The organism is Pseudomonas sp. P7548 (assembly GCF_013386585.1).
GTDB lineage: Bacteria > Pseudomonadota > Gammaproteobacteria > Pseudomonadales > Pseudomonadaceae > Aquipseudomonas.
This window is the reverse complement of sequence record NZ_JACARO010000092.1, coordinates 1-41,133: the sequence shown is the minus strand read 5'-3', so window position 1 is coordinate 41,133 and position 41,133 is coordinate 1. Positions and strand designations below refer to the sequence as shown.

Here is a 41,133-nt window from a genome sequence, read left to right as displayed (position 1 = left end):
ATCGTCGGCACGCCGGCTCCTACAGGTCGAGCGCGGGCCTTGTAGGAGCCGGCTTGCCGGCGATGCGCGAAGCGCAGGTGTTTATTTTTTGAGGTCTTCAGCACCCTGTAATGGCTCATCCCCCAACAGCAAGTCCTTGTCGTGGCTGACCTGCTCTTCTTCAAACATGCGCCAAGTGCGGTCGCCCTCGACGCCCAGCAGTTCCACGAAGCGGCGGCCTTCGACCTTGTCGGTGACCTGGCCGATGTAGCGGCCGTGTTCGGTGTCGCTGCGGGCCAGGTTGATCTTGCGGTCCTTCTCCGGTTGGGTCGGGGAGATCAGGTTGAGTTCCAAGGTAGCCGGGTTGCTGTTGCCGGTCAGGTGCACGTCGACTTCACCGGTCAGTTCATCCAGGTGCACCTTGGCGCGCAGTTGCAGGGTCTGGGCCAGCAGTTCGCGGTCCAGGGAGCGGTTGATGCCTTTGCCGGCCTCGTAGTAGTTGTCGTTGACCAGGTTGTCCGGGTTGTTCACCGCAATGGTCACCATGGACAGGGTCAAGGTCACCGAGCAGGCCAGGATCCCGATGATGATCCAGGGCCAGAGGTGCTTGTACCAGGGGCTAGCGGCAGTTGCTACGGACATTGTTCTGCTCTCTAGTAAGTCAACGAACTTGGGGGCCGATGAATCGGCTCTTGGCTTCAATATGGACGCTGGCGTCATCGGCGTCGGTGAGGATGAACTTGACCTCGTTGGTGCTCGACGGCAATTGCTCCGGCGCACTCGACAGCTCCACCGGCATGCTGACGATATCGCCGGCCGCCACCTTGATTTCACGACGGCCTTGCAGTTTGAGGTCGGGCAGGCCCGTGGCGTCGAGCACGTAGGTGTGGTCGCGTTGGTCCTTGTTCATGATCTTCAGGCTGTAGACGTTCTCGATGCGGCCTTCGGCGTTTTCGCGGTACAGCACGCGGTCCTTGCTCACGTCGAAGCCCACCAGCGAGCGCATGAAAAACGCCGCCACCAACAGGCTGATCATCGCCAGCAACACCAGGGCGTAACCGATCAGGCGCGGGCGCAGCTTGTGGGTTTTCTGCCCCGACAGGTTGTGCTCGGTGGTGTAGCTGATCAGGCCGCGCGGGTATTCCATTTTGTCCATGATGTTGTCGCAGGCGTCGATGCAGGCAGCGCAGCCGATGCACTCGATTTGCAGGCCGTCGCGGATGTCGATACCGGTGGGGCAGACCTGCACGCACATAGTGCAGTCGATGCAATCCCCCAGGCCTTGGGCCTTGTAGTCCACGCCTTTTTTGCGCGGGCCACGCAGCTCGCCACGGCGTGGGTCGTAGGAGACGATCAGGGTGTCCTTGTCGAACATCACGCTCTGGAAACGCGCATACGGGCACATGTAGATGCACACCTGTTCGCGCAGCCAGCCGGCATTGCCGTAGGTGGCGAGGGTGAAGAAACCGACCCAGAAATACGACCAGCCATCGGCCTGGCCGGTGAAGAAGTCGAACACCAATTCGCGGATCGGCGAGAAGTAGCCGACGAAGGTCATGCCGGTGACAAAACCGATCAACAACCACAGGGTGTGCTTGCTGAACTTGCGCAGGAATTTATTGGCGCCCATGGGGGCTTTGTCGAGTTTGATGCGTTGATTGCGGTCGCCTTCGGTGACCTTTTCGCACCACATGAAAATCCAGGTCCACACGCTTTGCGGGCAGGTATAGCCGCACCACACGCGCCCTGCGTACACGGTGATAAAGAACAGGCCGAAGGCGGCAACGATCAGAATGCCCGAGAGCAGGATGAAGTCCTGGGGCCAGAAAGTAGCGCCAAAAATGAAGAATTTACGCTCCGGCAGGTTCCACCAAACGGCCTGGTGGCCACCCCAGTTCAGCCACACCGTGCCGAAGTAGAGGAGGAACAACACGGCGCCGCCGAGCATGCGCAGGTTGCGGAACAGGCCGGTGAAGGCACGGGTGTAGATTTTCTCGCGCGAGGCGTAGAGGTCGACGGTCTTGGCAGGGGGGGTAACGTCATGTACCGGTATCTGGTCTCTCATCATTGCATCCCACGGCGGTGGAGATTTGCCTCGGCCAGTACGTGCCGGCCGGGGTCAAATTAGGGGTGTTGCAGTGCCTCGATAATACGCCCTTAAATGTATCAAATGGGCGCGACCTTTGGTCGCATTGGGTGTTGGTGAATGATGGTGTACGTGATCTGGGTCAATTGACAGGTGGGAGGAGAGCACTGTTTGGCGAGAGGCGCACAGGAGAATAGGTGGTTTGCTTTTTCGTAGGGCAGATCTAACTGTCCTGTAAGTTTAGTGTTCTATTGCCGAGGCCTGGTGTACGCGGTTTTTGAGTTAAATGATATTTCTCTTTGTTAACTTGATAGGGTTGTTTTGAACTGGAAATATTTCGTTCCGTTTTAACGGGGTTTCAATGAACGTCAATGGAACTCGGTGGGGCTATTTGCAACATATCAGTTGCCATTCCAATTAAGGTGGTAACTGTTTTGAGGTGTCGCAATGAATGTAAATAATGGTTTGATTTTCCCACATTTTGGACGCTCTGGATTTCCTGATTTACTACCGCCAGATCAGGATTTCAAGGTGGTTCACACTCAATACTCCGCTTGGAGTGACTTGCGGATGTCCAAGCAACTGGCGAACGATTTCAAGGTGTTTGAAGATCCGAAAACCCCGGGCTTTGTTACGCTGAACCATCTGGAAAAAATGGTCAAAGATCACAACATTCCGAAAGAATCCAGGGATTTTGCGAAGGAGTTGATGGGGCGTGAAACGCTGTTGGATCAGCTTGATAGTGACAGTCAGAAGTGGTTGGACGGTAAAATTAGTGAGCAAAGCATCCAGGACTCTATAGCCGCTCAAACTCAAGCCCGGCAGGATAAAGAAGCGCCGGCACCGCGTCCACGTTCTCCCTACGACGGCACAGATTTTTTGCCGGCATTCTGAAATAACGTGCTGTTGTAGAAGCTCCTATGAGGCTTCTCCGCCAATGAATATGGCGACTTTGGAGCGACATCGCGACTCAAGACAGAGCAACGTTGCTTCTGAAACCCAACAAGCCCTGTAAGGTGTCACCCTTTAGGGCTTGTTGTTTTTCGGGGGCTATTCCTTAGTTGTTGGGTCACTGTGGGACAAGCTGTAGACATACGCCGCCAGCAAGTGCACCTTGTCATTGCCCTGCAATTGCTCCTGCGCCGGCATCTGGCCCTGGCGGCCATAACGGATGGTCTGCTGCAGTTGGGCGAAGCTGGAACCGTAGATGAATGCACCCGGGTGGGTCAGGTCAGGCGCGCCCATGGCGGGGGTGCCTTTGCCTTGCGGGCCGTGGCAGGCCACGCAGTTGGCGGCGAAGAGTTTCTCGCCGTTGGCTACGTCTGCCTTGGCGCCTTCAGGCAACTTGCGGCCATCGAGGTTGGTCACCACGAACGCGGCGACATCACTGACGCCTTGTTCCTTGAGGATATCCAGCCAGGCCGGCATCACCGCATGGCGGCCCTTCATGATGGTTTCCTTGATGGTGGCCGGCTCCCCACCCCAGCGCCAGTCGGCGTCAGTCAGGTTGGGAAAGCCATAGGCCCCCTTGGCGTCGGAACCGTGGCACACCGAGCAGTTGGAGGCGAACAAACGGCCGCCCATCTTCAAGGCTTGTGGGTCCTTGGCAACGTCTTCGATTGGCATCGCAGCGAACTTGGCGAAGATCGGGCCGAACTTGGCGTCCGACTTGGCCATTTCCTTTTCCCATTCGTGCACGCCGGTCCAGCCGGTCTGGCCGTTGGCAAACGGGGTTTGCTTGTCGTTGTCGAGGTAGTTGTAGCCCGGCAACAGGCCTTTCCAGTTGCCCAGGCCCGGGTACAACGCCAGGTAGCCGAGGGCAAAGACGATGGTGGCGACAAACAGCATGAACCACCACTTGGGCAGCGGGTTGTCGTATTCCTCGATGCCATCGAACGAGTGGCCGACGGTTTCGTCCGTTTGTTCGGCGCGCTGCCCCCGACGGGTCGACAGCAGCAGCCAGGTCAGGGCGAAAATGGTACCCAGACTGAGGACTGTGACGTACAGACTCCAGAACGTAGTCATTCTTTGTTACTCCTAGAAGCTTGCTCGACGTGCTTGATGGCTTCGGGATCGTCCGCAAAGGGCAGCAAGGTCGCGTCTTCAAACTCCGACTTGCGCTTGGGGCTGAACACCCACAACGCCAGGCCGATAAAGGCCACCATCACCACAACGGTGCCCAGGCCACGAATCATCCCGATATCCATGAAGATCACCGTTTGCTTTTGATGATGGTGCCCAGGCCTTGCAGGTAGGCCACCAGTGCGTCCATTTCGGTCTTGCCCTTCACGGCGGCGGCTGCACCGGCGATGTCTTCATCGGTGTAGGGCACGCCCAGGGTGCGCAAGACTTCAAGTTTCTTCGCGGTGTCCTTGCCGTCGAGCTTGTTTTCCACGAGGAACGGGTAGGCCGGCATTTTCGACTCAGGTACCACGTTGCGCGGGTTGTACAAGTGCGCACGCTGCCAGTCATCGGAGTAGCGTCCGCCGACACGGGCCAGGTCCGGGCCGGTACGTTTGGAGCCCCACAGGAACGGGTGGTCCCACACGCTTTCACCGGCGACCGAGTAGTGGCCGTAGCGTTCGGTTTCGGCGCGGAACGGACGGATCATCTGTGAGTGGCAACCCACGCAGCCGTTGGCGATGTAGACGTCACGGCCCTCAACCTCAAGGGCGGTACGCGGCTTCATGCCTTCGACCGGCTTGTTGGTCACGTCCTGGAAAAACAGCGGAACGATCTGGGTCAGGCCGCCGATGCTCACGGCGATGACCATGAAGAAGGCCAGCAGGCCGATATTCTTCTCGACTACTTCATGCTTCATCAGTGAGCTCCCACTACGGCGATCTTGGCGGCGGCTTCGGCTTCTACCGGGTCGGCGGCACGCACGGTGCGCCAGACGTTGTAGGCCATCAGGAACATGCCGGAGGCAAAGAATGCACCGCCCAGGGCGCGCACGATGTAACCCGGATGGCTGGCTTGCAGCGCTTCGACGAAGGAGTAGGTGAGGGTGCCGTCATCGTTGATCGCACGCCACATCAGGCCTTGGGTGATGCCGTTGACCCACATCGAGGCGATGTAGAGCACGGTGCCGATGGTGGCCAGCCAGAAGTGCGCGTTGATCAAGCCGACGCTGTGCATCTGTGGGCGACCGAACAGTTTGGGGATCATGTGGTACAGCGCGCCGATGGAGATCATCGCGACCCAACCGAGGGCGCCGGCGTGTACGTGGCCGATGGTCCAGTCGGTGTAGTGGGACAGCGAGTTGACGGTCTTGATCGCCATCATCGGCCCTTCGAAGGTCGACATGCCGTAGAACGCCAGGGACACCACGAGGAAGCGCAGGATCGGGTCGGTGCGCAACTTATGCCAGGCGCCCGACAGAGTCATCATGCCGTTGATCATGCCGCCCCAACTCGGGGCCAGCAGGATGATCGACATCGCCATGCCCAGGGACTGCGCCCAGTCCGGCAGCGCGGTGTAGTGCAAGTGGTGCGGGCCGGCCCAGATGTACAGGGTGATCAGCGCCCAGAAGTGCACGATGGACAGGCGATAGGAGTAGATAGGACGCTCGGCCTGCTTGGGCACGAAGTAGTACATCATCCCCAGGAAGCCGGTGGTGAGGAAGAACCCCACCGCGTTGTGGCCGTACCACCACTGGATCATCGCATCCGTCGCCCCGGCGTAGGCCGAGTAGGATTTGAACAGGCTGACCGGCAGCGAGGCGTGGTTGACGATGTGCAGCATCGCCGTGACCAGGATGAAGGCCCCGTAGAACCAGTTGCCGACGTAGATGTGCTTGGTCTTGCGCTTGACGATGGTGCCGAAGAACACCACGGCGTAGGTCACCCACACGATGGCGAGCAAAATGGCGATGGGCCATTCCAGCTCGGCGTATTCCTTGGTGGTGGTGTAGCCCAGCGGCAGGGTGACTACCGCGCCGACGATGACCGCTTGCCAGCCCCAGAAGGTGAAGGCGGCGAGGCCGTCGGAGATCAGTCGCGTCTGGCAGGTTCGCTGCACGACATAGTAGGAGGTGGCAAACAATGCACATCCACCGAAGGCGAAAATCACCAGGTTGGTGTGCAGCGGGCGCAGGCGGCCGAAGGTCGTCCATGGCAAACCGAAATTCAATTCCGGCCAAACCAGTTGCGAGGCGATGAACACCCCGAGCCCCATGCCAAGGATCCCCCAGACCACCGTCATGATGGCGAACTGGCGGACTACCTTATAGTTATAAGCAGTCGGACTGATTGCTGTGCTCATTCTAAGGTTCCACGGTTTAGGTTTTTTTATAGGTAAAATCGGCCGCAAGTATGTAGAAAGCGAGGGGCCTTTGCAACGCAATGGCTGACCTGTATCAATGCGTTCCACGCCAGATTCTGCGCCCTTTCCATGTTTTACGTAGGGACAAAATCCGAAATCGAAAGCTGATCGAGTGGACAGGAATTTTTTCGGGGCGCAACGGCAGTCGTCGCGTACACCAGAACCGGCCCGCTGTGCAGGGAAGCGTAGACCCGAATGGCAGGAGGGGAAAGTTGTGCATTGGAGGGGATGTGACAAAAGGTCGCGAAGTGTCGGTGGGTGAAAGGGCGATTATTCGTCCCAGGGGGTGATCACCGTCACGCCGCTGGATTTGAAGTCACTGACATTGCGTGTGATCACGGTCAGTCCGTGTACCAGTGCGGACCTGCTGGCAGGGCTAGCAAGACAGCGCCCAAAAAGCGTTGGCGAACACCAGACCAGATCTATTTATGCGTGAAAACTCTTCATGGATTGGAACCGTCTAGGTCTTTTTCCCACATAGGAGAAGCAAATAGGCAGTAGGACTTCCAGTTAAGGAGAATTTGATGAGTGTCAACGCAACGTCCAACAACGTTATGCACGCCATGCAGCCGGCGTCGCAACGTTCGGCAAGAACGGACACCGACAAGCCGTTCGCGCGAATGAGTGAGGCGGAATTAGCCAAGCATCTCTACGCTAATTTCGACAGGTTTACTGACCCTGATCAGCCAGGTGTTGTCACGCGTCAATCCCTTGAGCGCATCGCGTATAGCTCCACGCAGTCTGGTGTCAGCACCGAAGACTCGCAGTTTGCACGTGCGCTGCTGGAAAGCCATGGCCTCATGGGCAAGCTCGACAGCTATGGCAAGTTCAGGCACGACGGGAAAATTGAACGGGAAAGTGTCCTTAACGTTGCCTCCCCTGAGCACCAGCGGTTCAGTAACATGAACGATAAGGACATGGCGGCCTACTTGATCGCTCATTTCGATACGTTCAAGGAGCGCCCGGACACGTTTAACGCGTCCGGGTCAGATCTGGGGGTGACTATTTGGTCACTTGAAGATGTAGCCCGTTCGCAGGCGTCGTCTCCTGAGGCGAAGATGTTTGCGCGTGAGTTGCTGGATCGCCCCGAACTGATGAATCGGCTGGGATTGAAGGATCGGGGCAGCCGAGTGACCCAGCAATCTCTCGTGATCTCTCAGTCCATTGGCCCGTAAGTGCAAGAAGCAATGCTTGCCGGTGTGATTGAAGCCACTGCGTCCTGATAAAAAAGCCCCGCTAGTATGCACCGTGCGGGGCTTTATGGTGGGCGAGGGCTGGTTACTCCTGCGTCTTCGGGTCCCCATGGGACAGGCTGTAAACATAAGCCGCCAACAAGTGCACTTTGTCATTGCCCTGCAGCGCTTCCTGCGCCGGCATCTGGCCTTGGCGGCCGTGGCGGATGGTCTGCTGCAACTGCGCCAGGCTGGTGCCGTAGATATAGCCGGCCGGCTTGGTCAGGTCCGGGGCGCCCATGGCTTCCATGCCATGGCCTTCCGGCCCGTGGCACGCCACACACGTGGTGTTGAATGCGGTTTTACCCGCGCCCAGATCGGCCGAGTTGTCGGCCGGCAGCGGCAGCTTGGCCAGGTCGTGGCGCACATAGGCGGCGACGTTCTTCACACCCTCGTCGCCAAGCATGTCACCCCAGGCCGGCATCGCCGCGTGGCGGCCGTTCAGGATGGTGGCCTTGATCGCCTCGGCCGAACCGCCCCAGCGCCAGATGTCGTCCGCCAGGTTGGGGAAGCCAAACGCGCCCTTGGCATCCGAGCCGTGGCACACCGCGCAGTTGGAGGCGAACAGGCGACCGCCCATCTTCAGCGCTTGCGGGTCCTTGGCCACTTCTTCCACGGGCATGGCCGAGAATTTGGCGAAGATCGGCCCGAACTTGGCGTCGGCCTTGGCCATTTCCTTGTCCCATTCCTTTGTCTGCGTCCAGCCGTCTTCATAGCCCGGCAGCACGCCTTTCCAGTTGCCCAGGCCCGGGTAGAGGATCAGGTAGCCGACTGCAAACACCAGGGTGCCGGCGAACAGCATGAACCACCACTGGGGCAGCGGGTTGTCGTATTCCTCGATACCGTCGAAGGCGTGGCCCATGGTCTGGTCCACGCTGCCCTTGGTCTCGCCCTTGCGGGTGCCCACCAACAGCCAGGTCAGGCCGATCAGGCTGCCGAGGGTCAGTACGCAGATCCATGTACTCCAGAATAGGGTCATGGCCGATTGCTCCTTGTTGCAGGCTCTTCTTGAGCGTCGGATGGGGACGGTTCATCGGCGAACGGCAGCAGGCGTGCCTGCTCGAATTCCGCATTGCGCCGGTTGTTGAACACCCACAGCGACAGGCCGATAAAGGCGATGGCGACCACCAGCGTGCCGAGGCCGCGGATGGTGCCTGCATCGAATTCAAATCCCATGGCTCACCTCTTGCTCTTGATGGCAGTGCCGAGCACTTGCAGGTAAGAAACCAGTGCGTCCATCTCGGTCTTGCCCTTGAGGCTGGCCACGGCGCCACTGATATCGTCGTCGGTGTACGGCACGCCGAGGGTGCGCATCACGTTCAACTTGGTCTCGGTGTGGCTGCTGTCGACTGGGGCGGTCACCAGCCACGGGTAGGCCGGCATCTTCGACTCGGGCACCACGTTGCGCGGGTTGTACAAGTGGGCGCGGTGCCAGTCGTCCGAGTAGCGTGCGCCGACGCGGGCCAGGTCCGGGCCGGTGCGCTTGGAGCCCCACAGGAACGGGTGGTCCCACACGCTTTCGCCCGCCACCGAGTAGTGGCCGTAGCGCTCGGTCTCGGCGCGGAACGGGCGGATCATCTGCGAGTGGCACTGCACGCAACCTTCGCGGATGTAGATGTCGCGGCCTTCCAGTTGCAGCGCGGTGTAAGGCTTCATGCCCTCTACCGGCTTATTGGTCACGTCCTGGAAGAACAGCGGGACGATCTGGGTCAGGCCGCCGATGCTCACGGCGAGCACCATCAACAGCATGAGCAGGCCGACGTTCTTTTCAATCGTTTCGTGTTTCATCACAGACTCCTCAGGCCAGCTGCGCTGCAGTGGTGACTTCGGCCGGTTGCGCCGAACGCACGGTGCGCCACGTGTTGTAAGCCATCAGGAACATGCCGCTGAGGAAGATGGCACCGCCCACCAGCCGCACGATGAAGCCTGGGTGGCTGGCCACCAGGGTTTCGACGAAGGAGTAGGTCAAGGTGCCGTCTTCGTTGACCGCACGCCACATCAGGCCCTGGGCGATGCCGTTGACCCACATCGAGGCGATGTAGAGCACGGTGCCGATGGTGGCCAGCCAGAAGTGCGCGTTGATCAGGCCGAGGCTGTACATCTGCTCGCGCCCGAAGACTTTGGGGATCATGTGGTACAACGCGCCGATGGAGATCATTGCTACCCACCCGAGGGCGCCGGCGTGTACGTGGCCAATGGTCCAGTCGGTGTAGTGGGAGAGGGCGTTGACGGTCTTGATCGCCATCATCGGGCCTTCGAAGGTCGACATGCCGTAGAAGGCCAGGGACACCACGAGGAAGCGCAGGATCGGGTCGCTGCGCAACTTATGCCAGGCGCCCGACAGGGTCATCATGCCGTTGATCATGCCGCCCCAGCTCGGTGCCAGCAGCACCAGCGACATCACCATGCCCAGGGACTGCGCCCAGTCCGGCAGCGCGGTGTAGTGCAGGTGGTGTGGGCCGGCCCAGATGTACAGGGTGATCAGCGCCCAGAAGTGCACGATGGACAAGCGATAGGAATACACCGGGCGTTCGGCCTGTTTCGGCACAAAGTAGTACATCATCCCCAGGAAGCCGGCGGTGAGGAAAAAGCCTACCGCGTTGTGCCCGTACCACCACTGCACCATGGCATCCGTCGCACCGCCGTAGAGGGAGTAGGACTTGGTCAGGCTGACCGGGATTTCCAGGTTGTTGACGATATGCAGGATGGCCACGGTGATGATGAACGCACCGAAGAACCAGTTGCCGACGTAGATGTGCTTGGTGGTGCGCTTCATCACCGTGCCGAAGAACACAATGGCGTAGGCCACCCAGACGATGGTGATCAGGATGTCGATCGGCCATTCCAGCTCGGCGTATTCCTTGGAGCTGGTGTAGCCCAGTGGCAAGGTGATTGCGGCCAAGAGAATGACAAGTTGCCAGCCCCAGAAGCAGAACGCGGCGATTTTCGGCGCGAACAGCTGCGTCTGGCAGGTGCGTTGCACCGAGTAGAAGGAGCTGGCGAACAGCGCGCAGCCGCCGAAGGCGAAGATCACCGCGTTGGTGTGCAGCGGGCGCAGGCGGCCGAAGCTGGTCCACGGCAAATCGAAGTTGAGTGCAGGCCAGACCAATTGGGCGGCGAGAAAAACCCCGAGCCCCATGCCGACGATGCCCCACACCACCGTCATAATGGCGAATTGGCGGACCACCTTGTAGTTATAGGCGGTACTTAAAGTAGTGTTCATGGTTCCCCATCCACGGTTCAACCCAAGCAGATGCGGCACTTGGGCTGGAGTTATAGGCAGACTAAAAAGCGAGGCAAGCATGGGAGAAGAGCACAAGGCCAGTATTGACGGGGATCAATGGGCGCAGTGTGTGCGGGAACACGGGTGGTTGTGGGATGTCGCCTCGCCCGCTGCGCGACGCGAGCCTGTGACGCTGATCCTGGCCCACGGCGCCGGCGCGCCGATGGACTCAGCTTTCATGAACGACATGGCTGCACGCCTTGTCGGGCATGGCGTCAACGTGGTGCGCTTCGAGTTTCCGTACATGGCCCAGCGCCGTGTGGATGGCGGCAAGCGCCCGCCGAATCCGGCGCCGAAACTGCTGGAAGCCTGGCGCGAGGTGTATGCGCAGGTGCGACGTCATGTCGCTGGGAAACTGGCGATTGGCGGCAAGTCCATGGGCGGGCGCATGGCCAGTTTGTTGGCGGATGAGCTGGGTGCCGATGGGCTGGTGTGCCTGGGGTATCCGTTCTATGCGGTGGGCAAGCCGGAAAAACCACGGGTCGAGCATCTGACGGGTTTGAAGACGCCGACCTTGATTGTGCAGGGCGAGCGGGATGCCCTGGGCAATCGGGCGGCGGTGGAAGGGTATGCGCTGTCGCCGAGTATCGAAGTGATGTGGCTGGTGGCGGGGGATCATGACTTGAAGCCGTTGAAGGCGTCGGGGTTCAGTCATGAGCAGCATCTGGAGGCTGCGGCGGTGAAAGTGGCTGGGTTTCTTATGAGCACTGCGTAAAACCTGTGGCGAGGGAGCTTGCTCCCGCTGGAGTGCGAAGCGCTCCCAAGATTTTGGGGCCGCTGCGCAGCCCAGCGGGAGCAAGCTCCCTCGCCACAGTGGTTTACCGGTTGAAGCGCTCTACCAGCGAATACTGGGTATTGGCGGTATGGGTCAGCTCTTCACTCAACTGCGCCGAGTTCAGCGCCTGCTCCGACGTCTGATCCGCCAGCAACGCAATGGTGCTGATGTTGCGGCTGATCTCTTCGGCCACCGAGCTTTGCTCTTCGGTCGCTGCTGCGATCTGGGTGGTCATGTCGGTGATATGCGCTACTGCTTCACTGATGCCCACCAACGCCTGGTCCGCTTCCATCACCCGCGCTACACCTTCTTCGGCCTGGCGATGCCCGGCGTCCATGGTTTGCACGGCTGCAGCAGCCGTCTGCTGCAACTTGGCGATCAGGGCGTGGATCTGCCCGGTGGATTCGGCGGTGCGCTGCGCCAACTGGCGCACTTCGTCCGCCACCACCGCAAAACCACGACCCATCTCACCGGCGCGTGCCGCTTCAATGGCCGCGTTCAGGGCCAGCAGGTTGGTCTGGTCGGCAATGCCTTTGATCACGTCGACAACGCCGCCGATCTCATCACTGTCCTTGGCCAGTTGGGTGACGGTCACGCCGGTTTCACCCACGGCAACGGACAGGCGCTGTATCGCCTCGCGGGTTTCCCCGGCGATATCGCGACCACGGCCGGTCAGGCGGTTGGCCTCCTGGGTTGCGTCGGCTGTGCGCTGCACGTGGCTGGCGACTTCCTGGGTGGTCGCGGCCATCTGGTTGACGGCGGTGGCCACCTGTTCGGTCTCGACGCGCTGGCGTTCCAGGCCACTGGAGCTGTTGTGCGCGAGGGTGTTGGACTGTGCGGCTTGATCGTTCAGGTGCTCAGCCGTGTCCTGCAAGCGTGTGAGACACGTCTTCAGGCGTGCCTCCTGGCTGAGGATCGACATCTCCAGGCGCGCTTGTGCGCCACGGCTGTCGGTGTACATCTGCGCGATCAACGGGTCGGAGGTGGTCTGCTCGGCCAGGCGCAACAAGCGCTTGAGGCCGCGCTGCTGCCAGCTCAGGCCCAGCAGGCCCAACGGCACCGACAAACCTGCCGCCAGGGCAAAGCCCCAATGGGAGTTCAGCGACGCGCCGATCATGAAGCTCAACTGGCTGACCAGGATAAATGGCAGCCAGTCCTGCAGCACCGGCAGCCACTTGTCCCGCTGGGGAACGGCAGACTTGCCCTGGTTGATGCGTTGGTAGAGCGCTTCGGCCCGGCGGATCTGCTCGGCGGTGGGCTTGATGCGCACCGATTCGTAGCCGATCACCTGGTTACCGTCGAAAACGGGGGTCACATAGGCGTTAACCCAATAGTGATCACCGCTCTTGCAGCGATTCTTGACAATGCCCATCCATGGCAAGCCTTGTTTGAGCGTCGACCACATGTGCGCGAACACCGCCGGCGGAACGTCCGGGTGACGCACCAGATTGTGCGGGGCACGAATCAGCTCGTCGCGGGTGAACCCACTGATCTCGACAAACGCGTCGTTGCAGTAAGTGATGACACCCTTGGCATCTGTGGTGGAGATCAACCGTTGCTGAGCGGGGAAGGTACGTTCGCGCTGGGTAACGGGTTGGTTATTACGCATGATTGTTCAATCCACAAGGCTTTCAGGGGGTATCGGCAGGCGCGAGCAATTGTTGAGAAAATTTTCCAGCAGTGAATTGCGTCATGGCAATGCTTCGTAAATACGACAGCATATTCCTGTGGTGTGCGCTCTAAGTAAATGGATTGTAGGACTATTCCGAAAATTGGTCGTGGAGTTCATGCGAGAAATCGACATGTTTCGTGAGAAGTTTAGATTTTTCGACGAAGAAGAATGCTTTTGCGGGGTGAGGGATGTTTGTATTTTTCTAGACATACCCTGACATTGTGCTAAAGGATATCAGCGCTAATGTTTCGCAATAATATGTAATTCCCTGAAATAGCATCTTAGAATATTGATTCGCATGATGGCATAAAGACTCTACGCTAGTTCGCATGATGGCATAAAGACGCTACGCTAGTTCGCATGATGGCATAAAGATTCCACGTTAGTTCGCATTTCGAATGTGCGATGTCCTGTGGGTGAGACTTCGATCGAGATAATGTGAAAATGTGTAAAAAGGAGACGAATGTGACACTTGTTCCGGTCATTATCTGCGGTGGCTCCGGCAGCCGGCTTTGGCCTGTTTCACGTTCAGCACATCCCAAACCATTTATCGAGTTGCCGGACGGAGGCAACCTGATACGTAAGACCTACAGCCGCGCCTTGGCTTTAGAGACGGTCAATGAAGTTTTGACGATTACCAACCGTGATCTCTATTTCAAGACATTAGATGAATACGCTGCGCAAGCACCGCAGTTTACGAATATGAGCTTTGTACTTGAGCCTTTCGGGCGTAATACCGCCGCTGCGGTTTTTATGGCAGCTAAAGAGGTCGAGCGCGTACATGGGGCGGATGCCATCATTTTGATACTTCCTGCTGATCACCTTATTGAGAAGCAAGTGGAGTTTTCCAGCGCGGTATCGGCGGCCTCAGAATTAGCAAAAAATGGCTGGCTGGTGACGTTCGGTGTACGCCCTGAGTATCCGGAAACCGGCTATGGCTATATTCAGAAAGACGGCGATAAACCCTTGGGCGCAGGCTTCGAAGTAAAACGTTTTGTAGAAAAACCAAGTATCGAGGTTGCCGAAGGATATCTGGCCTCAGGCCAGTACTTCTGGAACTCCGGCATGTTCTGTTTTCGTGCTGGCACATTGATTGAAGAAATGACGCTGTGGGCGCCAGAGGTGGCGAGTGCTGTGGATCGCTGTCTTGTTGCGTCAGGAGAGATGCAAGGTGAAAGCCATCGTTGCTTGCACCTGGAGCCCAATAGCTTCGCCAAAGTCCCGGATATCTCGATCGACTTCGCGTTGATGGAGCGCTCCAACAAAGTGGCTATGGTGCCCTGTGATATTGGTTGGAGTGACATCGGTTCATGGATAGCCATGAGCGAACTGTCCCCAGCCGATGAGCACGGTAATCGTATAGAGGGAGACGCTGTGCTGCATGCGTCCCGCAACAATTATGTGCGCGTTCAACGTCGGTTGGCCGCATTGGTGGGGGTTGAAGACCTGATCATTGTCGACACACCTGACGCCTTTCTGGTCGCTCACAAAGACCACGCTCAAGACATCAAGGTCATCACGGCCCAACTCAAGAAGAGTGGACACCGTGCTCACTTGGACCATATGACAGTTCGCCGTCCATGGGGAACCTATACAACGCTGGAAGAAGACTTGCGTTTCAAGATCAAGCGCATAGTGGTTAAACCCAGGGCCTCGTTGTCGTTACAGATGCACCATCACCGCAGTGAACACTGGATCGTGGTCAGTGGTACGGCACGCGTTGTTAATAATGATCGTGAGTTTTTACTGAATACCAACGAGTCGACTTTTATTCCCGCAGGCAACACTCATCGTTTGGAAAATCCAGGTGTCATCGACTTGGTATTGATTGAGGTGCAGAGCGGCGATTATTTGGGAGAAGACGATATCGTTCGGTTTGAGGATATCTATGGCCGAGCCCATGTTTGAAAGGTACTGCTCAAGCGGCTAAAGCATTCGCGCAACGGTAAAGGCAGATATTGAAGACGGCTTTTGCTTCCAAATGGGAAGTGAGGGAGGTGTGAGCGCTTGCTTCTTTGAGAGAGGTGGTTGCTCAATTAGTTGAAAAATGGTGAAAAAATGAGTGGCAAAAAAGTAGCATTGATTACAGGTATCACGGGGCAAGATGGCGCGTACCTTGCTGAGTTTTTGTTAAAAAAAGGCTATTCGGTACATGGCATCAAACGACGTAGTTCCATGTTCAATACTGCTCGTATTGACCATCTTTACCATGATCCGAATTCGACAGGTTATGACCTGACATTGCATCATGGTGATCTGACCGATTCCAGTAGCTTGATGCGCATCGTCCAGAATGTACGACCGGATGAAATCTATAATTTGGCAGCTCAAAGTCATGTTGCCGTTTCTTTCGAGGAGCCTGAGTACACCGCCAATTCCGATGCCTTGGGGGCACTGCGCCTTCTTGAAGCAATACGAATCGTTGGGTTGGAAAAGAAAACCAGGTTCTATCAAGCATCAACTTCAGAACTGTACGGTTTGGTACAAGAGATTCCGCAGAAGGAAACCACACCTTTCTACCCGCGCTCACCGTATGCGGTCGCCAAACTCTATGCTTACTGGATGACCGTAAACTATCGTGAGTCGTACGGCATTTATGCGTGCAACGGTATCTTGTTCAACCATGAATCGCCTATTCGCGGTGAGACATTTGTCACTCGTAAGATCACCCGAGCATTGGCGCGTATCAAGCTGGGCGAGCAAGAGTGTTTGTACCTCGGCAACATGAACGCCCTGCGCGACTGGGGGCATGCACGTGATTACGTTGAGATGCAGTGGCTCATGCTGCAGCAGGACGTGGCTGAAGATTATGTGATTGCAACGGGCGAACAGCACTCCGTTCGTGAGTTCGTCGAACTTGCGGCAAAAGTAATCGGCATCAATATTCGTTGGGAAGGCGCAGGGGTTGAGGAAAAAGGTTACGACTTCGCCACCAACCGATGCATCGTTGCCGTGGACCCGCGCTATTTCCGCCCCGCCGAAGTTGAAACGCTACTCGGGGACCCGAGCAAGGCCAAAACCCAATTGGGTTGGGCGCCGACAACGACGTTCGCTGAACTCGTGGAAGAAATGATGCATGAAGACATGCGTGAGGCCGAGCGCGACCAATTGGTCCAGGCCCACGGATATAAATACTTCAAGGGCCAGGAATAGGGGGCGCGGATGATTCCGGTATACCAGCCCTTCTTGGGCGGACGTGAAAAGGAATATGTAAACCAGTGCCTGGATTCGACCTGGATTTCTTCTCGCGGAGAGTTTATCTCTCGCTTTGAAAACGAATTTGCCCGATACATTGGTGCGAACCATGCCACGACGGTGAGCAACGGTACCGTCGCCCTGCATCTGGCCATGGCCGCGCTTGGGCTAGGGCCGGGTGACGAGGTCATTGTTCCAACGCTGACCTATGTGGCGTCCGTCAATACCATCCTGCAAACCGGTGCCAGCGTTGTATTCGCCGAGTCATTGGCAGATACCTGGAACGTCAGTATCGAAGACATACAAAGCCGGATCACGGAAAAGACCAAGGCGGTGATGGTCGTGCACCTCTATGGTTTGGCTTGTGACATGGAGGCGGTCGTTGCCTTGTGTCGCGAGCATGACGTATTGCTGATCGAGGATTGCGCCGAAGCTTTCGGGTCTTTGTATAAAGGTCAGCATGTAGGGACGTTTGGAGATGTCGCGACATTCAGCTTTTTCGGCAACAAGACCATTACCACCGGTGAAGGTGGAATGGTCGTATCCAAAACCAAGGCTTTGCACGACAGAGCCTGTCACCTGAAGAGCCAAGGCGTGTCCAAAACTCGGGAGTATTGGCACGATGAGCTGGCGTTCAACTACCGAATGACCAACATTTGTGCGGCCATTGGTCTCGCCCAGTTGGAGCGGGCAGACGAGATCATCGCGCTCAAGCGACGAGTCGCCGACTGGTACCGCGAAGCACTCAAGGGGCTTCCCCTGCGGATGCACGCTGAGCAGCCCGGGACCCGCCATTCGTACTGGATGTGCTCAATACTGTTGGATGATTCGCGCCAGCGTCAGCCGTTGCGTGATCACCTGACCACGCAAGGTATAGAGACCCGCCCTTTGTTTGCGCCTGCGCACACCCTACCGCATTGCAGGACAGACCAGCACTTCCCTATCGCACAAGATCTCAGCGCGCGCGGAATAAACCTCCCCAGTTATCCAACGCTGAACCGTGAACAAGTAGAGCGCATAGCAGAGGAGATCAGACACTACTTCGCCGATTAAACCGAAGGCGACCCGGGCAGCCGAGTAGCCGTTGCCCTCCAAGTGGAGTTCAGAGATTCAAGTGAGTACTGAATGTTTGGATCTAATACATTTACTCAGGTGAAGTGATGCTCTCTTATTTTACGCGTGTATGGGATGCCCGTTATTTTTGGATCCACCTTTCATTGGCAGATCTCAGATCGCGCTGGCGGCGCTCATTTTTGGGCATGGCGTGGTCGGTGATCCAGCCATTGGGCTTGACGCTGTTGCTGACGCTGGTATTCAGCAGGCTCTTTAATGCGGATATCGTGACGTACGCGCCTTACATTCTGTCGGGCATCATTGTGTGGGAGTGCATATCTGCTAATACCGTGGCGGGCTCACTGTCATTTGTCCAGGCGGACGCCTACATAAAACAATGCAATCACCCTTTGGCGATATATACGCTTCGAACGGTGGTAGGTAGCAGCATTGTTTTGATGTTAGCCAGCATATCCTTGTACGGATGGGTGGCCGTCGTGCTCCCGCAAAACTTTGGCTGGAGCTGGTTGGCTTCTCTTACCCTGTTTCCGATACTCGCATTGATCGCGTGGCCCGTGTCTACGTTGCTTTCTTACGTAAGTACCCGCTTTCGAGATATTCCCCATGCGTTAGGTCTGATCATGCAATCGTTGTGGTTTATCTCGCCAGTGTACTTTGAAGCGAAGATGTTCAAGAACGGCGGCCTGCACGCACTGGTTGATTACAATCCTATTTATCACATCTTACAGTTAATACGGGCCCCCCTACTTCAGGGAGAATGGCCAACGTGGCAGAACTACGCGTTCAGTATCGGGACGGCCGTGTTTTTTGGAGCGCTGGCGGTAATGGTGGGTAGCAAGGTTGAAAGAAAAGTGATTTTTTACCTATGAAAAATAATCGAATTTCACTTAACAACGTCAACCTTCATTACGCCTCCGTTGCCTATAAGGAGCGTTCATTGAAGTCCCTCATGGCAGGTGTGTTCAGCCGTAAGGCGCAGCGTTCAAATGTCGCGGATATTCATGCGCTGAAAAATATCACTGTTGAAATAACGAGTGGTGAGCGTGTGGGACTTCTCGGACACAACGGGGCGGGCAAGAGCACGTTCCTGAAGATGGTAGCCGGGCTATATCCCGTGTCGAGCGGTGTGCTGAATGTAGAGGGGCAAGTTCGCTCTCTGTTTGATTTGAGCTTGGGCTTTGAGCCAGACGCTACGGGCAGGGAAAATATTTTATACCGAGGCCTGTTGTTGGGTCTGTCCCCCAAGTTCATGCGTGACAAAGCAGAGGAAATCGTCGAGTTCGCCGGGCTGGGAGAGTTTATTGACTACCCCATAAAGACCTATTCGGCCGGTATGCAAGTCCGGCTCGCGTTCGCAATATCGACCACCGTGGGAGGAGATATTCTGCTTCTGGATGAGGTCATCGGTGCTGGTGACGCGAATTTTATGGCTAAAGCCAGGGAGCGTATTACAGGCCTTATTGAGCAGGCAGAAATTCTGGTGTTGGCAACTCATGATTTCAGTGCGTTACGTTCGATTTGTAATCGTGGTCTGGTGTTCCATCACGGTGAACTGGTTTTCGACGGTGCCTGTGATGAGGCCGTTGCTGAATATAAAGTTATAAATGGATTGAAATAATTTTGAAAACACTAAGAGTCCTTTGGTTGCTTAACCATACGACATTACGGAAATTCGAAGTTGATCAGCTCAAGGCGCTGGGCGTGAATGAAATTTTCATGCCGAAAAGTTTTCCTTATGACGAGGGCAATCTTTCTGCCAGCGTCGATTTCAGTTTTGACGCCGCGTTGACCATCCCTAAGGATCAGCTGGATGTCTTGAATGCGCAGGATTGGTATGCGGGCCCATGCGAGGAGGCCTGGCGGATTGCCAATTTGTACTTTGATGTGGCGATTGTTGGTTTTTTTCCAACTCAAATTAAAAGTGCTGTGCGTCATTTCAAGGGTGCTATTGTTCTGCGAGTTTTTGGTTTGTCAAAGGGCTATTCTTATTCTCAGTTGTTTTACGAGGAAGCTGAAGAGTCCTTGGTCCGTAGTATCAAGGCAATGGGCGCGCGATTCTGGTTTGGCGCAGGCTACGACCATTTGAAAGACTCCGAACAGAATTTTTTAGCCAGTAGAAACTGCTACCTGCCTGTCGGTTTGAAGGGCGAGGCTGCGCCTGATTTATGGGAAGGGACGCTCAAGAAGATTTTGTTTGTCTGTCCAAGAATTGGGTCTTCCCCATACTTTGAAAATATTTATAAAAGCTTTATTCATGACTTTTCGGGGAGCGAGTACACCATTGGCGGTGCGCAACCGATTGCGGTGCCTGATAAAAATGTACTGGGATTTGTGTCCGCTGAAGAGCATGAGTACAACATGAGGCAACACAGGGTGATGTTTTATCACTCTACTGAGCCCAACCACATTCATTATCACCCCTTTGAAGCCATTCGTGCAGGCATGCCCTTATTGTTCATGGCGGGCGGCATGCTGGATAAAATGGGGGGGATCGGTTTGCCAGGTCGCTGTGAAACAGTGGCTGAAGCCAAGGCTAAAACTAAGCAGTTGATGAGCGGTGATCAAAAGCTGATCCAAAACATCCGCGAATCGCAAATGGTTTTGCTTGAGCCTATGAAAGCAAAAAATTGCGAGCAAGCCTGGCAAGCTGGCTTCAAAAAAGTGCTGGCGGAACTTGAGACAATCAAAAAAGAAAGTGTTGAGCGCCCTGTTCGCAGAAAGCGAATTGCCGTCATCGTTCCTGTGGAGTACAGGGGCGGAAGCCTGAGGGGAGCAAAGCTTGTAGCTAATGCCTTGTATCACGGCAGTCGCCAGATGGGGGAGGCTGTTGATGTCGTGTTCCTGCACTTAAACAGCGCCGAAAGCTATCCGCCTGAAGAGTTCATGGACCTTGAAAGCGAGATCTCGATTCGTTCATACAAATGGAACGTTTTGGATGCAATGCCCGCACGACGAGCCATGCGCTACTCCGGGCATGAAGGTTGGGAACCGAAGTGTCCGCGTTATCTGGTTATCGATGATGGAATAAATAACCTCCAGGATTGTGATGTCTGGCTGGTCATTTCCGATCGTTTAAATGGGCCGCTTCTGCCGATGCGACCTTCGATACTCATGGTGTATGACTACCTGCAGCGGTATGTTCCGATATTACCATTGGGTGCAGATCAGCCTTATATAGATGCGGCCAGGGCTGCGTCGAAGGTCCTGGTGACCACCGCTTTTACACAGCAAGACGCGTTGAATTACGCAGGGGTACCAACGAATAAGGTATTCAAGTTACCCATGCTGGCTCCCGACTTTTCCCGTGTAAAAGGCAGTTTTGCCGATCGCTCGAATTATTTCTTGTGGACCACCAATACGGCGATACACAAAAATCATTTGAATGCCGTGAATGCGTTGAAGTTTTATTATGAGGAGCTCGGTGGTGTATTGGAATGCCGGATTACGGGCGTCAATACCAAGGGCCTGTTTAAAAGTAAGTTGCCCCATCTCAAGCCGTTAAACGATGTATTGGGGAAAAGTCGATTATTGAAAAAAAATGTGAACTTGTTGGGTGAGCTGCCAGATAGAAATTATCAAAGTGAACTCGCAGGCGCTGCTTTTTTGTGGCATGCAGGTACGATTGATAATGGTACGTTCAGTGTCGTCGAGGCGGCGGGTCTAGGTGTTCCTTCATTAAGTAGTGACTACCCGGCCATGAGGGAAATTGATCAGCAGTTTTCCTTGGGGTTGAGTTGGATGAAGTCGGATAAGCCAAAGCAAATGGCCAGCCAACTTAAAGAGATGGAACTTTCCTATCTGGAACGCCGCAATGCGTTGCCTTCCAGTGACGTGTTGGCTGAGCAGAGTGTCGAGAAACTGGCGAATGCCTATTGGCAGGTTGTCAGGGAGTGCTTATGAAAAAGTTTGGTATCTATCTGGCCTACGCTCCAGGGCTGGACCTTCGGCACGAGGGGCTGGGCCGTTATCTTGCGGCATTCCTCAAAGGTGCCGAAGGGCGAGACGATGTGAAGTTTACATTGGTATGCCCGAGTTGGACTAAGAAAGCGCTGCATGATCTGTTTCAGAGTGAAGGCGTTCAGGAGGATGTGTTTGAAATCGTTTCACCTGCCAGTGTTCCCATGATCTTGCGGTGTTACGAGGAATACATAGCTCGGAAAAAGAAACAGAAAAAAGTTCCGTTTAGAGAGCGGCTGGCCAAAAAGCTATTTCATTGGAAGGCTATCGTGCTCGGCAAGATTGAGGATCGTTTGATTACGGTTGATTCCTATACGGGACTGATCCGTTTAGGGCTCGAAGCGGTTGCCCTTTGTTTGTTGTTATTGTTGTTCAGCCCGTTGCTCATTTTACTGCCTGTTTATGCGCTTTATCTGAAAGTTCGTGTGATTGTGCGTAAACTTTTTCGTCCCTTAAAGCGGCTGGTGAGTCGCTTGCAGACGGCGGTAGGTGCGCCGAAAGAAGATAGTTTAGTGCTTCGTCTGTATCGTCGTTTGGAACAAGTTGAATCTGATCGTATGTTGCAACTTATCAATAAGATGACGGAGGTGAAGGCGTGGTATAGCCCAACTGCCTTCTGGCCTGCATTCAATCAAATTCAACGCCACGTCTGATGTGTGTGCCTGACGTCGTGCTGTCAGATTTTCCTATCGGCTTTTCGGAAGTAGGGGGCGAGCGATTTTTACAAGTTTATGAAAGGGTTGAAGCTGCCATTCACGGTGGTCAGCACTTTGTGACGTATAGCAAAAATGTTAAGTGGGAAACATTGGTCGAGCGGTACGCCCTAAGGCCGTCACTCGTTTCAGTTGTTCACCATGCGCCCAATGACTTGAGCAGCAATGTGGCTGTGAAGGGGTTGTCTGACGAAGCGGCGTCTTCAAAAAACTATTGCATGATTCTTTTCCAAAGGGCTTTGAAAAAGTCTTCAAATCCCAGCTATTCATCTGCATTTCTTAACGGTGATGCGCAGTTTATCTTTTATGCCAGCCAGTTTCGGCCCAATAAAAATATGATTTCTTTGCTGAGGGCGTATGAGTACCTTTTGCGAAACGATTTTATTCGCCACAAATTAATACTCACCGGGCACGCGGCGGGCTTTCCTCTTGTGAGGGAATTTATTCGCGAAAATCATCTGGAAAATGATGTGCTATGTATTCACGGCTTGACCGTACAGGAGCTGGCTGCGTGCTATAAGTTAGCGGATCTGGCCGTTAATCCGAGTTTGAGCGAAGGCGGCTGCCCGTTTACGTTTACTGAAGCATTGTCCGTTGCAACGCCCGTAGTAATGGCCCGTATACCGGTCACGGAAGAAGTGTTGGTAGATGAAACGTTGCAACAAATGACGTTTTTCAACCCCTATGACTGGCGAGACATCGCCAGCCGTATTCAGTGGGGCATCCTTAATCGTGATGAGTTACTGGCCGTTCAATTAAAGACCTATGCTTTGTTGTCCAGACGCAACTGGACGGATGTTGTAAATGAGCACATCGATATATTGGATACGATTTCGAGAGATATCAATTGAGTGGAGTAAGGCCTATGCCCCCCCTGACTGGTTTGCTCATCCTTGGCTTCGGTGGCCATGCCCGTGCCGTTGCTGATGTTGCGTTGGCAATAGGGATAAAGCAACTCTGCTTTATTGATATCAATGCCCGCCCAGGTGAAACCTTTGGAACGTTTCCCGTCTTGCCGAGTTGGGATAAAGGTCGCTTGGAGGGATGGTCTGTCATGCCTGCTTCAGGCGACTGCGTCCAACAGCATGCGCAATGCGAATGGGCTGCCCAGCTGGATTGGCCTTTAGCCACGCTCGTCTCGCCCACTGCAACACTGGGTTTTGGCGCGACGGTAGGGGCAGGGTCTTTCGTTGGCCACCACGCCCACGTAGGCCCTATGGCATCTGTTGGGCAGGGGTGCGTTATCAATACGGGAGCCATTGTCGAGCATGAATGCACGGTAGGTGACTTTACCCATATCTCTATAAAGGCGGCTGTTGCAGGACGATGCCAGATTGGAAAGGGTTGTTTCATAGGCGCTGGGTCAACGGTTATTGATGGGTTGATTGTGAGTGACGGCGTTACGTTAGGCGCAGGCGCCTGCGCTCACCGTAACTTGACCGAACCTGGAGTCTATGTGGGAGTGCCAGCGAAGCAGATAAGAAGGGAAGGGCAACGTTGAAAGTTCTCCATTTTTTCAAGACCTATTATCCGCGCACCATGGGCGGGGTGGAGCAGTTTATTTTTCAACTGTCGGAAGGTGGTCGTGCGCATGGAATTACTGCACAAGTACTCTCATTGAGTGAGCATGGCGCTTCCCGTAATGTCGAGGTGGGTGAGCACTTGGCTCACACATCAAAACTGGATTTGAATATTGCTTCGACGGGCTTTTCGTTGTCAGCGTTTAAAGACTTTCATGAGTTGGTCGAAGGTGTGGATATCATCAATTATCATTTTCCATGGCCTTTTATGGATGTGGTCCATTTTGCTACTCGTGTGCGCAAGCCAACGGTGGTGAGTTACCACTCGGATATCGTGAAGCAGAAGACACTGTTGAAGTTTTATCGCCCGTTGATGAATAAGTTTTTAAGCAATGTCGATCGTATTATTGCCACGTCTCCGAAGTATGTAGAAACCAGTCCGGTATTGCAGCACTTCCTGGATAAAGTAACGGTGATACCGATTGGCCTGGGGAGAGGGACTTATCCGCAGGTGTCGCCGGAAAAGTTGAAGCATTGGAACACTATATTCCAAGGACGATTTTTTCTTTTTGTCGGCGCCCTGCGTTATTACAAAGGTTTGGAGTATTTGCTCGAGGCTGCTCGTACAGTGCGTTTTCCAATCGTTATCTTGGGGCAAGGCCCGATGGAGCTGCAGTTAAAAGCCCAGGCGATAAAACTCGGTCTTACGAACGTGCACTTTTTGGGAGGCTTGCCTGATGAAGATAAAACTGCGCTGCTGACACTTTGCTTTGGCCTGGTGTTCCCTTCTCATCTGCGTTCTGAAGCATTTGGCGTTTCGTTGCTGGAGGCCGCGATGTTCAGTAAGCCTCTTATTTCTTGTGAAATCGGCACCGGAACGACGTATATAAACATTGCAGGAGAAACGGGGTTGGTGGTTCCACCGGGTGATACACATGCGTTGGCACAGGCAATGATCTGGTTATGGGAGAACCCTGTAGAAAGCCAAGCGATGGGGGTTCGAGCAGCCTTGCGTTTCGAAAAGGAGTTTACCGCGAATCAAATGGTCGACTCTTATGCTCAGGTCTACCGTTCTTTGCTGTCAACGGCCTGACGAAAGTCAGCAGAACGCCATGCGTCCGTTTCAATCTCCTGGTGTTCTGGGTCGCTCTCGGGGCATCAACTCAGCATCGGGTACGTGAACAACCCGAAGTGAAGCAGATTCAAACCGAAGTGCGTGGCGATCGCCGCCCCCAATCCGCCAAACCGATAAGCCAGGCCATAGCCGACTCCGGCGATACTCGCCAGCAGTACCCAATGCCAGCCCGCGCCCAGGTGCACCAGGCCGAACAGCAATGAGGCGAGCAAGAGTGCGAGGTTCTCCCCGTAGGGCAGGTGCTTGAAGCGTTGGCTCAAGCCCCCTTGGACGTAGCCGCGAAACAGCGCTTCTTCTACCAAGGTCACCAGCAACAGGTTGTTCAGTACCCATAGCCAGGCCTGTTCCGGCCATTTCGGCGCCCAGCTGACAATCCCCAGCAATGCCGCCCCACCCAGCGCTGCAACCGCCGTCAGGGCCAACGCCAGTGCTGCCACACAAATCGACAGGCGCAACGTGCGCCGTGCCACGATCCACGGGCAGGCCAGCAGCAGCCAGAATCCGATCAGCGGCTTGTCCTGGTTCAGGTACATCGAGAACGGTACGGCGTCCGGGGTAAACCGTTGCGGGTCGATGCCGCGCCCGTTGTAGAAACCCGGCAGCCAGTGCATCGCCAGGCCCAAGGCCAGGACGATGAACAGACCATGGCCAAGGTAGCGCGCCCACGGCGTGCGTTGCTGGCGCACCGCGTAGCCGGCGATCAGCAACAGGCCGACCGAGACGGCCGCGAGCAGGCCCAATTGCCCGTAGATCAAGGCCACTGAGTAGCCAATGGAGAGAAGCACCAGGTACAGCCAGGGCAGAGCGATCATGTGAAATCCTTGGAAAAACCCGGCGGCATTATAGCGACCGGTGTTTTGCCGCCGCATGAAAACTCCTCCACGCAAAAAGACCCGGAGGAGTTATTGCAAAATATGTTTGCGGCTGGTTATAGTCGCGGCGTCTTCATCCCTTCAAAAGATCAGCACATGCCAGCTTCCCAGCGCATAGCGGTAGTCGATTCAGCGGTCAACGCTGTGGTCGTGCCGTGCGGGGAAAAGCAGCCTGCGCAGATCAGTCATTACCCGCCTCCTGTCAGCAGCACGCCGGTGTACGCAGTCGTATCACCGCCGGGTGTTGGCATTTCGGGCTGATCAGCTCTGCTGTCCCCGTCTGCCCGCCTGAAAAAAACCTAATGCATTTCAGCGTCTGCTGAATCGGCTTTTTTTGCCTGATGACAGGTGGTAACCATGTCTGTTCTTTCGAAACAATCCGTGGCCGCGGCGGCCTCGACGAGCCTGTTTGTCCTGCTGTGGAGCAGCGGGGCGATCTTCTCCAAGTGGGGCCTGGCCCATGCGTCACCCTTTGCGTTCCTGCTGATGCGCTTTGCCATCGCCCTCGCGGGCCTGGTGATCCTGGTGCCGGCTCTCAAGTTGAAGTGGCCGCGCCCCGGCAACCCCCTGCTGTATGCGGCGGCGACCGGGCTGGTGCTGTTGGGGGCTTATCAGATTTTTTACCTGCTGGCCCTCGACCTCAAAGTCACGCCTGGGGTGATGGCAACCATCATGGGCGTGCAACCGATCCTCACCGTGGTGCTGATGGAGCGCCAACGTTCCTGGCGCCGGATGTTCGGCCTGGGGCTGGGCCTGGCGGGGTTGATCATGGTGGTCTACCAAGGCATCGGCATGTCGGGGATGTCCTTGGCGGGGATGGTGTTCGGGCTGCTGGCATTGGCCAGCATGACCTTTGGTTCGATCATGCAAAAGCGCATTACCGACAACCCCCTGGGCACACTGCCGGTGCAATACCTGGCTGGATTGCTGTTGTGCGCGGTATTCGTGCCGTTCCAACCCTTCCACTTTGAGCACAGCACGGGCTTTTTCGTGTCGGTGCTGTGGATGGGGTTGGTGGTGTCTTTGCTGGCAACGCTGTTGCTGTACCGCCTGATCGCCCGGGGCAACCTGGTGAATGTCACCAGCCTGTTCTACCTGGTGCCGGCCGTGACGGCGGTGATGGACTACCTGATCTTCGGCAACAAGCTGGCGATGTTGAGCCTGCTGGGGATGGGGTTGATCATCATCGGCCTGGTGTTCGTCTTCCGTAAAAACTGACACCACCCTCCTACAAGATTTTTTTGGGGCGTAGCACCAGCCAAAGCGCCCCCGCAATTAACACCCCGCCATACAGATGCGCCATCGACAACGGCTCATCCAGCAACAACGCCCCCCACAACACGCCAAACGGCGGAATCATGAAGGTCACCGTCATCGACTTGACCGGCCCGATGGACGACAGCAGTCGGAAGTAAAGAATGTAGGCAAACGCCGTGCACACCAGCCCAAGCCCCAGCAACGACAACCACACCTGCCACCCACCCCAGCTGGCGGGCGGCTGTTGGATGGCGCTGTAGGCAAAGAACGGCAACAGGAACAACGTCGCGCCGAGCATGCTGCCCAACGCTGACAGGCGACTGTCCAGGCCTCCGCGCTGATCCAGCCAGCGCCGCGCCAGGAACCCGGCAAAACCGTAGCACGTGGTCGCCAGCAGGCAGGCCAGCGCGCCCATCAACAATTGCAGGTCAAACGCCACCGGTCCGGCGCGGGTCAGCACGCCTACGCCAAACAGGCCCAGGGTCACCCCGGCGATCTTTGACGGGGTGAGGCGCTCGCTGAAGAACAGCCCGCCGATCAACACACCCATCAACGGCGTGGTGGCGTTGAAGATCGCCGAGTAACCCGCTGGCAGCACCTGGGCTGCCACCGAGTACATGGTCGCGGGAATTCCGGAGTTGATCACCCCCAGCAGCAACACTGTCTTGAACTTGCCCTGGAAATCCCAGTTCACCCGCATCGCCGCCAGGATCACCAGCAAACCGGCGGCGGCAATCGACACGCGAAAAAACGCCGTCGGCACGGTGCCGATCTCGGGCGCAATGATGCGCATGAACAGGAAGCTGGCGCCCCAGATAGCAGCCAGCCCCAGCAGGTACAGGGTGTCAACAGGTCTCACGAAATACTCCTACATCCATCAGGCGGCGAGTGTTGCACGACGCCTTGACGGATTACAGGACAAACCGTGTGACCAGCCCATTCAGGTCCACCGCCAGGCGCGACAGTTCCTGGCTGGCGGCCGAGGTCTGCGTGGCGCCGGCAGCCGTTTGGGTGGACAGATCGCGGATGTTCACCAGGCTGCGGTCCACTTCGCGGGCGACCAGCGCCTGCTGCTCGGCGGCACTGGCGATCACCAGGTTGCGCTGGCTGATCTGCGAGATGGCGGCGGTGATTTTTTCCAGGGCGCTGCCGGCGCTGTTGGCCCGCTGCAGAGTCTGGCCGGCGTGTTCGGCGCTGCTGTTGAGCGCCTCGACGGTGCCTTGGGTGCCTTGCTGGATACCGGTGATCATCTGCTCGATTTCTTCGGTGGAGTCCTGGGTGCGTTGTGCCAGGGAACGCACCTCATCGGCGACCACCGCAAAACCGCGCCCGGCTTCACCGGCGCGGGCGGCTTCAATCGCTGCGTTCAATGCCAGCAGGTTGGTTTGCCCGGCGATGCCACGGATCACTTCCAGCACCTTGCTGATGTCCTGGGCCTGCACGGCCAGGCCTTCGGCCTTGGTTGAAGCACCGAGCACTTCGTCCACCAGGTTCTGGATCGAACTGATGGTTTCGCTGATTTGGTAGTGGCCGTGCTTGCTGTCTTCATCGGAGGCCTTGGACGCCTCGGCGCTGGACACCGCATTGCCTGCCACCTCGTCCACCGCCGCGCTCATCTCGTTCACGGCCGTGGCGGCTTGTTCGATTTCATCGTTCTGCGCCTGCAGGCCGCGGGTGCTCTGTTCCATCACCGAACTCATCTCTTCGGCGGCAGAGGCCAGCTGCTGCGCCGACTCGCTGATGCCACGGATGGTGGTTTGCAGTTGCACCTGCATGGTGGAGAGTGCGGTCAGCAATTGCGCCGGTTCGTCCTGCCCGTGCACTACGATCGGCTGGCTCAAGTCGCCACCGGCGATGGTGCGGGCCACGGCCAAGGCTTGGCCGATGGGCGCAGTGATGCTGCGGGTCAGCAGCCAGGCCAGTAAAAGGGTGGCAATCAGGGCGCACACAATGATCAAACCGACTACCCACTGGGCGTTGGTGTACATCTGCGCGGCCAGGCCAGCGGCGTCTTCCACGCCTTTCTGGTTGAAGGTGATCATGTCCTCCAGGCTTTTATTGAGGACCGTGCCTTGGGGCGCCAGGCGGCTGGTGAGCAAGTCGATGGCGTCCTGCTGCTGGTCCTTGTCGACCAGGGCGACCATCTGCCCGACGATGGTCAAATAGGTGTTCACGTTGGCCTTGAGTTGCGTAAGCATCTCGCGTTCTTCATCGCCGCTGAGCAGGTCTTGATGGTGATCGAGCAAGGTTTGCAGTTCGCTGCGCTGGCGAGTGATCAGGCTTTTGCTGTTATCGCGTACCCGGGACTCGTCGGTGGTCGCCAGGCGCAAGGCCTCCAGGCGGATGCTGGCGATACAGGCGGCGGCGTCGTGGATGCTCTCGATGCTCGGCATCCACGAATCCTCGATGACCAGCGCACTTTCGCGCAGCTTGGCCATCTGCCCCAAACCAAACAGGCCGACAATCACCAGCATGCTGGCCAAAACCCCAAAACTCAGACTGGCACGCAATCCGATCCTCATGTTCCTCAATGACATCTCAATGCTCCTTGGGCGATTAGAACCTGTTCCCGATCGGTCTTCAGACCTTGTTAGGGTGGGAGAGGGCGCGCTATATATCAAAGTGCCACTAAGGTGGTAATCAGGGTTTCCCTTACGCTGTATCAAGATGGTTACAAACGGTTAACCTCAGTGACATGGCAGGTTTTATTGCGCAAAAGCGCCAAGCCACGTCATTCCAGGCGTACAGGCGAAGGCGGGTAGCGATTCGTGCGACTTTTTGGTGCGTTTTCTGACCGAGTGGTCGAATTGTGAAAATTGAAAATAAATGTACGAAGTGCGCAAACCTGTACAACCTGCCGCGAAAAATCCTCCTTCTCCTGCTTCTATTCACTGGCTAAGCTCAGGGCTTCCAGATGCCCGCCAGAGGTTTCCCGCATGTCGCAATCTGCTCCCGCCATCGCCCGGATGATCCTCGATGGCTTCGACGACTACCGTGAGCATTTCCGCCAGATCACCGACGGTGCCCGCGAGCGGTTCGAGAAGGCTCAGTGGCAGCAAGGGCAGGCGGCGTCGGCGGCGCGGATCAACCTGTATGAAGAAAAGGTCGGTGAAGTCACGGCGCGCCTGCGAGCCAGCTTCGATGACGCGGTGCTGTTGGAGGTGGACGCCTGGCCCCTGGTCAAAAGCGCCTACATCGGCCTGATCGACTTGCGCTTTGACGATGAATTGTCCGAGACCTGGTACAACTCGATCTTCTGCGGCCTGTTCAGCCACGACCTGATCAGCGACGGCTGCATGTTCATCCACACCACCCGGCCCAGCCTGCGCCGGGCGCGGGCGGCGCAAACCCGCACCTACACGCCAAATGGCAAGATTGCCCAGATGCTGGCGCAGGTGTTTGCCGACTACCGCTTCAGCGAACCCTACGCCGACCTGCCGTCTGACTTGCGCCGCCTCGAAGCCCAACTGCGGGAAAATCTGCCGGACTGGGTGTGCAAGGACCCGGACCTCAACGTCGAGCTGTTCTCTTCGGTGCTCTACCGCAACAAAGGCGCCTACCTGGTGGGCCGCCTCTATACCCGCGACGAACAGTGGCCGCTGGCGATCCCGTTGCTGCACCGCGAAGGGCACGGCATCCAGATCGATGCCCTGATCACCGACGAAGCCGACGTGTCGATCATCTTCTCGTTCACCCGTTCCTACTTCATGGTCGACGTGCCGGTGCCGGCGGAATTCATCGGCTTTCTCAAGCGCATCCTGCCGGGCAAGCACATCGCCGAGCTGTACACCTCCATCGGCTTCTACAAACACGGCAAGTCGGAGTTCTACCGCGCGCTGATCAACCACCTGGCCACCACCGATGATCGCTTCATCATGGCCCCGGGCGTGCGTGGCATGGTCATGAGTGTGTTTACCCTGCCGGGCTTCAACACGGTGTTCAAGATCATCAAGGACCGTTTTTCGCCGTCGAAAAACGTGAACCGTGCCACGGTGATCGAGAAGTATCGGCTGGTTAAAAGTGTCGACCGGGTCGGGCGCATGGCTGATACCCAGGAGTTCGCCGATTTCCGTTTTCCCCTGAGCAAGTTCGAACCCGACTGCCTGGCCGAGTTGCTGGAAGTCGCGGCCGGCACCGTCGAAGTAGAAGGCGATACGGTGCTGATCCGCCACTGCTGGACCGAACGGCGCATGACCCCACTCAACCTCTACCTCGACAACGCCAACCCCGCCCAGGTGCACGAAGCCCTGGAAGATTACGGCCTGGCCATCAAGCAATTGGCGGCGGCGAATATCTTCCCTGGCGACATGCTGCTGAAAAACTTCGGCGTCACCCGCCACGGTCGCGTGGTGTTCTACGACTACGACGAAATCTGCTTTCTCACCGAGGCCAACTTCCGCCATATCCCTGCGCCGCGCACCCCCGAGGACGAAATGGCCTCCGAGCCCTGGTATTCCATCGGCCCGCTGGATGTGTTCCCCGAAGAATTCCCGCCGTTCCTGTTTGCCGACGCCAGCCAGCGCCAGCTGTTCGATGAGCTGCACGGCGAGTTGTACAACGCCGACTACTGGAAGGGTCTGCAGGAGGCGATCCGCGCCGGCAAGGTCATTGATGTGTTTCCTTACCGGCGCAAAGACCCTCTGTAATACCTACCCTCCTGTGGACACAGGCTGGTGTGGGAGCGGGCCCGCTCCCACATTTGAGTCGGTTTATCCTTGATGCCGCTCAGCCGCCTGCCAGACAAGGCGCTTTTCTGCCACACTTGGCGGCCGTGCCTATACAGATGACCGCCAAGTAGCTGATGACTGACCAAGCGCCCACTATCGACCAACTGCTCAAAACCCTCGATCACGCCATGCTCGCCGACCGCCACCGCTTGCGGCGGCAATTGCTTGAGCTGCGCAAGAAGCCCGACGAGGACAAGTTGGCGCAATGGGTCGCGCGCATGCAGGCCTCCTGCGCCCAGGTCACGGCGCGGCGTGCCAGCCTGCCGGTGATCCGTTACGACGACAGCCTGCCGATTGCCGCCAAGCGTGATGAAATCAAAGAGGCCCTGAACAAGCGTCAGGTGCTGATCATTGCCGGTGAAACCGGCTCGGGCAAAACCACCCAGTTGCCGAAGATCTGCCTGGAAATCGGCCGTGGCCAGTTCGGCCTGATCGGCCACACCCAGCCGCGCCGGATCGCGGCGCGCAGCGTGGCCAGCCGGGTCGCCGAAGAGCTGGGCACACCGCTGGGCGCGCTGGTCGGCTACCAGGTGCGCTTCGAAGACCAGAGCGATTCCAACACCCTGATCAAGCTGATGACCGACGGCATCCTGTTGGCGGAAACCCAGAACGACCGCTACCTGGAACGCTACGACACGATCATCGTCGACGAAGCCCACGAACGCAGCCTGAACATCGACTTCCTGCTGGGCTACCTGAAGACCCTGTTGCCGCGTCGCCCGGACCTCAAAGTCATCATCACCTCGGCGACCATCGACCTGGAGCGCTTCTCCAAGCATTTTGACGACGCACCGATTGTCGAAGTGTCGGGCCGTACCTTCCCGGTCGACACCTGGTATCGCCCGCTGACCCTGGAACAGGACGAGGAGGGCAACCGCGTCGAGGACGACCTCACCGTCGACCAGGCGATCCTCGCCACCCTCGATGAAATCGCCGCCTATGAGCGCAGTGAGCGGCGCAGCCCGGGTGACGTGCTGGTGTTTTTGCCGGGCGAGCGCGAAATCCGCGACGCCGCCGACATGCTGCGCAAGGCCCAACTCAAGCACACCGAAATTTTGCCGCTGTACGCGCGCCTGTCGCCGGCCGAACAGCAGCGCATCTTCCAATCCCACCCGGGCCGCCGCGTGGTGCTGGCCACCAACGTTGCGGAAACCTCGCTGACGGTGCCGGGCATTCGGTATGTGATCGACAGCGGCACCGCGCGCATCAGTCGCTACAGCTACCGCGCCAAGGTGCAGCGCCTGCCGATCGAGGCGATTTCCCAGGCCAGTGCCAACCAGCGTAAAGGCCGTTGCGGTCGGGTTGAGCCGGGCATTTGCGTGCGCCTGTACAGCGAAGAAGATTTTATCGGGCGCCCGGAATTTACCGACCCCGAGATCCTGCGCACCAACCTCGCCGCCGTGATCCTGCAGATGCTGCACCTGCGCCTGGGCGAGATCACCGACTTCCCGTTTATCGAGCCACCGGATGGCAAGGCCATCAGCGACGGTTTCAACCTGCTGCAAGAACTCTCGGCGGTGGACCGCAACAGCCAGCTCACGCCACTGGGCCGCCAACTGGCGCGCCTGCCGGTGGACCCGCGCATGGGCCGCATGCTGCTCGAAGCGGCCAAGCTCGGCAGCTTGCAGGAAGTGTTGATCGTGGCCAGTGCCATGTCGATCCAGGACCCGCGCGAGCGCCCACCGGAGCGTCAACAGGCCGCCGACCAGGCCCACGCGCAGTGGAAGGACGCCGACTCGGACTTCGCCGGCCTGGTCAATTTGTGGCGTGGGTTTGAAGAGCAACGCCAGGAATTGACCGCCAGCCCGCTGCGTAATTGGTGCCGCAAGAATTTCCTCAATTACCTGCGCCTGCGCGAGTGGCGTGACTCCCATCGTCAGTTGAGCCTGATCTGCCGTGATATGCAGCTCTCGATCAACAAGGACCCGGCCGACTACCCGAAACTGCACAAGGCCGTGCTCTCCGGCCTGCTCAGCCAGATCGGCCAGAAAACCGAAGACGGTGACTACCTGGGCGCGCGTCAGCGGCGCTTCTGGATTCACCCGTCGTCGGGCATCGGCAAGAAGCGCCCACAATGGCTGATGACCGCCGAGCTGGTGGAAACCACCAAGCTCTATGCGCGCATGGTGGCCAAGATCGATGCCGACTGGATCGAACCGTTGGCCGGGCACCTGATCAAGAAGAACCACTTCGAGCCCCACTGGGAGAAGAAGCGCGGCCAGGTCGTGGCGTTTGAACAGATCACCTTGTTCGGGCTGATTGTGGTCGGGCGCCGGCCGGTGCATTACGGGCCGGTCGACCCGGTGGTGTCCCGCGAGTTGTTTATCCGTGAAGGCCTGGTGCGGGGTGAAATTCAGTCCCGCGCCAAGTGCCTGACGGCCAACCAGCAACTGCTGGAGCAGCTGGACGAGCTGGAAGCCAAGGCGCGTCGCCGCGATATCCTGGCCGACGAAGAAACCCTCTACGCCTTCTACGACGCGCGGCTGCCGGCCGAGATCCACCAGACCGCCACGTTCGACAGCTGGTACAAGGTCAACAGCCAGAAGAACCCGCAGTTGTTGATCATGCGCGAAGAAGACGTGCTGGCCCGCGAGGCCAGTGAAGTCACCGCCCTGCATTACCCGGACACCCTGCACCTGGGTGACCTGGAGCTGGCGTTGAGTTACCACTTTGAGCCCAACCACCCCCGCGATGGCGTGACCTTGCGCGTGCCGGCGCCGCTCTTGCCAGCCTTGCCGCCAGAACGCCTGGAATGGCTGGTACCGGGCGTGATCGAAGCCAAGTGCATCGCCCTGGTGCGCAACCTGCCCAAGGCGCTGCGCAAGAATTTCGTGCCGGTGCCGGACTTCGTCAAGGCCGCGCTGCAACGCATCGAATTCGGCCAGGGCTCGCTGCCCCTGGCACTGGGTCGCGAGTTATTGCGCATGACTGGCGCTCGGGTCAGCGACGAAGCCTGGGCGGAAGCGGCGCAACAGGTGGAAAACCATCTGAAGATGAACCTGGAAGTGGTCGACGGCCAGGGCAAGTTCCTCGGCGAAGGCCGCGACTTGGCCGAGCTGACCGCGCGGTTTGCCGAGGCCAGCCAGGCTGCGTTGGCCGTGCCGCAAACCGCCAAGAGCCAGCAGCCGGTGGAGGCCAAGGTGTTCGCGGCAGTGGCCGAGAAGACCCAGCAAAAGATCGCCGGCCTGTCGATGACGGTGTACCCGGCATTGGTGGAAGAAAACGGTACGGTCAAGGAAGGGCGTTTTTCCACGGCTGCCGAGGCCGAATTCCAGCACCGCCGTGCGTTGCAGCGTTTGCTGATGCAGCAACTGGCCGAACCGGCCAAGTTCCTACGCGGCAAGCTGCCGGGCCTGACCGAGCTGGGCCTGATGTACCGCGAACTGGGGCGCATTGATGCGCTGGTGGAAGACATTCTGCTGGCCAGCCTCGACACTTGCGTGCTCGAAGGCGAAGCCAGCCTGCCACGTGATGGCGCCGGTTTGGCGGCCTTGGCCGAGCGCAAGCGCGGCAGCTGGACCGAACACGCCGAGCGCCTGGCGCGCCTGACCCTGGACGTGCTGAAACTCTGGCACGGTCTGCAGAAGCGCTTCAAGGGCAAGATCGACCTGGCCCAGGCCGTGGCCTTGAACGATATCAAGCAGCAGTTGAGCCACTTGGTCTATCCCGGTTTTGTGCGGGAAACCCCGGCGCAATGGTTCAAGGAGTTGCCGCGTTTTCTCAAGGCCATCGAACTGCGCCTGGAGAAGCTGCCGAGCCAGGTGCAAAAGGACCGGGTGTGGAGCGGCGAGCTGGCCGGCCTGTGGACCCAGTACGAAAACCGCCTGAAAAAGCATGCCCAGGAAGGCAAGCGCGACCCCCAGCTGGAGCTGTACCGCTGGTGGCTGGAGGAATACCGGGTGTCGCTGTTTGCCCAGCAGTTGGGCACCAAAGTGCCGATTTCCGACAAGCGCCTGAGCAAGCAATGGAGCCTGGTCGAAGCCTGATACACAACACAAATTCCCTGTGGGAACGGGTTTGTGTGGGAGCGGGCTTGCTCGCGAATACGGTGAGTCAGTCAACAGATGTACTGACTGACACTCAGTTTTCGCGAGCAAGCCCGCTCCCACAATTGAATGCATGCCAAGGCAAGCCGGTGTTTGTCCGCAGATAGCGCCAAATATCGAGGTTTGTGGCAAACTTCGCGCCTATAAATGCCGGGATCGTCGTGACAGGCTGGTGCGCAGCCACGGCGCGATGGAATAAAGCGTTGCCAGTTTGATGCCCGCTGGACGGCATCGAACGACTTAAAGTTTGGTACGACGGTACCAATATCTTCTGCCTGACAGATTTAGAGGAACGACCGTGCATAACGTCGTCATCAGCGGCACCGGCCTGTACACCCCGGCCAACAGCATCTCCAACGAAGAGCTGGTGCAGTCTTTCAATGCTTACGTGCAACAGTTCAACAGCGACAACGCCGCCGCCATCGAGCGCGGTGATGTGCAGGCGCTGACTGAATCCAGCGCGGCGTTCATTGAAAAAGCATCGGGTATCAAGAGCCGCTTCGTGATGGACAAGGACGGCATTCTCGACCCGCAGCGCATGGCCCCGCGTCTGCCCGAGCGCAGCAACGACGAGTGGTCGGTGCTCTGCCAGATGGCCGTCGGCGCTGCCGAACAGGCCCTGCAACGTGCCGGCAAGACCGCGGCCGACATCGACGGCGTGATCGTCGCCTGCTCCAACCTGCAGCGTGCCTACCCGGCCATCGCCATTGAAGTCCAGGAAGCCCTGGGCATCGAAGGCTTCGGCTTCGACATGAACGTGGCGTGCTCGTCGGCCACCTTCGGCATCCAGAACGCCGCCAACAGCATCCAGCTGGGCCAGGCCCGTGCGATCCTGATGGTCAACCCGGAAGTCTGCACCGGCCACCTGAACTTCCGCGACCGCGACAGCCACTTTATCTTTGGCGACGCGGCCACCGCCGTGGTCCTGGAGCGTGCCGACCTGGCGACTTCCGAGCACCAGTTCGACGTGGTGAGCACCAAGCTGCTGACCAAGTTCTCCAATAACATCCGCAACAACTTTGGCTTCCTCAACCGCACCGCGGAAGAGGGCATCGGCGCGCCCGACAAGCTGTTCGTGCAGGAAGGCCGCAAAGTCTTCCGCGACGTCTGCCCGATGGTGGCCGAACTGATCGGCGTGCACCTGGAAGAAAACCAGCTGAACGTGGCCGACGTTAAACGCTTCTGGCTGCACCAGGCCAACCTGAGCATGAACCACCTGATTGTGAAGAAACTGCTGGGCCGCGAAGCCACAGTGGAAGAAGCGCCGGTGATTCTCGATACTTACGCCAATACCAGCTCGGCCGGTTCGGTGATTGCCTTTCACACCTACCAGGACGACCTGCCCAAGGGCTCCGTCGCGGTACTGAGCTCCTTCGGTGCGGGTTATTCGATTGGCAGCGTGATCCTGCGCAAACGCTGATCCATCAGCCGGTCACGGTCCAATGTGGGAGTTGGCTGGCCTGCGATGACGAGGGTGAATTCACCGCCGCTATCGCAGGCCAGCCAGCTCCCACAGGTATCGGATTTCCACCGCAAGATTGAGGTAAACGATGGCAGCAGCGGACGACACGCACCTGCTTGAACGGCTGCTCAAGGGTGAGCAACGCGCCTACAAGGAGCTGGTCACCACCTACCAAAGCGCCATGCGTGCAGTGGCCTACGCCATCGTCGGCCAGCGCCATGCCGATGAAGTGGTGCAGGACGCCTGGTTGTCGGTGGTGCGCAACCTGGCCAAGTTCGAAGGGCGTTCCAGCCTCAAGACCTGGCTGCTGACCATCACCGCCAACTCTGCCAAGGGCCGCTACAAACAGAATCGCCGCGAAGTGCTGCTCGACGACTTGCCGTCACCCCACGGCACCATCGGCGATGACCGCTTCGTGCCGGACGACGGTCATTGGGCGGTCGCCCCGTATGCCTGGCACCAGGACACGCCCGAGGCCCTGTTGACCGAGGATGAACTGCGCAAATGCCTGGAGCATACGATCCTGAGTTTGTCCGAATTGCAAAGCAGCGTGCTGGTGTTGCGTGAACGCCAGGGGCTGGAATTGGAAGAGATCTGTAATCTTCTGACGCTCTCGCTCTCCAATGTCCGTGTGCTGTTGCATCGAGCACGGCTTAAAGTCTTCGCCACGGTGGAGCATTTTGAGGAAACGGGCGAATGTTGACCTGTAAAGAACAAGTGGCGCGGTCCAGTGATTATCTCGACGGGCAATTGACCTTTCGCGAGCGTCTGCTGGTGCGTCATCACTTGATGTTCTGCCCCAACTGCCGGCGTTTTATCCGCCAGATGCGCCTGATGCAGGCGACGCTGAAGATCATGCCGGAGGAACCGGTCAAGGATGTGGATGCGCTGGCTGAACGCCTGGCGGCCGAGCGGCTGAAGGATCAGTAAAGGCGGGGGTAAAGGCAGACTCGCGTGACGGAGTCGAACGGATGATGGGGACCGACCCATTCACGCGAGGCTGTGAAAGGCGCCTCGGGCCGTCCTGGCCCAAGGCGTGTTACGTGCTGAATCAGAACTTGGCTTCAGCATCCAACTGCAGGGTGTTGGTGTTGGCGTCGCGCTGAGTACGGCTGGAGAAGTCTGCCTTGGTCAGGAAGTACGTGGCGCCCAAGGCGAAGTTCTTGTCGATGTCGTAGCTGACCTTGAACTTGTGGCCACGGGAACCGGTGGTGCCGTTGGCGAAGTCAGAGTCGGTGAAGGCACCCACGACCGCGTTACGCTGAATGTCGCGGTAGTTGTAGTCCAGGTTGAAACCGAACACCTTGGACTTGGCACCCAGCAACCAGGCAGTGTCCTGGTCGGTCACAGCGTCGTTGTTCTTCACGTACTGGCCGTAGAACGCCAGCGGCACTGCCAGGCCACCGATGTCAGCCTGGGCAAACCCTTCGTACAGACGGAATTCGTTGTCCGCCGAGTTGCCGTTGACGGCCAGTGCGCACGGCGTCGTGGTGGTGGTGCAGCGGCTGTCCTTGTCGTTCTGGTAGGCGTAGACGCTGCCGCCCAGGGTCAGTTTCAGGTTGTCGGTGACCGAGAAGCGGGTCCCCAACTGGCCGGATGTCAGGCGCAGGTCGTGACGGAATTGCACGCCGTCGCCGTCGACGTTGTCCTTGAGGTTGTAGTTACCGATGCTGCCGAACAGCTCGGCGCTGCTACCCAGAGGGTATTTGTAGGTCAGTGCCAGACCTTCAGGGTTGATGTCGCTATCCCAGATCACGTCGCCCATGTTGACCCACGGTTGCAGCATCTTGCCGCCAATCACGTGCAGGTTCTTGATCTGGTCAGGGTGGTAGTCGATGTAGCCGAGGTCCAGCCAGATCGACTTCTTGTCGAAGTAGTTGTCCTGGTCCTGGTTGGTGGAGCGAGCGTCGTCGCTGCTGCCGGTGGCGATACGGATGCCGGTATCAACTTGGGAGTTGATTTCGGTGTACGCGCCCAGGCGGGCACGGATGCGCTGACGGTCCTTGTCGCGGCCGCCGTTGTTGGATTCGCCCTGGATCTTCACGGTTTCCTGACGGAAACGCACGTCACCCTTGAACTGAGTCTTGGCAGCCCAAGCGAGCTTCTGGTCGAAGCTGCTCAGCTCGTTGGTTTTTTTCGCGGTGGCCGCGATCTGCTCGTTGGTCTCTTGTTGAGCTTGCTGTGCGATCTGCTTTTCTTTCTGGTCTTTGGCCAATTCCGCTTGCAGCTCGGTGTACTGCGAAGCGGTGATCTGGCCGTTGGCCTTGAGCATGTCGAGCAATTTAGCGTCGACTGCGGCGTTGGCCGGAATGCTCAGGGCCAGTAGCAGGCCGCCGCACAGGAGCGCCGCAGTTTTAGTGGAAGCAAGACGCATATCAATCTCCGAAAGTGAGGAGGGATGGCAAACCATCCAGGACACAACCGACCGATTTCGGACGGACAAGTAGCCGCTCGGTATAACCGGGCGCTCTAAAAACAGGCGTCAGTATCACGATCGTTTATGACGGAGCAGTGGCTAAGTGATGTCATGTAGATGACAAATAATTTAAGAAGGAACTAACTGGCATGGGTTTTGTCGCGCCATTTGAAGGTGTGCGAACCCCGGCGATAAGCGATACTCGCCAGGCTTTCACGCCCCGACGTAGTGAGGATGCCGATGCCGTTGCAACGCCTGGACAGCCTGTCCGAAATCGCCCCGCAGGCCTGGGATGCCCTGGTGCCGCAGGCCCAGCCGTTTGTGCGGCATGCGTTCCTGAGCGCGCTGGAAGACAGCGCCAGCCTGGGCCCGCAATCGGGCTGGCAGCCGGAGCATTTGTTGCATTGGGAGGGCGAGCGCTTGGTGGCGGCGTTGCCCAGTTACCGCAAGTGGCATTCCTACGGCGAATACGTGTTCGACCATGGCTGGGCGGACGCCTGTGAGCGCGCCGGTATCGACTACTACCCCAAGCTGCTCACGGCGGTGCCGTTCAGCCCGGTCAGCGGGCCGCGCCTGCTGGCGGCGAATGCCCAGGACGGTTTCGAGTTGCTCAAGGCGTTGCCGGGTTACCTGGAAATCGAAGGGCTCTCCAGCGCTCACATCAACTTCACCGATCCATTGGCTGACGAAGCGCTGGCACAACAGCCGGGCTGGTTGCAGCGCCTGGGTTGTCAGTTTCACTGGCAAAACCGTGGCTATCGCGACTTCCAGGATTTTCTTGATGCGTTGAGTTCACGCAAGCGCAAACAGATGCGCAAAGAGCGCGAGCAAGTGGCGGGGCAGGGCATCGCGTTTGAATGGCTGAAAGGCCATGAACTGAGCGAGGCGCAATGGGACTTTGTCTACGCCTGCTACGCCAATACCTACGCGGTACGTCGCCAGTCTCCCTACCTGACCCGCGCGTTTTTCAGCCTGCTGGCCGAGCGCTTGCCCGAAGCGATCCGTGTGGTGCTGGCCAAACAAGGCTCGCGCCCGGTGGCGATGGCGTTCAGCCTGATTGGTGGCGACAGCTTCTACGGCCGCTATTGGGGTTGCCTGGCTGAGTTTGACCGTCTGCATTTCGAAACCTGTTTCTACCAGGGCATGGACTACGCCATCGCCGAAGGCTTGCAGCGCTTCGACGCCGGTGCCCAGGGCGAGCACAAGTTGATTCGCGGCTTCGAGCCGGTGATCACCCGATCGTGGCACTACCTGCGCCATCCCGGGTTGAAGAATGCCGTGGAGGATTTTCTCGAGCGTGAACGCGTGGGCATTCATGCCTATGCCGAAGAGGCGCGGGCAGCGCTGCCCTACCGACAGGCATAAGGTGAATGTAGTGAGCGGGCTTGCCCCGCGCCGCGGTGTGTCAG

General features: G+C 57.6%; 36 protein-coding genes and 1 pseudogene. 21 read left to right on the top strand and 16 right to left on the bottom strand.

Going from position 1 to position 41,133, the window contains the following annotated elements; genetic code table 11:
• Positions 1 to 81: 81 nt before the first annotated feature.
• The gene (locus HX803_RS29135) at positions 82 to 621 is read right to left on the bottom strand and encodes a FixH family protein (RefSeq protein WP_178925586.1); all 540 of its coding nucleotides are present in this window, start codon (positions 619 to 621) and stop codon (positions 82 to 84) included.
• Positions 622 to 640: 19 nt separating this feature from the next.
• Entirely contained in the window at positions 641 to 2,044 is a 1,404-nt protein-coding gene (ccoG, locus tag HX803_RS29130) for a cytochrome c oxidase accessory protein CcoG (RefSeq protein ID WP_178925585.1), read from the bottom strand.
• A 468-nt stretch (positions 2,045 to 2,512) separates the two neighbouring features.
• Between ccoG and HX803_RS29125 the strand changes: the two genes are divergently transcribed.
• Positions 2,513 to 2,959 carry a hypothetical protein gene (locus HX803_RS29125; protein WP_178925584.1) on the top strand — a complete coding sequence of 149 codons (447 nt, stop codon included), beginning with the start codon at positions 2,513 to 2,515 and terminating at the stop codon, positions 2,957 to 2,959.
• Positions 2,960 to 3,115: 156 nt separating this feature from the next.
• Here HX803_RS29125 and ccoP (HX803_RS29120) read toward each other — a convergent pair whose 3' ends face one another.
• From ccoP (HX803_RS29120) to HX803_RS32890, 5 genes and pseudogenes are all read right to left on the bottom strand, one after another.
• Positions 3,116 to 4,090 (bottom strand): cytochrome-c oxidase, cbb3-type subunit III, encoded by a 975-nt coding sequence (gene ccoP / locus HX803_RS29120; protein WP_178925583.1) that lies wholly within the window; start codon positions 4,088 to 4,090, stop codon positions 3,116 to 3,118.
• Positions 4,087 to 4,272 carry a CcoQ/FixQ family Cbb3-type cytochrome c oxidase assembly chaperone gene (locus HX803_RS29115; protein ID WP_003175465.1) on the bottom strand — a complete coding sequence of 62 codons (186 nt, stop codon included), beginning with the start codon at positions 4,270 to 4,272 and terminating at the stop codon, positions 4,087 to 4,089. The genes ccoP (HX803_RS29120) and HX803_RS29115 overlap by 4 nt, the downstream gene beginning before the upstream one ends.
• Before the next feature lie 5 nt (positions 4,273 to 4,277).
• Complete coding sequence (ccoO, locus tag HX803_RS29110) at positions 4,278 to 4,886, bottom strand: cytochrome-c oxidase, cbb3-type subunit II (protein WP_056861521.1); 609 nt, start codon at positions 4,884 to 4,886, stop codon at positions 4,278 to 4,280.
• Complete coding sequence (gene ccoN / locus HX803_RS29105; RefSeq protein WP_176996290.1) at positions 4,886 to 6,328, bottom strand: cytochrome-c oxidase, cbb3-type subunit I; 1,443 nt, start codon at positions 6,326 to 6,328, stop codon at positions 4,886 to 4,888. The genes ccoO (HX803_RS29110) and ccoN (HX803_RS29105) overlap by 1 nt, the downstream gene beginning before the upstream one ends.
• Before the next feature lie 330 nt (positions 6,329 to 6,658).
• Positions 6,659 to 6,751: pseudogene (locus tag HX803_RS32890) on the bottom strand (VapC toxin family PIN domain ribonuclease); the annotation flags it as partial.
• 161 nt (positions 6,752 to 6,912) lie between these two features.
• Here HX803_RS32890 and HX803_RS29100 point away from each other — a divergent pair.
• Positions 6,913 to 7,563, top strand: coding sequence for a hypothetical protein (locus tag HX803_RS29100; RefSeq protein WP_178925582.1), 651 nt, complete (start codon positions 6,913 to 6,915; stop codon positions 7,561 to 7,563).
• A 103-nt stretch (positions 7,564 to 7,666) separates the two neighbouring features.
• Here HX803_RS29100 and ccoP (HX803_RS29095) read toward each other — a convergent pair whose 3' ends face one another.
• Genes ccoP (HX803_RS29095) through ccoN (HX803_RS29080) form a run of 4 tightly spaced genes read right to left on the bottom strand, consistent with a single transcriptional unit; the run spans position 7,667 to position 10,843 of the window.
• Complete coding sequence (gene ccoP, locus HX803_RS29095; protein ID WP_178925581.1) at positions 7,667 to 8,599, bottom strand: cytochrome-c oxidase, cbb3-type subunit III; 933 nt, start codon at positions 8,597 to 8,599, stop codon at positions 7,667 to 7,669.
• A complete protein-coding gene (locus HX803_RS29090) occupies positions 8,596 to 8,796 on the bottom strand; it encodes a cbb3-type cytochrome c oxidase subunit 3 (RefSeq protein WP_105523034.1) in 201 nt (66 codons plus the stop codon). Before HX803_RS29090 ends, ccoP (HX803_RS29095) begins: the two co-directional genes overlap by 4 nt.
• A 3-nt stretch (positions 8,797 to 8,799) precedes the next feature.
• Entirely contained in the window at positions 8,800 to 9,408 is a 609-nt protein-coding gene (gene ccoO, locus HX803_RS29085; protein ID WP_178925580.1) for a cytochrome-c oxidase, cbb3-type subunit II, read from the bottom strand.
• A 10-nt stretch (positions 9,409 to 9,418) separates the two neighbouring features.
• Positions 9,419 to 10,843, bottom strand: coding sequence for a cytochrome-c oxidase, cbb3-type subunit I (gene ccoN, locus HX803_RS29080; RefSeq protein ID WP_178925579.1), 1,425 nt, complete (start codon positions 10,841 to 10,843; stop codon positions 9,419 to 9,421).
• A gap of 79 nt (positions 10,844 to 10,922) precedes the next feature.
• Here ccoN (HX803_RS29080) and HX803_RS29075 point away from each other — a divergent pair, with 79 nt between their 5' ends.
• Complete coding sequence (locus HX803_RS29075; protein ID WP_256732966.1) at positions 10,923 to 11,618, top strand: alpha/beta family hydrolase; 696 nt, start codon at positions 10,923 to 10,925, stop codon at positions 11,616 to 11,618.
• A gap of 103 nt (positions 11,619 to 11,721) precedes the next feature.
• On the opposite strand, the gene HX803_RS29070 is transcribed toward HX803_RS29075, so the two are convergent.
• Complete coding sequence (locus HX803_RS29070) at positions 11,722 to 13,287, bottom strand: PAS domain-containing methyl-accepting chemotaxis protein (protein ID WP_178925578.1); 1,566 nt, start codon at positions 13,285 to 13,287, stop codon at positions 11,722 to 11,724.
• 528 nt (positions 13,288 to 13,815) lie between these two features.
• Here HX803_RS29070 and HX803_RS29065 point away from each other — a divergent pair.
• The 10 genes from HX803_RS29065 (at position 13,816) to HX803_RS29025 (ending at position 24,902) form a co-directional block, all read left to right on the top strand.
• Positions 13,816 to 15,258, top strand: a complete 1,443-nt coding sequence (locus HX803_RS29065) for a mannose-1-phosphate guanylyltransferase/mannose-6-phosphate isomerase (RefSeq protein ID WP_178925577.1) — start codon at positions 13,816 to 13,818, stop codon at positions 15,256 to 15,258.
• A 150-nt stretch (positions 15,259 to 15,408) separates the two neighbouring features.
• On the top strand, positions 15,409 to 16,503 hold the full coding sequence (gmd, locus tag HX803_RS29060; RefSeq protein ID WP_178925576.1) for a GDP-mannose 4,6-dehydratase: 1,095 nt from the start codon (positions 15,409 to 15,411) through the stop codon (positions 16,501 to 16,503).
• Positions 16,504 to 16,512: 9 nt separating this feature from the next.
• Positions 16,513 to 17,598 carry a DegT/DnrJ/EryC1/StrS aminotransferase family protein gene (locus HX803_RS29055; RefSeq protein ID WP_178925575.1) on the top strand — a complete coding sequence of 362 codons (1,086 nt, stop codon included), beginning with the start codon at positions 16,513 to 16,515 and terminating at the stop codon, positions 17,596 to 17,598.
• 107 nt (positions 17,599 to 17,705) lie between these two features.
• Positions 17,706 to 18,488, top strand: coding sequence for an ABC transporter permease (locus HX803_RS29050; RefSeq protein WP_178925574.1), 783 nt, complete (start codon positions 17,706 to 17,708; stop codon positions 18,486 to 18,488).
• On the top strand, positions 18,485 to 19,237 hold the full coding sequence (locus tag HX803_RS29045; protein ID WP_178925573.1) for an ABC transporter ATP-binding protein: 753 nt from the start codon (positions 18,485 to 18,487) through the stop codon (positions 19,235 to 19,237). The genes HX803_RS29050 and HX803_RS29045 overlap by 4 nt, the downstream gene beginning before the upstream one ends.
• Before the next feature lie 26 nt (positions 19,238 to 19,263).
• Positions 19,264 to 21,519 (top strand): glycosytransferase, encoded by a 2,256-nt coding sequence (locus HX803_RS29040; RefSeq protein ID WP_256732965.1) that lies wholly within the window; start codon positions 19,264 to 19,266, stop codon positions 21,517 to 21,519.
• Positions 21,516 to 22,229: a hypothetical protein gene (locus tag HX803_RS32885; protein ID WP_256732964.1), complete on the top strand. Its 714-nt coding sequence runs from the start codon at positions 21,516 to 21,518 to the stop codon at positions 22,227 to 22,229. Before HX803_RS29040 ends, HX803_RS32885 begins: the two co-directional genes overlap by 4 nt.
• A gap of 5 nt (positions 22,230 to 22,234) precedes the next feature.
• Positions 22,235 to 23,140, top strand: a complete 906-nt coding sequence (locus HX803_RS32995; RefSeq protein WP_372339950.1) for a glycosyltransferase — start codon at positions 22,235 to 22,237, stop codon at positions 23,138 to 23,140.
• A gap of 14 nt (positions 23,141 to 23,154) precedes the next feature.
• Positions 23,155 to 23,790 (top strand): NeuD/PglB/VioB family sugar acetyltransferase, encoded by a 636-nt coding sequence (locus HX803_RS29030; protein WP_178925571.1) that lies wholly within the window; start codon positions 23,155 to 23,157, stop codon positions 23,788 to 23,790.
• Positions 23,787 to 24,902 (top strand): glycosyltransferase family 4 protein, encoded by a 1,116-nt coding sequence (locus HX803_RS29025; RefSeq protein ID WP_218647208.1) that lies wholly within the window; start codon positions 23,787 to 23,789, stop codon positions 24,900 to 24,902. Before HX803_RS29030 ends, HX803_RS29025 begins: the two co-directional genes overlap by 4 nt.
• Positions 24,903 to 24,967: 65 nt before the next feature.
• Here the strand turns inward: HX803_RS29025 and HX803_RS29020 are convergent, their stop codons facing one another.
• Positions 24,968 to 25,756 carry a CPBP family intramembrane glutamic endopeptidase gene (locus HX803_RS29020; RefSeq protein ID WP_178925570.1) on the bottom strand — a complete coding sequence of 263 codons (789 nt, stop codon included), beginning with the start codon at positions 25,754 to 25,756 and terminating at the stop codon, positions 24,968 to 24,970.
• Between HX803_RS29020 and HX803_RS29015 the strand changes: the two genes are divergently transcribed.
• Positions 25,757 to 26,077, top strand: a complete 321-nt coding sequence (locus tag HX803_RS29015) for a hypothetical protein (RefSeq protein WP_178925569.1) — start codon at positions 25,757 to 25,759, stop codon at positions 26,075 to 26,077.
• Positions 26,078 to 26,173: 96 nt separating this feature from the next.
• A complete protein-coding gene (locus tag HX803_RS29010; protein WP_178925568.1) occupies positions 26,174 to 27,034 on the top strand; it encodes a DMT family transporter in 861 nt (286 codons plus the stop codon).
• A 10-nt stretch (positions 27,035 to 27,044) separates the two neighbouring features.
• On the opposite strand, the gene HX803_RS29005 is transcribed toward HX803_RS29010, so the two are convergent.
• Both HX803_RS29005 and HX803_RS29000 read right to left on the bottom strand, forming a co-directional pair.
• Positions 27,045 to 27,932, bottom strand: coding sequence for a DMT family transporter (locus tag HX803_RS29005; RefSeq protein WP_178925567.1), 888 nt, complete (start codon positions 27,930 to 27,932; stop codon positions 27,045 to 27,047).
• 52 nt (positions 27,933 to 27,984) lie between these two features.
• Positions 27,985 to 29,547 carry a methyl-accepting chemotaxis protein gene (locus HX803_RS29000; protein WP_372339951.1) on the bottom strand — a complete coding sequence of 521 codons (1,563 nt, stop codon included), beginning with the start codon at positions 29,545 to 29,547 and terminating at the stop codon, positions 27,985 to 27,987.
• Positions 29,548 to 30,009: 462 nt separating this feature from the next.
• Between HX803_RS29000 and aceK the strand changes: the two genes are divergently transcribed.
• From aceK to HX803_RS28975, 5 genes are all read left to right on the top strand, one after another.
• Positions 30,010 to 31,719: a bifunctional isocitrate dehydrogenase kinase/phosphatase gene (aceK, locus tag HX803_RS28995; protein WP_178925565.1), complete on the top strand. Its 1,710-nt coding sequence runs from the start codon at positions 30,010 to 30,012 to the stop codon at positions 31,717 to 31,719.
• Positions 31,720 to 31,874: 155 nt separating this feature from the next.
• Positions 31,875 to 35,786, top strand: a complete 3,912-nt coding sequence (hrpA, locus tag HX803_RS28990) for an ATP-dependent RNA helicase HrpA (RefSeq protein ID WP_178925564.1) — start codon at positions 31,875 to 31,877, stop codon at positions 35,784 to 35,786.
• A gap of 358 nt (positions 35,787 to 36,144) precedes the next feature.
• The gene (locus HX803_RS28985; protein ID WP_178925563.1) at positions 36,145 to 37,266 is read left to right on the top strand and encodes a beta-ketoacyl-ACP synthase III; all 1,122 of its coding nucleotides are present in this window, start codon (positions 36,145 to 36,147) and stop codon (positions 37,264 to 37,266) included.
• Between the two features lie 130 nt (positions 37,267 to 37,396).
• Positions 37,397 to 38,011 carry an RNA polymerase sigma factor gene (locus HX803_RS28980; protein WP_176996277.1) on the top strand — a complete coding sequence of 205 codons (615 nt, stop codon included), beginning with the start codon at positions 37,397 to 37,399 and terminating at the stop codon, positions 38,009 to 38,011.
• On the top strand, positions 38,005 to 38,238 hold the full coding sequence (locus HX803_RS28975; RefSeq protein WP_178925562.1) for an anti-sigma factor: 234 nt from the start codon (positions 38,005 to 38,007) through the stop codon (positions 38,236 to 38,238). Before HX803_RS28980 ends, HX803_RS28975 begins: the two co-directional genes overlap by 7 nt.
• A gap of 121 nt (positions 38,239 to 38,359) precedes the next feature.
• On the opposite strand, the gene HX803_RS28970 is transcribed toward HX803_RS28975, so the two are convergent.
• Positions 38,360 to 39,682, bottom strand: coding sequence for a putative porin (locus HX803_RS28970; protein WP_178925561.1), 1,323 nt, complete (start codon positions 39,680 to 39,682; stop codon positions 38,360 to 38,362).
• A gap of 282 nt (positions 39,683 to 39,964) precedes the next feature.
• On the opposite strand from HX803_RS28970, the gene HX803_RS28965 reads away from it, so the two are divergent.
• The gene (locus tag HX803_RS28965) at positions 39,965 to 41,089 is read left to right on the top strand and encodes a GNAT family N-acetyltransferase (RefSeq protein ID WP_178925560.1); all 1,125 of its coding nucleotides are present in this window, start codon (positions 39,965 to 39,967) and stop codon (positions 41,087 to 41,089) included.
• Positions 41,090 to 41,133: the final 44 nt, after the last annotated feature.

Bases quoted from the DNA above. Each gene is read 5' to 3' on its own strand.
- HX803_RS29135 (WP_178925586.1), bottom strand. From the start codon at position 621: ATGTCCGTAGCAACTGCCGCTAGCCCCTGGTACAAGCACCTCTGGCCC.
- ccoG (WP_178925585.1), bottom strand. From the start codon at position 2,044: ATGAGAGACCAGATACCGGTACATGACGTTACCCCCCCTGCCAAGACC.
- HX803_RS29125 (WP_178925584.1), top strand. From the start codon at position 2,513: ATGAATGTAAATAATGGTTTGATTTTCCCACATTTTGGACGCTCTGGA.
- ccoP (WP_178925583.1), bottom strand. From the start codon at position 4,090: ATGACTACGTTCTGGAGTCTGTACGTCACAGTCCTCAGTCTGGGTACC.
- HX803_RS29115 (WP_003175465.1), bottom strand. From the start codon at position 4,272: ATGGATATCGGGATGATTCGTGGCCTGGGCACCGTTGTGGTGATGGTG.
- ccoO (WP_056861521.1), bottom strand. From the start codon at position 4,886: ATGAAGCATGAAGTAGTCGAGAAGAATATCGGCCTGCTGGCCTTCTTC.
- ccoN (WP_176996290.1), bottom strand. From the start codon at position 6,328: ATGAGCACAGCAATCAGTCCGACTGCTTATAACTATAAGGTAGTCCGC.
- HX803_RS29100 (WP_178925582.1), top strand. From the start codon at position 6,913: ATGAGTGTCAACGCAACGTCCAACAACGTTATGCACGCCATGCAGCCG.
- ccoP (WP_178925581.1), bottom strand. From the start codon at position 8,599: ATGACCCTATTCTGGAGTACATGGATCTGCGTACTGACCCTCGGCAGC.
- HX803_RS29090 (WP_105523034.1), bottom strand. From the start codon at position 8,796: ATGGGATTTGAATTCGATGCAGGCACCATCCGCGGCCTCGGCACGCTG.
- ccoO (WP_178925580.1), bottom strand. From the start codon at position 9,408: ATGAAACACGAAACGATTGAAAAGAACGTCGGCCTGCTCATGCTGTTG.
- ccoN (WP_178925579.1), bottom strand. From the start codon at position 10,843: ATGAACACTACTTTAAGTACCGCCTATAACTACAAGGTGGTCCGCCAA.
- HX803_RS29075 (WP_256732966.1), top strand. From the start codon at position 10,923: ATGGGAGAAGAGCACAAGGCCAGTATTGACGGGGATCAATGGGCGCAG.
- HX803_RS29070 (WP_178925578.1), bottom strand. From the start codon at position 13,287: ATGCGTAATAACCAACCCGTTACCCAGCGCGAACGTACCTTCCCCGCT.
- gmd (WP_178925576.1), top strand. From the start codon at position 15,409: ATGAGTGGCAAAAAAGTAGCATTGATTACAGGTATCACGGGGCAAGAT.
- HX803_RS29055 (WP_178925575.1), top strand. From the start codon at position 16,513: ATGATTCCGGTATACCAGCCCTTCTTGGGCGGACGTGAAAAGGAATAT.
- HX803_RS29050 (WP_178925574.1), top strand. From the start codon at position 17,706: ATGCTCTCTTATTTTACGCGTGTATGGGATGCCCGTTATTTTTGGATC.
- HX803_RS29045 (WP_178925573.1), top strand. From the start codon at position 18,485: ATGAAAAATAATCGAATTTCACTTAACAACGTCAACCTTCATTACGCC.
- HX803_RS32885 (WP_256732964.1), top strand. From the start codon at position 21,516: ATGAAAAAGTTTGGTATCTATCTGGCCTACGCTCCAGGGCTGGACCTT.
- HX803_RS29030 (WP_178925571.1), top strand. From the start codon at position 23,155: ATGCCCCCCCTGACTGGTTTGCTCATCCTTGGCTTCGGTGGCCATGCC.
- HX803_RS29020 (WP_178925570.1), bottom strand. From the start codon at position 25,756: ATGATCGCTCTGCCCTGGCTGTACCTGGTGCTTCTCTCCATTGGCTAC.
- HX803_RS29010 (WP_178925568.1), top strand. From the start codon at position 26,174: ATGTCTGTTCTTTCGAAACAATCCGTGGCCGCGGCGGCCTCGACGAGC.
- HX803_RS29000 (WP_372339951.1), bottom strand. From the start codon at position 29,547: ATGCTGGTGATTGTCGGCCTGTTTGGTTTGGGGCAGATGGCCAAGCTG.
- aceK (WP_178925565.1), top strand. From the start codon at position 30,010: ATGTCGCAATCTGCTCCCGCCATCGCCCGGATGATCCTCGATGGCTTC.
- hrpA (WP_178925564.1), top strand. From the start codon at position 31,875: ATGACTGACCAAGCGCCCACTATCGACCAACTGCTCAAAACCCTCGAT.
- HX803_RS28980 (WP_176996277.1), top strand. From the start codon at position 37,397: ATGGCAGCAGCGGACGACACGCACCTGCTTGAACGGCTGCTCAAGGGT.
- HX803_RS28975 (WP_178925562.1), top strand. From the start codon at position 38,005: ATGTTGACCTGTAAAGAACAAGTGGCGCGGTCCAGTGATTATCTCGAC.
- HX803_RS28970 (WP_178925561.1), bottom strand. From the start codon at position 39,682: ATGCGTCTTGCTTCCACTAAAACTGCGGCGCTCCTGTGCGGCGGCCTG.
- HX803_RS28965 (WP_178925560.1), top strand. From the start codon at position 39,965: ATGCCGTTGCAACGCCTGGACAGCCTGTCCGAAATCGCCCCGCAGGCC.